This window comes from Actinomadura sp. NTSP31, assembly GCF_041951385.1.
GTDB lineage: Bacteria > Actinomycetota > Actinomycetes > Streptosporangiales > Streptosporangiaceae > Spirillospora > Spirillospora napierensis.
Genome location: NZ_JBGNUT010000013.1, coordinates 139043 through 195553 on the forward strand (window position 1 = coordinate 139043; position 56511 = coordinate 195553).

At 74.0% G+C, this 56511-nt stretch carries 52 protein-coding genes and 1 pseudogene (2 of these 53 only partly in view); 23 read left to right on the plus strand and 30 right to left on the minus strand.

Annotated features, from left to right (window positions below; genetic code table 11):
- The 3 genes in view from ACA514_RS22870 to ACA514_RS22880 are tightly spaced (each overlapping or abutting the next) and all read right to left on the minus strand, a layout consistent with a single transcriptional unit that may run on beyond the window.
- Positions 1 to 487: the 5' portion of an amino acid ABC transporter ATP-binding protein gene (locus ACA514_RS22870; protein ID WP_375043245.1), read on the minus strand. The gene continues 341 nt to the left of window position 1, outside the view; 487 of the gene's 828 nt are visible here — the first part of the coding sequence; the start codon lies at positions 485 to 487; the stop codon falls past the left edge of the window.
- Positions 484 to 1317, minus strand: a complete 834-nt coding sequence (locus tag ACA514_RS22875; protein ID WP_375043246.1) for an amino acid ABC transporter permease — start codon at positions 1315 to 1317, stop codon at positions 484 to 486. Before ACA514_RS22875 ends, ACA514_RS22870 begins: the two co-directional genes overlap by 4 nt.
- Complete coding sequence (locus ACA514_RS22880; RefSeq protein ID WP_375043247.1) at positions 1314 to 2132, minus strand: transporter substrate-binding domain-containing protein; 819 nt, start codon at positions 2130 to 2132, stop codon at positions 1314 to 1316. The genes ACA514_RS22875 and ACA514_RS22880 overlap by 4 nt, the downstream gene beginning before the upstream one ends.
- Positions 2133 to 2315: 183 nt before the next feature.
- Here ACA514_RS22880 and ACA514_RS22885 point away from each other — a divergent pair, with 183 nt between their 5' ends.
- Positions 2316 to 3326: a terpene synthase family protein gene (locus tag ACA514_RS22885; protein ID WP_375043248.1), complete on the plus strand. Its 1011-nt coding sequence runs from the start codon at positions 2316 to 2318 to the stop codon at positions 3324 to 3326.
- A gap of 187 nt (positions 3327 to 3513) precedes the next feature.
- On the opposite strand, the gene ACA514_RS22890 is transcribed toward ACA514_RS22885, so the two are convergent.
- Entirely contained in the window at positions 3514 to 4500 is a 987-nt protein-coding gene (locus ACA514_RS22890) for a DUF5937 family protein (RefSeq protein WP_375043249.1), read from the minus strand.
- 81 nt (positions 4501 to 4581) lie between these two features.
- Here ACA514_RS22890 and ACA514_RS22895 point away from each other — a divergent pair, with 81 nt between their 5' ends.
- Entirely contained in the window at positions 4582 to 5832 is a 1251-nt protein-coding gene (locus tag ACA514_RS22895) for an MDR family MFS transporter (protein WP_375043351.1), read from the plus strand.
- Between the two features lie 35 nt (positions 5833 to 5867).
- Positions 5868 to 7652, plus strand: coding sequence for an NAD+ synthase (locus ACA514_RS22900; protein WP_375043250.1), 1785 nt, complete (start codon positions 5868 to 5870; stop codon positions 7650 to 7652).
- A gap of 158 nt (positions 7653 to 7810) precedes the next feature.
- Here ACA514_RS22900 and ACA514_RS22905 read toward each other — a convergent pair whose 3' ends face one another.
- From ACA514_RS22905 to ACA514_RS22915, 3 genes are all read right to left on the minus strand, one after another.
- On the minus strand, positions 7811 to 9916 hold the full coding sequence (locus ACA514_RS22905) for a SpoIIE family protein phosphatase (protein ID WP_375043251.1): 2106 nt from the start codon (positions 9914 to 9916) through the stop codon (positions 7811 to 7813).
- Positions 9917 to 10111: 195 nt separating this feature from the next.
- The gene (locus ACA514_RS22910) at positions 10112 to 10702 is read right to left on the minus strand and encodes a TetR/AcrR family transcriptional regulator (protein WP_375043252.1); all 591 of its coding nucleotides are present in this window, start codon (positions 10700 to 10702) and stop codon (positions 10112 to 10114) included.
- 15 nt (positions 10703 to 10717) lie between these two features.
- Complete coding sequence (locus tag ACA514_RS22915; protein ID WP_375043253.1) at positions 10718 to 12286, minus strand: MFS transporter; 1569 nt, start codon at positions 12284 to 12286, stop codon at positions 10718 to 10720.
- A gap of 226 nt (positions 12287 to 12512) precedes the next feature.
- On the opposite strand from ACA514_RS22915, the gene panB reads away from it, so the two are divergent.
- Entirely contained in the window at positions 12513 to 13364 is an 852-nt protein-coding gene (gene panB / locus ACA514_RS22920) for a 3-methyl-2-oxobutanoate hydroxymethyltransferase (protein WP_375043254.1), read from the plus strand.
- Positions 13365 to 13522: 158 nt separating this feature from the next.
- On the opposite strand, the gene ACA514_RS22925 is transcribed toward panB, so the two are convergent.
- The 3 genes from ACA514_RS22925 to npdG all read right to left on the minus strand — a co-directional run bounded on the left by ACA514_RS22925 (position 13523) and on the right by npdG (position 15559).
- Positions 13523 to 14260, minus strand: coding sequence for a hypothetical protein (locus ACA514_RS22925; protein WP_375043255.1), 738 nt, complete (start codon positions 14258 to 14260; stop codon positions 13523 to 13525).
- Between the two features lie 10 nt (positions 14261 to 14270).
- Positions 14271 to 14630 (minus strand): hypothetical protein, encoded by a 360-nt coding sequence (locus ACA514_RS22930; protein WP_375043256.1) that lies wholly within the window; start codon positions 14628 to 14630, stop codon positions 14271 to 14273.
- A gap of 233 nt (positions 14631 to 14863) precedes the next feature.
- On the minus strand, positions 14864 to 15559 hold the full coding sequence (npdG, locus tag ACA514_RS22935) for an NADPH-dependent F420 reductase (protein ID WP_375043257.1): 696 nt from the start codon (positions 15557 to 15559) through the stop codon (positions 14864 to 14866).
- A 122-nt stretch (positions 15560 to 15681) separates the two neighbouring features.
- Here npdG and ACA514_RS22940 point away from each other — a divergent pair, with 122 nt between their 5' ends.
- Complete coding sequence (locus ACA514_RS22940) at positions 15682 to 16248, plus strand: hypothetical protein (RefSeq protein WP_375043352.1); 567 nt, start codon at positions 15682 to 15684, stop codon at positions 16246 to 16248.
- A 29-nt stretch (positions 16249 to 16277) separates the two neighbouring features.
- On the opposite strand, the gene ACA514_RS22945 is transcribed toward ACA514_RS22940, so the two are convergent.
- Entirely contained in the window at positions 16278 to 16454 is a 177-nt protein-coding gene (locus ACA514_RS22945) for a hypothetical protein (protein ID WP_375043258.1), read from the minus strand.
- Positions 16455 to 16523: 69 nt separating this feature from the next.
- Between ACA514_RS22945 and map the strand changes: the two genes are divergently transcribed.
- The 3 genes from map to ACA514_RS22960 all read left to right on the plus strand — a co-directional run bounded on the left by map (position 16524) and on the right by ACA514_RS22960 (position 19226).
- A complete protein-coding gene (gene map, locus ACA514_RS22950) occupies positions 16524 to 17375 on the plus strand; it encodes a type I methionyl aminopeptidase (RefSeq protein WP_375043259.1) in 852 nt (283 codons plus the stop codon).
- A 58-nt stretch (positions 17376 to 17433) separates the two neighbouring features.
- Positions 17434 to 18123 carry a ComEA family DNA-binding protein gene (locus tag ACA514_RS22955; RefSeq protein WP_375043260.1) on the plus strand — a complete coding sequence of 230 codons (690 nt, stop codon included), beginning with the start codon at positions 17434 to 17436 and terminating at the stop codon, positions 18121 to 18123.
- Positions 18124 to 18185: 62 nt separating this feature from the next.
- Complete coding sequence (locus tag ACA514_RS22960) at positions 18186 to 19226, plus strand: DNA polymerase ligase N-terminal domain-containing protein (protein ID WP_375043261.1); 1041 nt, start codon at positions 18186 to 18188, stop codon at positions 19224 to 19226.
- Positions 19227 to 19272: 46 nt separating this feature from the next.
- Here ACA514_RS22960 and ACA514_RS22965 read toward each other — a convergent pair whose 3' ends face one another.
- Positions 19273 to 19896, minus strand: coding sequence for an NAD(P)-dependent oxidoreductase (locus tag ACA514_RS22965; protein WP_375043262.1), 624 nt, complete (start codon positions 19894 to 19896; stop codon positions 19273 to 19275).
- A 106-nt stretch (positions 19897 to 20002) separates the two neighbouring features.
- On the opposite strand from ACA514_RS22965, the gene ACA514_RS22970 reads away from it, so the two are divergent.
- Together ACA514_RS22970 and ACA514_RS22975 are read left to right on the plus strand one after the other, a co-directional pair.
- The gene (locus ACA514_RS22970; protein ID WP_375043263.1) at positions 20003 to 20362 is read left to right on the plus strand and encodes a winged helix-turn-helix transcriptional regulator; all 360 of its coding nucleotides are present in this window, start codon (positions 20003 to 20005) and stop codon (positions 20360 to 20362) included.
- Positions 20363 to 20502: 140 nt separating this feature from the next.
- A complete protein-coding gene (locus tag ACA514_RS22975) occupies positions 20503 to 21219 on the plus strand; it encodes a metal-dependent hydrolase (protein WP_375043264.1) in 717 nt (238 codons plus the stop codon).
- A 33-nt stretch (positions 21220 to 21252) separates the two neighbouring features.
- On the opposite strand, the gene ACA514_RS22980 is transcribed toward ACA514_RS22975, so the two are convergent.
- The 3 genes from ACA514_RS22980 to ACA514_RS22990 are packed head-to-tail and all read right to left on the minus strand — an operon-like array spanning position 21253 to position 23919.
- Positions 21253 to 21774: a hypothetical protein gene (locus ACA514_RS22980; RefSeq protein WP_375043265.1), complete on the minus strand. Its 522-nt coding sequence runs from the start codon at positions 21772 to 21774 to the stop codon at positions 21253 to 21255.
- Positions 21767 to 23251 carry a sensor histidine kinase gene (locus tag ACA514_RS22985; RefSeq protein WP_375043266.1) on the minus strand — a complete coding sequence of 495 codons (1485 nt, stop codon included), beginning with the start codon at positions 23249 to 23251 and terminating at the stop codon, positions 21767 to 21769. The genes ACA514_RS22980 and ACA514_RS22985 overlap by 8 nt, the downstream gene beginning before the upstream one ends.
- On the minus strand, positions 23248 to 23919 hold the full coding sequence (locus ACA514_RS22990) for a response regulator (RefSeq protein WP_375043267.1): 672 nt from the start codon (positions 23917 to 23919) through the stop codon (positions 23248 to 23250). Before ACA514_RS22990 ends, ACA514_RS22985 begins: the two co-directional genes overlap by 4 nt.
- Positions 23920 to 24021: 102 nt before the next feature.
- On the opposite strand from ACA514_RS22990, the gene ACA514_RS22995 reads away from it, so the two are divergent.
- A complete protein-coding gene (locus tag ACA514_RS22995; RefSeq protein ID WP_375043268.1) occupies positions 24022 to 25803 on the plus strand; it encodes a hypothetical protein in 1782 nt (593 codons plus the stop codon).
- Here ACA514_RS22995 and ACA514_RS23000 read toward each other — a convergent pair.
- Together ACA514_RS23000 and ACA514_RS23005 are read right to left on the minus strand one after the other, a co-directional pair.
- Complete coding sequence (locus tag ACA514_RS23000) at positions 25797 to 26894, minus strand: hypothetical protein (protein ID WP_375043269.1); 1098 nt, start codon at positions 26892 to 26894, stop codon at positions 25797 to 25799. The two genes, ACA514_RS22995 and ACA514_RS23000, sit on opposite strands and share 7 nt — an antisense overlap.
- 133 nt (positions 26895 to 27027) lie before the next feature.
- Complete coding sequence (locus ACA514_RS23005; RefSeq protein ID WP_375043270.1) at positions 27028 to 27555, minus strand: TetR/AcrR family transcriptional regulator; 528 nt, start codon at positions 27553 to 27555, stop codon at positions 27028 to 27030.
- 93 nt (positions 27556 to 27648) lie between these two features.
- On the opposite strand from ACA514_RS23005, the gene ACA514_RS23010 reads away from it, so the two are divergent.
- Positions 27649 to 28575 (plus strand): LLM class F420-dependent oxidoreductase, encoded by a 927-nt coding sequence (locus ACA514_RS23010; protein ID WP_375043271.1) that lies wholly within the window; start codon positions 27649 to 27651, stop codon positions 28573 to 28575.
- On the opposite strand, the gene ACA514_RS23015 is transcribed toward ACA514_RS23010, so the two are convergent.
- The 9 genes and pseudogenes from ACA514_RS23015 to ACA514_RS23055 form a co-directional block, all read right to left on the minus strand.
- Positions 28547 to 30268, minus strand: coding sequence for a class I adenylate-forming enzyme family protein (locus ACA514_RS23015; RefSeq protein ID WP_375043272.1), 1722 nt, complete (start codon positions 30266 to 30268; stop codon positions 28547 to 28549). The two genes, ACA514_RS23010 and ACA514_RS23015, sit on opposite strands and share 29 nt — an antisense overlap.
- A 79-nt stretch (positions 30269 to 30347) precedes the next feature.
- Positions 30348 to 31004: a response regulator gene (locus ACA514_RS23020; protein WP_375043273.1), complete on the minus strand. Its 657-nt coding sequence runs from the start codon at positions 31002 to 31004 to the stop codon at positions 30348 to 30350.
- 58 nt (positions 31005 to 31062) lie between these two features.
- On the minus strand, positions 31063 to 32289 hold the full coding sequence (locus ACA514_RS23025) for a sensor histidine kinase (protein WP_375043274.1): 1227 nt from the start codon (positions 32287 to 32289) through the stop codon (positions 31063 to 31065).
- A gap of 86 nt (positions 32290 to 32375) precedes the next feature.
- The gene (locus tag ACA514_RS23030) at positions 32376 to 34493 is read right to left on the minus strand and encodes a cytochrome c oxidase assembly protein (RefSeq protein WP_375043275.1); all 2118 of its coding nucleotides are present in this window, start codon (positions 34491 to 34493) and stop codon (positions 32376 to 32378) included.
- Between the two features lie 29 nt (positions 34494 to 34522).
- Positions 34523 to 34900, minus strand: a complete 378-nt coding sequence (locus ACA514_RS23035; RefSeq protein ID WP_375043276.1) for a hypothetical protein — start codon at positions 34898 to 34900, stop codon at positions 34523 to 34525.
- A gap of 121 nt (positions 34901 to 35021) precedes the next feature.
- On the minus strand, positions 35022 to 36701 hold the full coding sequence (locus ACA514_RS23040) for an AMP-binding protein (protein ID WP_375043277.1): 1680 nt from the start codon (positions 36699 to 36701) through the stop codon (positions 35022 to 35024).
- A gap of 46 nt (positions 36702 to 36747) precedes the next feature.
- Complete coding sequence (locus ACA514_RS23045; protein WP_375043278.1) at positions 36748 to 38001, minus strand: DUF5685 family protein; 1254 nt, start codon at positions 37999 to 38001, stop codon at positions 36748 to 36750.
- Between the two features lie 93 nt (positions 38002 to 38094).
- Positions 38095 to 39390: a helix-turn-helix domain-containing protein gene (locus ACA514_RS23050; protein ID WP_375043279.1), complete on the minus strand. Its 1296-nt coding sequence runs from the start codon at positions 39388 to 39390 to the stop codon at positions 38095 to 38097.
- Between the two features lie 24 nt (positions 39391 to 39414).
- Positions 39415 to 39723: pseudogene (locus tag ACA514_RS23055) on the minus strand (PucR family transcriptional regulator); the annotation flags it as partial.
- 266 nt (positions 39724 to 39989) lie between these two features.
- Here ACA514_RS23055 and ACA514_RS23060 point away from each other — a divergent pair.
- The 6 genes from ACA514_RS23060 (at position 39990) to ACA514_RS23085 (ending at position 45956) form a co-directional block, all read left to right on the plus strand.
- Positions 39990 to 41435 carry an NCS2 family permease gene (locus ACA514_RS23060; protein ID WP_375043280.1) on the plus strand — a complete coding sequence of 482 codons (1446 nt, stop codon included), beginning with the start codon at positions 39990 to 39992 and terminating at the stop codon, positions 41433 to 41435.
- Positions 41436 to 41569: 134 nt separating this feature from the next.
- Positions 41570 to 42736 carry a glycerate kinase gene (locus tag ACA514_RS23065; RefSeq protein WP_375043281.1) on the plus strand — a complete coding sequence of 389 codons (1167 nt, stop codon included), beginning with the start codon at positions 41570 to 41572 and terminating at the stop codon, positions 42734 to 42736.
- A 127-nt stretch (positions 42737 to 42863) separates the two neighbouring features.
- Positions 42864 to 43673 carry an SAM-dependent methyltransferase gene (locus ACA514_RS23070; RefSeq protein ID WP_375043282.1) on the plus strand — a complete coding sequence of 270 codons (810 nt, stop codon included), beginning with the start codon at positions 42864 to 42866 and terminating at the stop codon, positions 43671 to 43673.
- Between the two features lie 156 nt (positions 43674 to 43829).
- Positions 43830 to 44945, plus strand: coding sequence for an alanine dehydrogenase (gene ald, locus ACA514_RS23075; protein ID WP_375043283.1), 1116 nt, complete (start codon positions 43830 to 43832; stop codon positions 44943 to 44945).
- Between the two features lie 35 nt (positions 44946 to 44980).
- On the plus strand, positions 44981 to 45580 hold the full coding sequence (locus tag ACA514_RS23080; protein WP_375043284.1) for a histidine phosphatase family protein: 600 nt from the start codon (positions 44981 to 44983) through the stop codon (positions 45578 to 45580).
- A gap of 76 nt (positions 45581 to 45656) precedes the next feature.
- Positions 45657 to 45956 (plus strand): metal-sensitive transcriptional regulator, encoded by a 300-nt coding sequence (locus tag ACA514_RS23085; protein ID WP_344276278.1) that lies wholly within the window; start codon positions 45657 to 45659, stop codon positions 45954 to 45956.
- Here ACA514_RS23085 and ACA514_RS23090 read toward each other — a convergent pair.
- Complete coding sequence (locus tag ACA514_RS23090) at positions 45940 to 46533, minus strand: MarR family winged helix-turn-helix transcriptional regulator (protein ID WP_375043285.1); 594 nt, start codon at positions 46531 to 46533, stop codon at positions 45940 to 45942. The two genes, ACA514_RS23085 and ACA514_RS23090, sit on opposite strands and share 17 nt — an antisense overlap.
- 115 nt (positions 46534 to 46648) lie before the next feature.
- On the opposite strand from ACA514_RS23090, the gene ACA514_RS23095 reads away from it, so the two are divergent.
- Positions 46649 to 48214: a DHA2 family efflux MFS transporter permease subunit gene (locus ACA514_RS23095; RefSeq protein ID WP_375043286.1), complete on the plus strand. Its 1566-nt coding sequence runs from the start codon at positions 46649 to 46651 to the stop codon at positions 48212 to 48214.
- Positions 48215 to 48229: 15 nt separating this feature from the next.
- Here the strand turns inward: ACA514_RS23095 and ACA514_RS23100 are convergent, their stop codons facing one another.
- From ACA514_RS23100 to ggt, 3 genes are read right to left on the minus strand one after another with little or no spacing between them, the layout of a single operon-like run.
- Complete coding sequence (locus ACA514_RS23100; RefSeq protein WP_375043287.1) at positions 48230 to 49147, minus strand: oxygenase MpaB family protein; 918 nt, start codon at positions 49145 to 49147, stop codon at positions 48230 to 48232.
- A 56-nt stretch (positions 49148 to 49203) separates the two neighbouring features.
- Positions 49204 to 49563 carry a divalent-cation tolerance protein CutA gene (cutA, locus tag ACA514_RS23105; RefSeq protein ID WP_344276266.1) on the minus strand — a complete coding sequence of 120 codons (360 nt, stop codon included), beginning with the start codon at positions 49561 to 49563 and terminating at the stop codon, positions 49204 to 49206.
- Positions 49564 to 49615: 52 nt separating this feature from the next.
- On the minus strand, positions 49616 to 51478 hold the full coding sequence (ggt, locus tag ACA514_RS23110; RefSeq protein WP_375043288.1) for a gamma-glutamyltransferase: 1863 nt from the start codon (positions 51476 to 51478) through the stop codon (positions 49616 to 49618).
- A gap of 361 nt (positions 51479 to 51839) precedes the next feature.
- Here ggt and ACA514_RS23115 point away from each other — a divergent pair, with 361 nt between their 5' ends.
- The 4 genes from ACA514_RS23115 to ACA514_RS23130 form a co-directional block, all read left to right on the plus strand.
- Positions 51840 to 53870 carry an amino acid permease gene (locus ACA514_RS23115; RefSeq protein ID WP_375043289.1) on the plus strand — a complete coding sequence of 677 codons (2031 nt, stop codon included), beginning with the start codon at positions 51840 to 51842 and terminating at the stop codon, positions 53868 to 53870.
- A 158-nt stretch (positions 53871 to 54028) separates the two neighbouring features.
- Complete coding sequence (locus tag ACA514_RS23120) at positions 54029 to 54853, plus strand: NUDIX domain-containing protein (protein WP_375043290.1); 825 nt, start codon at positions 54029 to 54031, stop codon at positions 54851 to 54853.
- Positions 54854 to 54860: 7 nt separating this feature from the next.
- Entirely contained in the window at positions 54861 to 55901 is a 1041-nt protein-coding gene (locus ACA514_RS23125; RefSeq protein WP_375043291.1) for a molecular chaperone DnaJ, read from the plus strand.
- Between the two features lie 12 nt (positions 55902 to 55913).
- A protein-coding gene (locus ACA514_RS23130; protein ID WP_375043292.1) for a hypothetical protein crosses the window boundary here: on the plus strand, positions 55914 to 56511 show its 5' portion. It continues 374 nt past the right edge of the window; 598 of the gene's 972 nt are visible here — the first part of the coding sequence; it begins with the start codon at positions 55914 to 55916; its stop codon lies beyond the right edge, outside the window.

Below are 56511 nucleotides of genomic sequence, written 5' to 3' on the forward strand. Positions count from 1 at the left end.
GCGCGCGGGCGATCGCCACGCGCTGCTGCTGGCCGCCGGAGAGCTTGCCCGGGTAGGCGTCCACCTTGTCTGCGAGCCCCACCCGCTCCAGGTTCTCGCGGGCGATCCGCTCGGCCTCCGCCCTGTCGCGCTTCAGCACCTTGCGCTGCGCGATCGTCACGTTGCCGAGCGCCGTCAGGTGCGGGAACAGGTTGAAGGACTGGAACACCATGCCGATCCGGCGGCGCACCGCGTCGATGTCGACGTCGGGGTCGGTGACCTCCACGCCGCCGACCCGGACCGTCCCCGCGGTCGGCTCCTCCAGCAGGTTCACGCAGCGCAGCAGCGTCGACTTGCCCGACCCGGACGGGCCGATGACGCACACCACCTCGCCGCGCTCGACGTGGAAGTCGATGCCGCGCAGCACCTCGTTCGCGCCGAACGACTTGCGCAGCCCGCTGATCTCGACGGCCCGGCCCGTGCCGGTCCTGTCGTCCGGGGTCGTCATCGCTGCTCCCTGCGCTGCCGCGCCTCCAGCCGCCTGGCCAGCAGGCTCAGCGGGATCGTGATGATCAGATAGCAGATGCCCGCCACGATGATCGGGGTGGTGTTGCCCTGCTGGCCGGCGAGGTCCCGGCCGAACTTGGTGAGCTCGCGCTGCTCCAGCGTGATGCCGAGGAACAGCACCAGCGAGGAGTCCTTGCACAGCAGGACCAGCTCGTTGGTGAGCGGCGGGATGATGATCCGGAACGCCTGCGGCAGGATGATCGACCGCATCGCCCGGCCCTGCGACATGCCGAGCGAGCGCGCCGCCTCCAGCTGCCCCCTCGGCACGGCCTCGATGCCGGCCCGGATCGTCTCGGCCATGTACGCGGCGGCGGCCAGCCCGAGGGCGAGGCCCGCCTGCCCGACCGCGCCGCCCGGGATGTTCGTGCCGGGGAACGCCAGCGGCACGCCGACGCCGACGAAGATGAAGATCAGCAGCAGCGGCAGGCCGCGGAACATCTCGATGTAGGCGGTCGCGAACCACCGGTACGGCAGCACCGGCGACAGCCGCATGAGCGCGATGACCAGGCCCAGCACGAGCCCGATGCCGAACCCGACGGCCGTGTAGACGGCGGTGTTGCGCAGCCCGACGGTGATGATGTCGGGGAACAGGCCCTTGGCGACGGACCAGTTGGCGAAGTTCCACCGGAGCTTGTGCCAGTCGGCGAGCGCGGCGACCAGCACCACGACGACGATGAACAGCCCGTACTGGCTCCCGAGCGTCACCCGCCGGCGGGTCCGGCGGGACGGCCCGCCGGACACCGCCGCGGCGGCCGCCTGGTCCGCGGTCACGAGGGCTTACCGGCGGCGGCCGGCATTGGACCGATCCACTTCTCGTAGATCTTCTTGTAGGTCTGGTCCTGCTTCGCCTGCTCGATCGCCTGGTTCGTCAGCTCGACCAGCTTCTTGTTGTAGTCCTTGCGGATCCAGAAGCCGTACTGCTCGCCGGTGTTCAGGTTGGCGACGATCTCGTACTTGCTGTTCGCCGGGTCCTTCAGCCAGCCCTTGACGACCGGGTCGTCCTGCACGATCACGTCCACCTGCCCGGTGCGCAGGCCGTCCAGCTCGGCGTTGGAGTTGTCGAACGACGACGGGTCGAAGCCCTTGCCCTTGACGTAGTCCTCGCCGGTGGTGCTCGCCTGCGAGCCCAGCTTCAGCTTCCTGGACTTGACGTCGTCCAGGCTCGTGATCCCGCTGCCCTTCTTGGCCATCAGCGACTGCGTGGCGTCGAAGTAGGGCTCGCTGACGTCCATGAACTTCACCCGGTCCGGCTTGATCGTCATGCCGCCCATGACGATGTCGCACTTGCCGGCGTTCAGCGCCGCGCCCGTCTTCATCGTCTCGAACGGGGTGTCGACGACCTTCTGGGTCACGCCCAGCTTCTTGGCGACGAGGTCGATCATGTCGACGTCGAAGCCCACCACCTTGCCGCCCTTCTCCACCTGGAACGGCGGATACGGCAGGTGGGTGCACGACGTCAGCACACCCTTCTTAATCAGCTTGACGCCCTGCACGGTCGCGCCGTCGCCGCCGCCGCACGCCGAAGCGGTCAGCGCCAGCGCGGCGACGCCCGCGCCCAGTGCCCAACGCCTGGTCCGTCTGGACACGATTCCTCCTGAGTCGAGCTCTTCGCGATCACCGAACTATGCCATGCCGACCTGGGCGCCCGGCATACCCCACGCTGACCCTGCGCGCCCGGCGTTTCCCGAGAATTGACGTTGCGATCATGGTCCGCCCGGACGTTGATCATTAGCGTGGACCGTGCCGTGGACATCTCTCTTCTTCTCTCGATGACCGACCGGGCGGCCCCGCTGGCCGCCCCGTCGGCCATGCACCCGGAGTCCTGGCAGCTGGGCGCGCAGGTGGAGGCCTGGGCCCGCGGCCGCGGCCTGGTGCTCGGAGACCCGGACACCTCGCCGCTCGGCCGCGCCCGCTGCGAGCGGCTGGCCGCCCGCGTCTTCCCCGACGCCGACCTGGCCGCCGTCGACCTGTTCGCCCGCTGGCTCACCTGGACGCTCGCGCTGGACGACACCCTCGACCATCCGCCGCTCGCCGACAGCGGCAGCGCCGTGCACGCCCTGTACGACGACCTGCTGCGCGCGATGCGCCGCGGCCACGCCCGCCCCGGCGCCCGCCCGCTGGAGTCGGCCCTGGTCGAGCTGTGGCAGGCCACGTCCAAGGGGATGAGCCGGGACTGGCGCCGCCGGTTCATGCTGCAACTGGAGGCGCACCGCGACGGCTGCGCCGAGGAGGCCGTCAACCGGCGCATCCGGCACGTCCCGACGCCGGCGGAGTACCTGCCGCTGCGCCGCCGCGCGTGCGGGCCGTTCCTGTACGACCTGGTCGAGCCGGTGCTCGGCGTCGAACTGCCCGCGCGGCTGCTGCGCACGCCGTGCTGGCTGACCCTCGCCGAGAGCGTCGCCGACGTCGTCGCCTGGTCCAACGACCTCGCCTCGCACGAGATGGAGAGCGCGCGCGGCGACGTGCACGGCCTGCCCGCCGTCCTGGCCGCCGCGCACGGCCTGCCGCCGGAACGGGCCGCCGCCGCGGTGGCCGACCGCGTCGCCGACCGCCTGGAGCAGGCCTGGAAGGCAGCCCGCCGGCTGCCCGAGATGCTCGACCGCCTGCAGCTCACGGTCGCGCAGCGCGCCGCCGCCGCGCAGGTCGTCAAGATCCTCCTGGACACCCCCCGCGCGCACCTGGACTGGCTCGCCGAGTCCGGCCGCTACGAATCCGCCGCCCCCGCCCAACTCCGCCTCGACGCGTTGTCTGATTGCAGGGTCCTTGGCGTCGGGCGATAGAACGCCCTCCTTCGGCGGACCCTGCGGGCGATCGCTGCATCGCTCCGACTCGCCCTGGGGGCTCGCTGCGCGATCGGATTCTCGCTTCGCTTGAATCCGGCTTCGCTCGCGATCGCAACGCTCGGGTCACCGAACGGCCGGGTCAAAGACGATCGTCTGATCGTCGGCGGTCCGCGTTCTCCACAGGTCAGTGGGTGGATGTCTGTGCGGAGGCGGTTAGGGCGTCGCCGCTCGGGGTGCGGGTGTAGAGGACCCGGCGGCCCAGGCGGTGGCCGGTGACCAGGCCGCAGGCGCGCAGGACGCCGAGGTGCTGGCTGACCGCGCCGGCGGTCACGCCCATCCGTCCGGCCAGCTCCGTCGTGGACGCGGGCGTGGCAAGCGCGGTGAGCAGCTCGGCGCGGCGGCGGCCGATCAGCGCGGCGAGGGCGTGCGGGGCCGCACCGCGGTCGCGGCCGGTCTCCCACAGCGTCGCCACGCCGTTCGGCGGGTAGCTGAGCATGGGCTGGTAGGGCGGCATCATCACCGACACGTTCGGCCACACGAACGCGCTCGGGACCAGCAGCAGCCCGCGGCCCAGGAGTTCGCCGCGGAAGTCCCAGCGCCGGTCGACCGTGAGGGTGCCGGCGTTCCACGAGACGTCCTCGTGCAGGTCGCCGAAGACGCCGGCGGCGCCCTGCGCGGCGAGCGCGCGGGTGCGGCGCAGGACGTCCCCTTCGAGGAGGTCGCGCAGCCGCGGCCAGTACGGTTCGACGGCCGCGGACCAGTACCGCTCCAGCAGGCCGGCGAGCGTCTCCAGGGTGCGTTCGGGGGCGGCGGCCATCGCCAGGCGCGCCGGGTCCGCGCGGCGCCCCGGCTCGGTCCAGCGCAGCTCGTCCGCGACGACCTCGGGCGGCGTGTTGCGGACGGTCTCCAGTTCGGCGGCCAGGTCGGGCAGCGGCGTGTCCGGCGGCGGGGTGAGGAAGTCCGGGATGTACCCCCAGGGCGGGACGGCCGCCATCAGCGGCTCCATGTCGAGGCCGCGCAGCCGGGGCCGGACGCCGTGCACCCACGGCAGGTGCAGCGCGTGGCCCGACGGGTCGGTGAGCACCCGCAGGCTGCGGACCAGCTCCCACAGTGGTGAGAACGCGAACCGGACGCGCGCGGCGTCGTCCGGCGCGAACACGAACTCGATCACGGCGCGACCCCGGTCATTTAGCCCACACTAAATCAATGCCGTCGTCCGCCGCGTTCCCGGACCATCGTGCAAGTGACCACCATGGACGACACTCCTGTCGGTCCCCCGCCGGGCCGGATCGCGGCGTTCCTGCGGCCGCGGGTCGGCGGCCTGCCGCGGACGTTCTGGGTGCTGTGGGCGGGCTCGCTGCTCAACCGGCTCGGCACGATGGTCGAGCCGTTCCTCGGCCTGTACCTGACCACGGCGCGGGGCCTGTCGCTCGGGCAGGCGGGCGCGGTGATGGCCGTGCTCGGCGCCGGCTCGTTCGGCGGGCAGCTCGCGGGCGGCGCGCTCGCCGACCGGCTCGGCCGGCGCGTGACCCTGACCGGCGCGACCGTCGGCACGGGCGCGGCGATGCTGGCGCTCGGCCACGCGCACGGGATCGCGATGATCACGGTGTCGGCGCTCGCCCTCGGCCTGCTGCTCGACATGTACCGCCCCGCGGCCCAGGCGATGGTCGCCGACATCATCTCCCCGGCGGAGCGGCCGCGCGCGTTCGGGCTGCTGTTCTGGGCCGTCAACCTCGGCTGGGCGTTCTCGATGGTGCTCGGCGGCACCCTCGCCCGCGAGGGCTTCCAGCTGCTGTTCTGGATCGACGCGCTCACCTGCGCGGCGTTCGGGCTGCTGGTGTGGCGCGCCGTCCCGGAGACCCGGACGCGCGGCGCCGGTGAGGACGCCGGGACGGGCGGGTTCGGCCGGGTGCTGCGCGACCGGGTCATGGTCGGCTACGCGGCCGTCATGCTGTGCTACACGTTCGTGCTGATGCAGTGCATGACGACGATGCCGCTGGCGATGCGGGAGGTCGGGCTGGGGCCGCAGGACTACGGCATCGCCATCGCCGCCAACGGCGTGCTGATCATCATCGTGCAGCCGCTCGTCGGCGCGTGGCTGAGCCGGCGCGACCACAGCCTGGTCATGGTCGCCGGGTTCGTGCTCGTCGGCACCGGTTACGGACTGACCGCGCTGATGTCCTCGCTGCCCGGCTACGCCGCGGCGATCCTGGTGTGGACGCTCGGCGAGATCACCGCCGCGTCCGTGCTGCAGGCCGTCGTCGCCGACCTCGCGCCGCCGCACCTGCGCGGCCGCTACAGCGGCCTGTACGGGATGGCGTGGTCGGGCGGGTTCCTGCTGGCGCCGCTCGGCGGCACCCAGCTGCTCGGCGCCGGCGGGCCGGCGCTGCTCTGGCCCAGCTGCGCCGCCCTGGCCCTCACCGCCGCCGCCGGGCAGCTCGCGCTCGCCCCGGCGATCCGGCGGCGCCGCGCCGCGGTGATCGACACCACCTTTTCGTCATAGTGACGACACCACCGCGGCCGAACTAGGCTGGAGCCGTGGCACAGCTCAGGATCGCGCTCGCGCAGGTGAACCCGACCGTCGGCGACCTCGGCGGCAACGCCGACCTGATCGTGGAATGGGCCCGCCGCGCCGCCGGCGCGGGCGCGCACCTGGTCGCCTTCCCCGAGATGATGCTGACCGGATACCCGGTCGAGGACCTCGCGCTGCGCGCGTCCTTCGTCGAGGCGTCCCGGCGCGCCCTGGAACACCTCGCCGCGCGCCTCGCCGGCGAGGGCCTCGGCGACCTGCCCGTCGTCACCGGCCACCTCGACCGCCCGCCGGTCGGCCTCGTCCGCGCCGGGCAGCCGTCCGGCCTGCCGCTGAACGCCGCCGCGTGGCTGCACGGCGGCGAGGTGCTCGTCCGGTCGGCCAAGCACCACCTGCCCAACTACGGCGTGTTCGACGAGTACCGCATCTTCGTGCGCGGCGACCGGCTGCCCGTGGTCCGCGTCCACGGCGTCGACGTCGCCACCGCCATCTGCGAGGACCTCTGGCAGGACGGCGGCCCGGTCAGCGTCGCCGGCGAGGCCGGCGCCGGACTGCTGCTCGTCCTCAACGCCTCCCCCTACGAGCGCAACAAGGACGACGTCCGCCTCGGCCTGTGCGCCGGGCGCGCCCGCGAGGCCGGCTGCGCGCTCGCCTACGTCAACATGGTCGGCGGCCAGGACGAGCTGGTCTTCGACGGCGACTCCGTCATCGTCGGCCCGGACGGCTCGCTGCTCGCCCGCGCCCCCCAGTTCACCGACCACCTCCTCGTCGCCGACCTAGCGCTGCCCGCCGCCGACCCCGCCGCCGCACCGGGCCGCACCCCGGTCGACGCCCACGACGGCACCGCCATCACCATCGACCGGCTCGAACTGTCCGCCGACCCGCTGCCCGCCTACCCGGTCGCGCCGCAGACCGTCGCCGAACCCCTCGACGACATGGCCGAGGTGTACGGGGCGCTCGTCCTCGGCACCCGCGACTACATCCGCAAGAACGGCTTCCGCTCCGTCATCCTCGGCCTGTCCGGCGGCATCGACTCCGCCCTCGTCGCCACCATCGCCTCCGACGCCATCGGCCCGGAGAACGTGCACGCCGTCCTGCTGCCGAGCCGCTACTCCTCCGAGGGCTCCGTCACCGACGCCGAGGACCTCGTCAAACGCCAGGGGATCAACGCCCGGACCGTCCCGATCGCCGCGATGGTCGAAGCGTTCGAGGCCGAACTGGACCTGCACGGCCTCGCCGCCGAGAACCTCCAGGCCCGCATCCGCGCCAACGTCTGGATGGGCCTGTCCAACGAGCACGGGCACCTCGTGCTCACCGGCGGCAACAAGAGCGAGCTCGCCACCGGCTACTCCACCCTCTACGGCGACTCCGCGGGCGGCTTCGGGCCCATCAAGGACGTCTTCAAGACCACCGTCTGGGACCTCGCCCGCTGGCGCAACGCCCGGGCGGGCGCGGACCTGCCGTTCCTGCACCCGTTCGCGCAGGAGCCCATCCCGCAGGTGATCATCGACAAGGAGCCGTCCGCCGAGCTGCGCCCCGGCCAGCGCGACATCGACAGCCTGCCCGACTACTCCGTCCTCGACCCGCTCCTCGCCGACTACGTCGAACGCGACCTCGGCCGCGACGCCCTCGTCGCCGCCGGCCACGACCCTGACCTCGCCGACCGGGTCATCCGCCTGGTCGACCTCGCCGAGTACAAGCGCCGCCAGTACCCGCCCGGCCCCAAGATCACCCCGAAGAACTTCGGCCGCGACCGCCGCCTCCCCATCACCACCCGCTGGCGCGAGCGTTGAGCCCTGCCGGCCCAGGGGGGCGACCCCCTGGAACCCCCGTCACGACCGACGGGCCGTTTCCCGCTCCGCTCGCTGCACTCGCTCCGCGTGCCCGCACGTGACCCGTGGCCGAGGTTCGAACGAACCGGGCCGCGGCCCCCTCATCGCAGGGGTGCGATTCACTCCCTGTGATGGCTTTCGCCGGGCCAGGCGGAGTCGAGGTCGACCGGGTCGGGGTCGATGCCGGGGACGATCTGCTCGCACCAGACGACCTTGCCCGCGGCGGTGCGGCGGGTGCCCCAGCGGTGCGCGAGCTGGCTGACGACGAGGAGGCCGCGGCCGTTCTCGTCGTCGTCCTCGGCGCGGCGCAGCCGGGGCAGCGCGGCGGAGCGGTCCAGAACCTCGCAAACGAGGGTGCGCTCGAAGAGCAGGCGCAGCTCGATCGGGCCGGGGGCGTAGCGCAGGGCGTTGGTGATGAGCTCGGACGCGAGGAGTTCGGTGGTGTAGTCCAGCTCCTCCAGGCCCCACACCGCCAGCTGGGTGCGGACGAGGCCGCGGGCGCGGCGGACGGCGGCGGGGTCGGCGGGCAGCGTCCAGGAGACGAACTTGTCCTCGGGGATGCGGCGCAGCCGGGCGATGAGCACGGCGATGTCGTCGCGGTGCTGGTCGGCGTAGACGCCGGCGAGGGTGGCCTTGGCGAGGTCCTCCATCGGGCGGTCGACGGCGCCGGGGCCGAAGATGCCCTTGAGGCGGGCGAGGCCGTCGTCGATGTCGCGGCCGCGGTTCTCGACGAGGCCGTCGGTGTAGATGACGAACAGGCTGCCGTCCTCGACGGTGAACTCGCGGCTCTCGATGGCGGCGCCGCCGGCGACGCCGAGCGGCGGGGCGGGCGGGACGGTGAGGTACTCGGTGTCGCCGGACGGGCCCGCCAGCAGCGGCGGCAGGTGCCCGGCGGAGGCGATCTCGATGGTGCCGGTGGTGGCGTCGTAGACCGCGTACACGCAGGTGGCGAAGTGCGGCTCCTGCTCGCCGAGCTCGATCATCAGCTCGTGCATGACGTGCAGGGCGTCGGCGGGCGGCAGTTCGAGGTTGGCGAGGGTGTGCAGGGCGGTGCGCAGCCGGCCCATGGTGACGGCGGCGCGCACGCCGTGCCCGGCGACGTCGCCGACGATCAGCGCGACGCGGGCGCCGGGCAGCGCGATCGACTCGTACCAGTCGCCGCCGACCTCGACGAGCTTGCTGCCGGGCAGGTAGCGGTGCCGGACCTCGACCGAGGACGGCGCGGACAGCCGCAATGGCAGCAGGCTGCGCTGCAGCGCGAGCGCGGTGGAGCGCTCGCGGCTGAACTGCCGGGCGTTGTCGATGACGATCGCGGCGCGGGCGGCGAACTCCATGCCGATCTCGACGTCGTAGGCGTCGAACTTGCGGAAGCCGGGGATGCGGGTGCAGGCGATGAAGCCGAGCAGGGTGTCGCTGGCGATCATCGGCAGCAGCACCATGGAGACGCCGGCGAGCAGGTCGCCGGCGGGGCGGCGGCGCCACTTGTCGCCGATGTCGCCGGCCGCCTCGGCGTCGACGTGCGGCAGGTGGACGGGCTGGGCGGTCTCCATCACCTGCCGGTAGGGGGTGCCCTCGGGGAACACCAGCACCTCGCCGACGGGGAAGGTGGCGCCCCACCCGGGGTTGCCGTCGTCGGAGGTGACGGCGATGCGGCGCAGGACCGCGGCGCCGGACTCGCTGTGCACCTCGTCGGCGGCGACGAGGCTCTCCAGCACGAGCACGGAGGCGGCGTTGCAGTAGTGCGGGACGACGACGTCGACGAGGCCGCGGGCGGACTGGTCGAGGTCGAGGGACGCGCCGAACCGGGTGAGCTGGTCGTCCATCAGGGCGCGCCGCATCAGGGCCGGGTCCTGGTAGCGCTCGCTGGGCGGCAGCGGCACCCGGACGTACAGCAGGCCGGCGGGGCCGGTGCCGTTCTCGCCGCCGAGCATCGGCTGGGCGGTGACGACCGCGTCCGGGGAGGGGCCGCCGTCGCCGCGCGGGACGGCCAGCACGGCGGTGCGCTCCTGGCCGGCGGCCAGCGCCTCCAGCAGCGTCTCGAGCTCGGCCTTGGCCTCGTCGGCGACGAGGTCGGCGGCCGGGCGGCCGATCAGCTCCTGCGGGGCGCGGCCGACGACGGCCGCGGCGTTCGGGCCGCACTGGACGATCCGCCGGGCCCCGTCCACGCCCAGGACCAGGGTCCGGGACGCCGAATCGGTGGCGGGCGCATCGCCTCGCGGCGCCATGACGGATCTCACCTGACGCGCTCCAGACAGCCGGTCGTCTCAGCACTACCCAGCGACAGTATGGGGCATGACACGTGATCGGCGGGAGAAGATCACGGTTACCGCACCGAAAACCGTGCGGTAGGCGGGTTCCCGGGCGCCGTCTCCCGTGGGGAGCGGACCCCGGCGCCCCTCGGGAAGAGGCGCCGGCTCCGGTCAGGACGGCGCGCCGATCCCCCTCAGCAGGGAGTCGACGACCGCCTCCGCGTATCCCTCGGGGAGGGTCTCCTGCGGGGTCTTCGTGGACAGCGACCCGACCAGCATCGAGATGGCGACCTCGAGGTCGACGTCCGCCCGCAGCTCCCCGGTCTCGATGCCGCGCCGCAGCACCCCGCGGATGACGGCGCGGCGCGGCTCGATGACGTCCTGCTTGTAGCGGGCGAACAGCTCGGGGTACTTCTCCGCGCCGCCGACCACGTTCCAGAAGCAGCGCGAGTAGCGCTTCTTGCGCTCGGCGGCGAGGGTCCGCGCGATCTCCAGGAGGTCCTCGCGGGCGGACACCCCGGACGGCGCGGGCAGCTCGCCCTTCGCCGCGCCGAGGGCGCCCACGATCAGCGTCTCCTTGCTGGGCCAGCGCCGGTAGATCGTCGTCTTGCCGACGCCGGCCCGGGCGGCCACCGCCTCGATGGAGACGCCGGCCACCCCGGACTCCGCGGCGAGCAGGTCGAGGGTGGCCTCGATGATGGCCTTCTCGGCCCGCTCGCTGCGCGGACGTCCCGGCGCGCGGTTGGTCGTCGTGTCGCTCATGTCAGGCTCACGTTCTCACACGCGCGCCTTCTCCGGCTCGGAGGCCGCCTGCTCCTCCTCCGCCGCGGGGGCGGCGGCGCCGCGTCCGGGCATCCACTTCAGGACGACCAGGGCGCCGAGGAACGACACGACGGCGGCGGCGATCGACGCGGTGTGCATGGCGTGCACGAACGCGGTGTCGGCGGGGCCGACCAGGCCCTGGCCCGCGGTGCCCATCCGGGCGGCGACGGCGTGCGCGCCCTCGATGGACTCGCCGGCGGCCTCGCGGGCGCCGGCGGGCAGCGCGGCGAGCCGGTCGTGCAGGTCGCCGCGGTACACCGACGCGACGACGGAGCCGAGGACGGCGACGCCCATCGCGACCGCGACCTGCCGGGCGACGTTGTTGACGGCCGATCCGGCGCCGGCCTTCTCGCGCGGCAGCGCGGACATGACCGACTCGGTCGCGGGCGGCATCACGTTGGCCATCCCGGCGCCCTGCACGAAGAACACCACGCCGAGGATCCACATGGGGGTGTCCGTGCCGACGAACTGGTAGCTCGCCAGCGCGACGGTGACCAGCAGCAGCCCGGACGTGCAGACGGCCTTGGCGCCGAAGCGGCGGACCATGCCCGCGCTGCGCGGGGAGAAGATCAGCTGGGCGGCGGCGAAGGGCAGCACCATCGCGCCGGACTCCAGCGCGCTGAGCCCCCGCACGGACTGCATGTAGAAGCTGGTGAAGAAGAACACGCCGGTCGCCGCGAAGAAGCACAGCGCGATGGACGCGACGGCGGACGACATGCGGGGGTCCTTGAAGAGCCGGACGTCGAAGGCCGGCGAGGCCGTGCGGGCCTCGTGCCAGACGAACAGGGCGAGGACGGCGAGGCCGGCGAGGATCGGGCCGAGGGTGCTCAGGGCGAGCCATTCGCCCTTGTCGCCGCCCTGGATGATGCCGTACGACACCACGACCAGGCCGACGACCGACAGCACGACGCCGATCGGGTCGAGCCGTCCGGGGCTGGGGTTGCGCGACTCGGGCACCAGGAACGCGATCAGCGTGACGCCGGCGACGATGACCGGCACGTTGATGAGGAAGACCGAGCCCCACCAGAAGTGGGCGAGCAGCAGGCCGCCGGTGAGCGGGCCGATGGCGACGCCGAGGCCGACGGCGCCGGCCCAGATGCCGATGGCGCGGGCGCGCTCGTGCGGCTCGAACACGTTGGAGATGATCGACAGCGTCTGCGGCATGATCGCGGCGCCGCCGAGGCCCATCAGGGCGCGGGCGTAGATGAGCTGGTCGGGCGACTGGGCGTACGCCGACGCCAGCGAGGCGAGGGCGAACACGGCCATGCCGCCCATGAGCACGCGCTTGCGGCCGATCCGGTCGCCGATGACGCCGAAGGTGAACAGCAGGCCGGCGAAGACCAGCGTGTAGGAGTTGATCGACCACTCGAGCTGGCTCTGGGTGGCGCCGAGGCCCTTCGCGGGGTCGGCGATGGTCTTGAGCGCGACGTTGAGGATGGTGTTGTCGAGCACCACCACCAGCAGGCTCACGGTCAGGACGCCGAGGATGTACCACCGGCGCCGCTGGACGGTCTGGGAGTCCACAGTGCTCCTTGGATCGTGGACGGGGGAATGCGATACGGCTACGTCTCGTTTCGTCAGGAGCGTACGCCGCAATGCATCGATACGCAACCGTAGCGTTTCGTATTTTGTTCCGGCCGGGCGCCGGAAAGATCCGGGAATCTCGGGGGCTACCCGAATCGTTTTCGAAGTGGCACCATCGGATCCGTCTGGGTACGCCACCGTGGCGCCTCAAGACCGGAGGTTCTGCATGTCTTCTTCTGTAGCGCCGCCCGCACAGCCGACCGCACTGTACGGCGGTACCGGCGGGCGACGGGTCACCGTACGCGACATCGCGGCCGCCAAGGAGCGGCACGAGAAGTGGCCGATGCTCACCGCCTACGACGCCCTCACCGCGCGGATCTTCGACGAGGCCGGCATCCCCGTGCTGCTCGTCGGCGACTCCGCCGCCATGGTCGTCTACGGCTACGACTCGACCATCCCGGTCACCGTCGACGACCTGATCCCCCTCGCCGCGGCCGTCGTCCGCGGCTCCAAGCGCGCGATGGTCGTCGCCGACCTGCCGTTCGGCTCGTACCAGACCGGCATCCCCGAGGCGCTCGCCGCCGCCACCCGCTTCCTCAAGGAGACCGGCGCGCACGCCGTCAAGGTGGAGGGCGGCCGCCGGATCCTCCCGCAGGTCGAGGCGATGGTCGCGGCGGGCATCCCGGTGATGGGCCACCTCGGCCTCACCCCGCAGTCGGTGAACGTCTTCGGCGGCTACCGGGTGCAGGGCCGCGGCCAGGCGGGCGAGGAGCTGATGTCCGACGCCAAGGCCCTGGAGGCCGCCGGCGCGTTCTCCGTCGTGCTCGAATGCGTCCCCGAGGACCTCGCCGGCCGCGTCACCTCGTCGCTGTCCATCCCGACGATCGGCATCGGCGGCGGCAACCAGACCGACGCGCAGGTGCTGGTCTGGCAGGACATGGCCGGGCTCACCCCGCACACCGCCAAGTTCGTCAAGAAGTTCGCCGACATCGGCGGCGTGCTCGGCGACGCCGCCCGCACCTACGCCGAAGAGGTCGTCAGCGGCGTCTACCCCGCCGCCGAGCACACCTACCACTGAGTCCGCGCCCCGGAGGGCGGGCCGTCCCGCCCCCGGCAACGAAGGCCAGCACCGGTCCCGTCACCGACCCACCCCGGTGACGGGACGACCGCCCGCGCGGTCGCGTCTCGCCCGACGCGACCGTGCGGGCGTTCCCATCGCGCCGCCCGGGCTCCGGGTCACTGGTCGGGGTTCGAGCGGACCATCTCGGCGCGCTGGTCGCCGTCGCCCCCCGCGCGGGCCTGCCCGTTGCGCGGCGGCGGGACGCGGGACGGGGCGTCCGCCACGATCTCGTCCCGCAGCGTGTCGACGGCGGAGCGCAGCACGTCCGGGCCCGCCACGTTCATCAGCAGCAGCCCCAGGTTGAGGGCCATCTGCCCGTCGGTCATCTCGCTGCCGGCGAGGGCGTCCACCGCGGTGCGCAGGTCCGCCTGGTCCTCGGCGGAGACGTTCTGCAGCAGGCCGAGGCAGTACGTCGGCAGCGCCAGCCGCGACTTGGCGAACGAGACCCCGCGCATGATCTCCCCCGCCTCCTGCGCGCGGGTCTTGGCCTGCATCCGGTCGACGCCGCGGTCCGCGGCGGCCAGCAGCGAGGTCAGCAGCGTGCTCGGCCCGACCGCGACGTCCTCGTCGCCGACGCGGACGGTGAACACCGCGCTGCGGAACACCATCATCGAGCCGAGGCTGGCGACCAGCACCTGCGTCGCCGCCGCCACGTGCGGCGACGCCACCCCGAAGCGCCAGCCGAAGGTGTGCAGGAGCAGCAGCGACCCGGCGCCCGCTCCCCCGTTGATCAGCACGTACGCCCAGGTGCTCGGCACCCGGACCAGCGTGGTGGGGCGGTCCCGGTACCGGCTGACCAGCTCGGCGACGCCGACCAGGCAGCTCAGCGAGACCGCGACCAGGTATCCGGCCATCCGGCTCCGATCAGCGCCCGGTCAGCCGGACGACCTCGTCGATCTCCCGCTCGATCGCGACCAGCCCCCGGTCGTGCAGCCGCTCGACCGCGTCGGCCACCTCCAGCAGCCCGAGCCCGGTCGCGTGCCGGATCTCCGCCAGCGACAGCGGCCCGCTCGCACACCGCAACTGGTCGAGCACCCGGACATGGGCGTCGTCGTCGCCGCTGCCGCCCGCGCCCGCCTCACCGAAGTCGCCCCGCGCGCGCGGGGCCTCGGGGGCGCCCGGCGCGGCCGGCCCCCCGGTGCTCCCGGTGCCGGCGGTGCCGGCGGTGCGGCCCGGAGGGGCCAGGAACGTGCTCCACGGGTCCGCGGACCGGATCTGCCTCATCTTCACCTGCCCTGTCGCAAGCCGATCATAGGCGGCGCCGGAGCCGGTGCGGCGGAACCGCCGCAACATCTCCCACGGCGGGCGACGGCGTCCCGCGCCGCGCCCGCCCGTCTCGTCCATGCCCCAACGTCAGCACTTGGACGCGCCGCCGTCGGCTACCGCTCCCGCCATTGTCGCCTTTCCTGGCCGGAACGCGCCACGCCCGCCCGCCAACGCGCCCCGGAAGGCGCCGGTCAGACGTCGGTGATGCGCAGGCCCGCGTGGGCCTTGTAGCGGCGGTTCATCGAGATGAGGTTGGCGGTGAACGCCTCGACCTGGCCGGCGTTGTGCAGCCGGCCGCCGTAGACGCCGCGCATGCCGGGGATGCGCCCGGCGAGCGCCTGCACCAGGTCGGTCGCCTCCCGGTCGTTGCCGAGGACGAGGACGTCCAGCTCCATCTCCTCCACCTCGGGGTCGAGCAGCAGCTTGGCGGACACGTGGTGGAACGCGGCCACGACCCGGCTCTCCGTCAGGACGGCGGCGGCCTGCTCGGCGGCGCTGCCCTCCTCGACCGGCAGCGCGAACGCGCCCTTGCCCTTCTCGAAGCCGAGCGGGTTCACGCAGTCCACGACGATCTTGCCGGCGAGGGCCTCGCGCAGCGACTCCAGCAGCGCCTTGTGCCCGTCCCACGGCACCGCGACGACCACCACGTCGGCGCCGCTCGCGGCGGCCGCGTTCTCGGCGCCCGAGACGGGCAGGTCCGCGCCCAGGTCGTCGGCGGCCTGCTGCGCTCGCTCCGCCTTCCGCGACCCGATGACCACCCGGTGGCCGGCCAGCGCGAACCGGCGCGCCAGGCCCTTGCCCTGGTCCCCGGTGCCGCCGAGGATCCCGATGGTCAGGCCGCTCACGTCGGGGAGGTCGTAGGGCGTCTTCTGCTGCTGCTCAGTCATGCCGCCGAGTCTGCCAGGCGGCCTCCGCGCGGCTTCGCGGCGCCCTCCCGGGTCGCGCGAAACCGGCGTGGCGCCCGCGTCCCGTGCGGCACCATGGTGCGGTGGACGCCGAGCAGATCGTGATGTTGCGCGAGGTGCTGTCCGCCACCGGCTGGCTGGAGCGCACGCAGCACTTCGGGCGCGCCCTGCGGGTCACCTCCCGCACCCCCGGCGGGCTGCTGCTCGTCGGCACGCCCGCGGGCGACCCCTGGCACCTGGCCGCGCACCTGGACGACGAGGCCCGGCTCGGCGACGCCCCGGGCCTGGCGCCCACGCTGGTGCGCTGGTCGCCGCCGCGGGACGCGCCGCCCCACCTGAGCATCGGGCTGTCCCGGCTGGAGGAGGCGCGGCGCGGCGAGACGCTGTTCGTGGTCGCCGAGGACGAGGCGCCCGCGCCGCTGCTCGAACGCGTCGACGACGCCCGCCGCGTCGGCGCGACGATCCTCGCGCTGGACGGCGGCGACCGCGACCTGGAGGACCTGGCGCACGAGGCGCTGACCGTCCCGCCCGGCGAGGCGCTGCTGTCGTTCGACGGCGCGCAGCACCTGGTGAGCGCCGCGGCGGGCGAGGAGCCCGCGCGCGGCGCCCGCGGCCTGCGGCACCGCCTCGCCCGGCTGCTCGAGGCGGTGACCGGCCCGACCGTCGACTAGCCCGCCGGTCCTCTGGTCCTCGCCGTCGGCTAGTCCTCGTTGTCCTTGCGCCACGCCTCGTTGCGCTCGCGCGCCAGCGCCAGCGCGCCGGCCGCGGCGCTCTCGGTCGGGTACGGGCCCATCCGGTCCTTGTCCGGGCAGCCGGCCCCGTGCTCGACCTTCATGTGCTTCAGGCAGAACCACCAGTCACCGTCGTCACCGGCCATCGGCGCTCCTTCCGATCATGGCTCGCGCGGGATTCGTTGCCGCGATCCCGCTGACTACACTCCATCACTATGACGACCCAGCTTCTCCGTCCCGGCAACGTCTCGCCCATGCGCAAGGTCCCGGCGCAGATTCCGCGCCCGGAGTACGTGGGGAAGAAGCGGCCGAAGACCGGCGAGCCGGACGTCAAGACACCTGAGATCATCGAGCGGATGCGGGTCGCCGGCAAGATCGCCGCGCAGGCGCTGGAGGAGGTCGGCAAGCACGTCCGGCCCGGCGTCACCACCGACGAGCTCGACCGCATCGGGCACGAGTACATGCTCGACCACGGCGCCTACCCCTCCACCCTCGGCTACCGGGGCTTCCCGAAGTCGCTTTGCACCTCGATCAACGAGGTGATCTGCCACGGCATCCCCGACGACACGGTGCTGCGCGACGGCGACATCATCAACGTCGACATCACCGCGTTCATCGACGGCGTGCACGGCGACACCGACGCGACGTTCCTGTGCGGCGACGTGGACGAGGAGTCGCGGCTGCTGGTGGAGCGCACCCGCGAGGCGACGATGCGGGGCATCAGGGCGGTCAAGCCGGGGCGCGCGCTGAACGTGATCGGGCGGGTCATCGAGTCCTACGCCAAGCGGTTCGGGTACGGGGTGGTCCGCGACTTCACCGGGCACGGCATCGGCACCACGTTCCACTCGGGCCTGGTCGTCCCGCACTACGACGACCCGAATGCCACGACGATCATCGAGCCGGGCATGACGTTCACCGTCGAGCCGATGCTGACGCTCGGCAGCCACGACTACGACATCTGGGACGACGGCTGGACCGTGGTCACCAAGGACCGCAGGCGCACCGCGCAGTTCGAGCACACGCTGCTGGTGACCGAGGACGGCCACGAAATCCTCACCCTCCCGTGACCCCACCGTCGACCTAGAGTCCCGTTCAGCCCGCGATCCGGCCGGGAGAATCCGCCAGATGAACGCGCCAGCGCCGTACGAGCCGAGGGTTCCGTCCGACAGCATGCCTCCCGGGCGGGCCGCGCTGAGCGTGACGTGGGCGGCACTGCCGTTCCTGACGCTGGGGTACGCGACGCCGTTCACGTTCGCGGCGGCGGCGCTGTGGCGGCGCAGCGCGCATCTGCTGGTGTCGTCGGTGGTCTACATCGGCGTGTTCGCGCTGATGCTGTACCTGCTGCCCGACATCGGCAAGGAGGACGGCACGCAGCAGGCGGTGGGGGTGCTGCTGTTCTTCCTGGCCGTGGTGGGCTGCGGGCACGCGTTCCTGATCCGGCGCCGGGTGTTCGACCCGCACGGGCTGGCGGGCATCGACAACGAGGCCGTCGTGGAGCGGGTGCGGCGGCAGCGGCTGCTGCGCGAGAAGGCGCGTGAGCTGGCGGCGGGCGACCCGGGCCTGGCCAAGGAGCTGCGGATCGGCCGCCCCGACCTGCCGCGCCAGTTCAAGGACGGCGGCCTGGTCGACGTCAACCACGCGCCGGCGGAGGCGCTGACGCTGCTGCCCGGCATCACCCCGGAGCTGGCGGAGAAGATCGAGCGGGTGCGGGCGGAGGCCGGCGGGTTCATGTCCGTCGAGGAGATGTCCGTGGTGGCGGGCCTGCCGCCGCAGCTGACCGGCGACCTCGCCGACTACGCCGTCTTCATCCGCTAGCGGGGCGGCTTCATTCGCCGGCGGGGCCGTCTTCATCGGGCGATCGCGGGTATGTGGCGGGCGTGACGGAGAAGAAGGGCAAGAAGGACACGCGGAAGGGCGGGGACCGGCTCGCCGAGTACCGCGGCAAGCGCGACCCCCACCGGACGCCCGAGCCCGTCCCCGCGGAGAGGGCGCTCCCGCACGGCGACGACGACACGTTCGTCGTCCAGGAGCACCACGCGTCCAGCCTGCACTGGGACCTGCGCTTCGAGCGGGACGGCGTGCTGGTCTCCTGGGCGGTGCCGAAGGGCCTGCCGTGGAGCCCGGAGACGAACCATCTGGCCGTCCACACCGAGGACCATCCGCTCGAGTACGCCACGTTCGAGGGCGACATCCCGCAGGACGAGTACGGCAGCGGCAAGGTGCTGATCTGGGACCGCGGGACGTACGAGACGGAGAAGTGGTCCGAGCGCGAGGTGAAGGTCGTCGTGCACGGCTCGCGGGTGTCGGGCCGGTACGTACTGTTCCGGACGCGCGGCAAGAACTGGATGATCCACCGGATGGACCCGCCGGCGGACCCGGACGCCGAGCCGCTGCCGGAGTCGCTGCGCCCGATGCGCCCCGCGCGCAGGGCCCGGCTGCCGCGCGACCAGGACGCCTGGGGCTTCGAGTTCGCGTGGGGCGGCCGGCGGCTGCTGGCCTACGTGGAGGGCGGCCGGACGCGGTTCACCGACGGCCGGGGCCGCGCGGTGGACGGCCCCGGCGGGCTCGGCTCGCGGCTCGGCGGGCAGCTCGGCGCCCGCCCGGCGGTGCTGGACGGCGAGCTGGCCGTGCTGGACGGCCGCGAGACCTACATGATCTTCGATGTGCCGCACCTGGACGGGCGGCCGCTGCTCGGCGTCCCCTACCGCGAGCGCCGGGACCGGCTGGACGGGCTGGACCTGTCGGGCCCGCGCTGGCAGACGGCGCCGTGGTATCCGGGCGACGGCGACGCGGTGCGGGAGACCGCCGCCGCGCAGGGCCTGCCCGGCGTGGTCGCCAAGCGCCTGGACTCCCCGTACGAGCCGGGCGAGGAGTCCGGCGCCTGGCGGCTGATCGAGTCGCCCGCGCGCAAGCGCTGAGACTCCGCGCGCGAGCGCCTGAGACCCTTCGCGCGAGCGCCGGGTATCAGTACGCGACCGTGATGCGGCGGCCGATCGCCTCGTTCTTCTCCAGCTCGTCGACCAGCGCGACGGCGTAGTCCTCGGCGCTGATGCGGCTGTCGCCCTCGGCGTCGCGCAGCAGCCGGTCGCCGCCGAGGCGGAAGGTCCCGGTGCGCTCGCCCGGCTCGATCACCGCCGCGGGTGAGACGTAGGTCCAGTCCAGGTCGCCCGCCTCGGCGCGGATGACGTCGAGCAGCGCGGCGTGGGCCAGCGCCTCGGGCTTGTACGCCTCGACGAAGCCCGGTTCGTCCACGTGCCGGACGCCCGGCGCGACCTCCAGGCTGCCCGCGCCGCCGACCACGACCAGCCGCCGGACCCCCGCCCGGCGCACCGCGTCCAGCACGGCGCGGCCCGCCTCCAGCACCGGCCCCTCGGGGTCGGACCCGTCGCGGGGCGGGGAGATCGCCACCACCACCGCGTCGTGGCCCTCCGCCAGCGCGGCCACGGCGGCGGCGTCGGCCGCGTCCGCCTTCCGGGTGCCCTCGGCGCCGCTGCGGGTCACGCCGGTCACCTCGTGGCCGCGGCGGCGCGCCTCGTCCGCGACGCGCCGGCCGATCATCCCGGTCGCGCCGATCAGCAGGATCCTCATGTCGTCCTCCTCGCATGTCCGTGCCGGACCCGGTGTCCGTACCGGGCCTGAAGGTATCCATCGGATACTGGTTACTGCAACGTGCCCTTGGTACCCTCTGGAAACCATGAGAGGCGACGCGTTCGATCCCGGCTGCCCGACCCGGCTCCTCCTCGACCGGATCGGCGACAAGTGGTCGGTGCTGGTCGTGCTCGCCCTCACCGGCGGGCCGCGCCGCTTCACCGAGCTCCGCAGCCTGATCGGCGGCGTCACCCCCAAGGTCCTTACCCAGACGCTGCGGACGATGGAACGCGACGGCCTGCTCACCCGGGAGGTCTTCGCCGAGGTCCCGCCGCGCGTCGAGTACGCGCTGACGCCCATGGGGCTGTCCCTGCACGGGCCGATCCAGGCGATCACCGACTGGGCGGAGGAGAACGTCGAGGCCGTGCTGTCCGCCCGCGGCCGGCACGACGGGCTCCCCGCCTGAGCGGAACCGCCGCGCCGCATTCCGCATCAAAGGGACGTGGCACCCGCTTCGGCGCGCCGTCGCTGAAAACGATCAGTAGCGGGCTAGAGTCCCGCCCTGAACCGGGCGGCGGACGGTGTGCGGAGAGCGGGGGAACGGCCATGATGGGGAAGACGCATGCGCTGAGCGGCGCGCTGGCGTGGCTGGCCGCGGTGCCGGTGCTCGGCCAGGAGCGGCTGCTCGGCGACTTCGCGGTGTCGCTGTCGCCCGAGCAGATCGCGGCGGGCGCGGTGGTGTGCGCGGGCGCGGCGATCCTGCCCGACATCGACCACCACAACGGGCGCATCGCCAACACCTACGGGCCGATCACCCACCACATGTGCAAGTGGATCGGGAAGGTGTCGGGCGGGCACCGGCACGCCACCCACTCGATCCTGTTCGCGGTCGGCATCGGCTGGGCGATGGACACGCTCGCCACCCACTACGTGTACGCGTGGTGGGCCTGCCTGTTCATGATCGTCGGGCTGGGGCTGCGCGGCGTCGGGCTCGACTTCGAGGGCCGCGAACCGCAGTCCGCGCTGGCCGACTGCGCGCTCGCGCTGATCGCCGTCTGGCTGATGCACAACATCGACATGAGCTTCGTCGGGTTCGCGGTCACCCTCGGCTGCCTGGCGCACGTCGCCGGCGACTGCCTGACACCGCGCGGCTGCCCGGTCTTCTGGCCGCTGCCGTGGCGGATCGAGGTACCGCTGGTCCCGCGCACCAACGGCAAGGTCGAGCACTGGGTGGTCGGCCCCCTGCTGATCTTCGGCATCGCGGTCCTGGCGATCCGCTCGGTGCTCGGCGACGTCGCCGCGCACTGGCTCACCAGGGGCTGAGCCGGGCCGGGCCCGGGCCCGGCCCGGGCCCGGTCAGCGCATGAGGTCGCGGTACTCCGCGCACTGCGTGTTCCCCCAACCGTCATCGCTCAGGCTCGGGGCGCTCCACAGCTGGACGTCGTTGACGCCGGGCATGGCCTGCGCGGTGCAGGCGATCTGCGCCAGCGCCATCCGCGACCAGCGGACCGGCCGGCGCGGGACCGCGCTCGACAGGTCGACGACCAGCACCCCCATCCCCCGCGGCTCGGACGAGTCCTGCGGCATCCGGGCCACCAGGGGTTGGTCGACCTCGGTGTACAGCCCCCGGCGCCTCTCGTCGGAGGTGACGGGGATGCTGAGCTGGCTCACGCTCAGATAGGGATGCCCCGGAAGCCCGGGACGCACGGCCGGCACCACGTGGCCCTGCCACGCGAGGTACACCGTGATCGTGCCGGGACTGCCGTTCGCCTGCACCGGGCGGCCCGCGCCGATGATCCCGGTGGGCCGCACGCCGCAGCCCGCCGCCGCGACGGCCAGTACCGCCACCGCGGCCAGGCGAGCGAGCCGGTCACCCATCGCATTCCTCCTCTGTGTCGCGCCGGGAGGGCAGCCATAGCGTGAACACCGCTCCCCCGTCCGGCCCGTTGGCCGCCTCCAGCGTGCCGTCGTGCAGGACGGCGTTCTCCATCGCGATCGACAGCCCGAGCCCGCTGCCCTCGCTGCGGGAGCGGGCCGCCTCCGCCTTGACGAACCGGTCGAACACCGCGGGCAGCAGATCGTCCGGTATGCCCGGGCCGCGGTCGGCGACGACGATCCGCACGCCCGGCTCGCCGCCCGGGCCCGCGTCCGCCGGGCCGAAGCGCACCGACACCGGCGGGGCGCCGTGCTTGAGCGCGTTGCCGGCCAGGTTCGCCACGATGACGTCGAGCCGGCGCGGGTCCGCCCGGACGAACAGGTCCGCCGGCCCCTCGACCGCCACCCGGTCCGCCCAGCCGCGCGCCGCCAGCGTGCCGGCGACGGCGTCCGCCAGGTTCACGTCGTCCGGGACGAGCGCGGCGGCGCCCGCGTCGAACCGGCTGATCTCGATCAGGTGCTCGACCAGCGCGCCGAGCCGGCGCGTCTCCTCGGCCACCAGCCGCGCCGCGCCGCCGTCGTCGGCGGCGGCGGCCTCCTCCGCCAGCACGTCGGTCATCGCGATCATCGACGTCAGCGGTGTCCGCAGCTCGTGCGAGACGTCCGCGACGAACCGGCGGGACGCCGCCTCCATCGCGCGCAGTTCCGCGACCGTCCGCTCCAGCGCGGCGGCGGAGTGGTTGTAGGTGCGCGCCAGGTCGGCGAGCTCGTCGTGGCCCCGCACCCGGACCCGGGTCGCCAGCTCGCCGGCACCGAGCGCGCGGGCGGCCGCGCCCAGCCGCCGCACCGGCCGCAGCACCCCGCGCGTGGCCAGCAGGGCGAGCAGCAGCGCCGCCACCAGCGCGGCCGCGTCGGCGACCACCAGCACACGCGCGAACGAACGCAGATCCGCGGCCTCGCCGCTCAGCCTCACCGAGACGAACACCATCGGCGGCGTCGTGCGCTCCGGCTCGTCCGCCGTCGTCGTGTAGCCGCTGGCCCGTGCGCCGACCAGCAGATAGGGGACGCCCTCCAGGCTGGGCCGGTTCTTGACCACCAGGCGCTCGAAGACGATCCCGCGCGTCGCGCGCCGCGCGAACTCCTCGCTGACCGGCACGTCCAGCCGGCCCGGCGGCACCGCGGGCACGCCGCCGCGGAGCGGGACCGGCACGGCCGCCACCTTGCGGCCCGGCGCGGCGAGCGCGTCCTCCAGCCGCGCGGCGAGGACGGGCTCGGTGTCGGGCGGGATCTGCTGCGGAATCTGCTGGCGGAGGGCACCGCGGACCTCGGTCAGCACCGCGCTCTGCGCGCGTTGCAGGACCACCCGCCGCAGCAGCACATAGGAGATGCCGGACGCCAGCACCGACGACAGGAGCGCCACCGCGGTGAACGCCGCGGCGAGCCGGACCCGCAGCCCGGTGAACCGGCGCAGCCAGGTCACGGCGCGGCGAACCGGTAGCCGAAGCCCCGGACGGTCTCGATCAGCCGCGGCTCGGCCGGCTCGTCCTCGATCTTGGCGCGGACCCGCTGCACGCACGCGTCCACCAGCCGCGAGTCGCCCGGATAGGTGTGCTCCCACACCTCGGCCAGCAGATGCTGGCGGGTCAGCGCCTGCCCGGGCCGGCGGGCCAGCTCCAGCAGCAGCCGCAGCTCGGTCGGGGTGAGCCGGACGTCGGTCCCCCCCTTGGTGACCTTCAGCGACGCGCGGTCGACGACCAGGTCGCCGTAGGCGGCGATGTCGGCGCGGACCTCGGCGCGGCGCAGCACCGCGCGGATCCGGGCGTCCAGCACCCGCGGCTCGACCGGCTTCACCACGTAGTCGTCGGCGCCCGCCTCCAGGCCGAGGACGACGTCGAGGTCGTCGCCGCGCGCGGTCAGCAGGATCACCGGCAGCGGGTCGCCGCGGCGGATCCGGCGGCACACCTCGATCCCGTCGATGCCGGGCAGCATCACGTCCAGGATCGCGATCTCCGGGCGGCGGGCGCGCAGCGCCTCCAGCCCGTCCTCGCCGGTCGCGCGGGAGGTCACGCGGTGCCCCTGGCGGGTCAGCGCCAGCTCCAGCGCGGTCCGCGCCGACGGATCGTCCTCCACGAAGAGAATGCTCGCCACCCGGACATTATTGGGCTCTTCGGGCATCCATCCCCAGCCGTGTCACAGGATCCGGACATTTCACAGACGAGATCATGAAGTCCGGTGCGGAGCGTGGGACGCATGACGCTCGAGATCGTTCCGGTCCGCCCGCCCGCCCGGTCCGGGCCCGCACCGGCCGCTCCCCCGCCCGTCCGGCGCGACCGGGCGCTGCCGTGGCTGATGGCCGCCGGGTTCGCGGCGCAGGTGTGCGTGCGGCTGTGGTCGGCCCGCGCGCGGACGGGGCCCGTCGCCAATCCCGACGAGACGGGCTACCTGCTGGCCGCCCGCGCGTTGGCCGGAGGGCACGGCGGCGACCTGTCCGGGAGCACCTTCTACCAGGGCGGATACCCGCTGCTGCTCACCCCGGCGTACTGGTTCTCGCATGACCCGATGACCGTCTACACGATCGTGCTGGCGATCAACGCGGTGATCGGCGCGGCGCTGTTCCCGCTCGGCTACGCGGCCGTCCGGCGTTTCCGGCTGTCCCGGCGCGCCGCGCTCCCCCTCGCCTGGGGCGCCGCGCTGCTGCCCGCCACGACGTTCTTCGGCGCGTTCGCGCTCGCCGACGCCGTCCTCCCGACCATCGTCCTGGCATGGCTGTGCTCACTGCATCGCCCCTGGCGTCAGGTACTGGATCCCGTCCCCATGGCGGGCAAGGCCGCGTCGCTCTGGCTCGCCTTGGCCAGTGGGATCGCGGTCTTCGCGGCGGCCGTGCACAGTCGCGGTGACGTCGTGCTGCTGGTCCATGTGGTCGCGCTCGTGGGGTTCACCGTGGCCGGTGCCGTCCGGCGAAGGCGGGCCATCGTCGCCGCGGGGGCCGTGGGGCTGGCGGTGGTCGCGGGCGGTTACGCGGTGGCGGCGGCCGTCAACGGGCACGTCCGCGCCGAGCTGTACCCGTCGGGGAACCTGGATCTCGGCGCGCTCCTCAAGGAGCGGCTCACCACGGGCGACGGGCAGGCGTGGGCGCTGTCGGGGGCGGCCGGGCAGATCTGGTACCTGACTATCTCGACGTGGGGGCTCGGCGCGGTCGGGCTCGCCGCCGTCGCCGCCGTGCTCGTGCGGCGGCGGGCGCCCGCGGCCGACCGCGCGATGGCGGCGGTGCTGCTCGCCGTGACGTTCGGGATCGCGTACGCCTCGTCCGCCGCGCTCCCGGACGAGCACCGCGTCGGCAATTACGCGTACGGGCGGTACCTGTCGTGCGTGGCGCTGGTCTACGCGCTGGCCGGCGGAGTGGCCTTGATGCGGACGGGCCTGCGCAGGGCGGCGGCGCTGGTCGCGGCCGCCGCAGTGATCACCGCCGCGACGGGTCTGTGGGTGGACCGCTACGCGGGCGAGCGGCTGCGCACCTACAAGTTCATCGGGTTCGACTTCCCCGAGACGTCGTTCCTGACGGGTGACCGCGGCGCGCTGCACCTGGCGGCGGCTTCGCTCGCCGCGCTGGGGCTGCTCTGCGGGTTCCTCGTGCTGTCGCGGCTGCCCAAGGCCGGGACGGTCGCGGCGGCCGGCGCGCTCGCGGCGACGAACCTGGCGGCGCTGGTCTTCCTGTTCGGGATCGCGCCGGACCGGGTCCGGCCGGCGTCGCCGCTGCCGGGCGCGCCGGCCGGCGGTGTCGTCGCGGACGCCTCGCTGCACTGGGCCGTCCGGACGATGCTCGTCTACCCGGCGTGGTGGACGCGCGTCGACCGCGTCGACCTCCGCCGCGAACGGCCCGCGCCCGGTGTCTGCACCGTCGTCGTGGGGCGGCCGGACGGGACGACCCCGGACGCGACCTGGCCCGCGCACCCGGCGGGCTGGCGCCCGCACGCGAACCGGTCGTGGTCGGTCGGCTGGGTCGCCTGGCACGACCCGTCCTGCGATCAGTAGCGGGTGACCAGCGCGATGCGGTCGTGGTCGACGAGGAAGCCGTCGGAGACGAACGTCACCTCGCCGCCGTACTCCAGGGCGGTCTCGATGACGTCGTCCACGACGTCGTCGACGACGTCCGCGCCCTTGAGGACGCCCGGCATGCCCTCGACCGGGACGAGCTCGCCGTCGGTCCGCACGGCGGGCGCGTAGTAGCCGCGCTCGACCACCAGGTGCTCGCCGCGGCCCTCCTCGACCAGCCGCGCGACCTCCGGCAGCCCGCCGGCGTAGCGCTGGATGCTGCGCGCCGCCTCCAGCTCGGACAGCACCCCGACCTCGCGGAGGTCCTCGTAGGCGTGCAGGGCGGGCCGGGCCGCCTCGATGAGGGTGCTCGGCGCGGCGCCCTCGTAGCTGCCGTCGACCCGCCCGGCGGCGTGCAGGTGCGGCCCGGCGGCCTCGTCGAAGAACGCCTGGTGGCGGGTGACGCCGGCGACGATGACGGGGCGGCGGTCGCGGACCAGGACGCGGCCGAGGGCGGTCGCGGCGTCGCGCGCGGCGCGCCGGTGCGGTTCGTCCTCGCTGTCGCGGGCGCTGCGCCGGTCCATCCGGCCCGCGCCGGCCTCGTCGACCGGCTCGGGCGCGATGGGGAAGCCGTCGCCGACGTGCTCGGTGAGGTCCTCTTGCCGCCCGTCCCACAGCCGGGTGCACTGGTCCGACAGCGACAGCAGCCAGTAGCGGGGCGCGCGGGTGTAGGCGGCGACGAGGTCGCGGGTGGCGAACCCGGTGTCGACGACGACGCGCTCGTCGACGGGCTGGCTGATGGTGAACGCGTGGTGCTCGCCGTCCGGCGCGGCGAACAGGACCAGCCCGTCCGCGGCGTGCCGCAGGTCGATCTCGCCGGCGGCCTGCTCCAGCGCGTGCACCACGTGGTCGGCGGTGCCGCCGGTGACCCGGACGTCCTCGTGCAGCCGGCGGCGCGCCTCGGCGAGCAGGTTGCGGAGCCGGATCGGGTCCTGGCGGTTGCCGGGCGCGGCCCGGTGCGTCGGCATCAGCACCGAGACGGCCGGATAGCTGCGGGGCTTGCGCAGTTCGGACAGGGTCGAGGCGTCCATGATCCCCCGATCGTCGCCTTTTGTATCTCTTGCCTCTTTTGTAGCTACTCGCAGGTAAACCAGATGTAAGCGGCGATTGAGGATCCGGCGGCACTTTTGAGCACGGTCGCGCCATCCGGGCTTCCGGCTCCGGTCACGGCCGGGCGCGCAGGCCGTCCATCACCACCCGCGTCACGGGGTCGCCCGCACGGGCGCCGGGCCGGCAGACGGCCATGCTGATGATCTCGACCACCTCCGCCGGGCCGATGTCGCGCCGGACCGCGCCCTCGTCCTGCGCCTCCGCGGCGAGCTTCTCCAGCAGGGCGTCGACCTCGGCCTGGAGTTCCAGCCGCTCCGGCGGCGCGGGCCCGTCCCCGGCGAGGGACTTGATCAGCGCGAACGGCTCGCCCGCGCAGTGCTCCACGGCCAGCGCCAGGACGTCCCAGCGCGGCACGTCGCGCTCCCGGACCTCGGCGATCCGGTCGCGGAACCGGGCCAGCGCGGACACCGCGATCTCCTCGACGAGGGCCCGCCGGTCCGGGAAGTGCCGGTACAGCGTGCCCACGCCGAGGCCGGCCTCGCGGGCGATGTCCTCCATGCTCACCGCGCATCCCCGCGCGGCGAACAGGTCCAGCGCGGACGCGACGATGCGCTCGCGGTTGCGCCGGGCGTCGGCTCGCACGGTCCCCTCCTCGGGTCAAGCGGAACTTCGGGTTCAGGTTACTCTGTCCCCGTAAGCAGAAGCGGAACATCAGGTTCATGTTAGGAGCGGTCCATGCGCATTGGAATGTTCGCCCTCGCCGCGGGGGCCCCGCTGGACGACGTCGTCGCCCAGGCCCGGCTGGCGCGCGACGCCGGCCTCGACAGCGTCTTCTTCGGCCACGTCCCGTCCTGGGACGCCCTCATGGTCGCCGCGCTCGCCGGCCGGGAGGCGCCCGGCCTGGAGGTCGGCACCGCGGTCCTCCCGACCTGGCCCCGGCACCCCCTCGCCCTGGCGAGCCAGGCGCTCACCGCCCAGGCCACGACCGGCGGGCGCTTCACGCTCGGGATCGGCCCGAGCCACCCGCCGGTCATCGAGGGCGCGCACGGCATCCCCTACGAGCGGCCCGCGCGGCACGTCCGCGAGTACCTGTCGGCACTGCGCCCGCTGCTGCGCGGCGAGGACGTCGAGTACCGCGGGGAGACGCTGACCGCGGTGGGGACGGTGGACGCGCCCGGCGCCACCCCGCCACCGGTGATCATCTCGGCGCTCGGCCCGGCGATGCTCCGGGTCGCCGGCGAGCTCGCCGACGGGACCGTGACGACCTGGACCGGCGCCGGCGCGATCGGCGACCACATCGTGCCCTCGATCACCCGGGCCGCCGAGGCCGCCGGACGCCCCGCGCCGCGCGTGCTGGCCGGCGTCGTCGTCGCGCTCACCACCGACCCCGACGGCGTCCGCCGGGAGCTGGCCGAGCAGTTCGCCGCCGCGTCGGACTTCCCCGGCTACCGGGCGATCCTCGACCGGCAGGGCCTGTCCGGCGTGCACGAGACGGTCGTCGCGGGCGACGAGGCGGCGGTGGAGCGGGAGCTGCGCCGCTTCGCCGACGCCGGCGCGACCGACCTGCTGATCAGCCCGCGCGGCGACGTGCCGCGGGTCCTGGAGGTCGCCGCGTCGCTGCGCTCGGCGCCCGTCACAGCGACGCGCGGAGCTCCCGCTTGAGGATCTTGCCGGCCGCGGAGACGGGGATCTCGTCCACGAAGCGGACCTCGCGCAGCCTCTTGTAGTGCACGACGGCCGCGTTGACGTGCTCCATCAGCTCGTCCGCGCCGACCTCGCCGGAGCGGACGACGAACGCGGTGGGCAGCTCGCCCGCCGTCGGGTCGGGACGGCCGACCACGGCGGCGCCCGCGACGGCGGGGTGGGCGAGCAGCTTCTCCTCCAGCTCGCGCGGGTACACGTTGTAGCCGTTGTAGAGGAGCATGTCCTTCTTGCGGTCGACGATGGTCAGGTAGCCGTCCTCGTCGAGCACGCCGACGTCGCCGGTGCGCAGCCAGCCGTCCGGGCTCAGCACCGCCGCGGTCTCCTCGGGACGGTTCAGGTAGCCGGTCATGACCTGCGGACCGTGCACGCAGACCTCGCCCTCGGCGCCGGGCGGCAGGGCGGGGGTCGACTCGTCCGCGGCCGGGGCGTCCGCCGCGACGATCTTCAGCCGGACGTCCGGGACCGCGACCCCGACCGTGCCGGTCCGGCGCACGCCGGACCGGTGCGCCGGGTTCGCGGTCGCGCCCATCGTCACCTCGCTCAGCCCGTACGCCTCGACGATCACCGCGTCGGGGAAGGCGTCGTGCAGCCGGGCGAGCATCTCGTGCGACAGCGGCGCGGCGCCCGACCGGATGCCGCGCACCGACGACAGGTCGCGGCCGGCGAACGACGGGTGGGCCAGCAGCGCGGAGAACATGGCGGGCGCGCCGCCGAGCGCGGTGGCGCGGAACCTCTCCATGTCGGACAGGAACGCCGGGACGTCCAGCCGCGGATGGCTGACGATCGTGGTGCCGCCCATGAGCTGGGAGTTGAGGTAGCCGACGGTGCCCATCGCGTGGAACCAGGGCGCGACGCTGACGATGACGCCCTCGCCGAGCGGCGTCGGGTACTCGCCCTCCGGGCCGGCCGATCGCAGGGTCAGGCCGCCGTGGCCGTCGAGCTCCGGCACCGATCCCGTGCCGGAGCACGCGAACTGGAGGGTGTTCACCACAACGTTGCGGTGCGGGAGCATGACGCCCTTCGACCGGCCGGTGGTCCCGCCGGTGTAGGCGATGTGCGCCAGGTCGCGGCGGACGTCGATCTCGACCTCGGGGAACTCCTCCGGCCGCCCCGCGCCGACCTCCTCGAACCCGATCCCGCATCCGGCGAACGCGCCGCCGCACAGCTCCGCCACGTCCGCCGGGCCGCCTCCGGAGCCCGCGACCACCACCGTGCGGACCTTCGTGCGGTCGAGAGCCTCCGCGACCGATCCGGCGAGCAGGTCGAGCGTGACGATGGCGACCGCGCCGCAATCGCCGAGCTGGAAGGCCAGGTCGTCGGGCGGCAGCAGCGGGTTGCACGGGGAGAACGTCGCGCCCGCCAGCAGCGTCCCGTAGTAGGCGACCGCGAACTGCGGGACGTTCGGCAGGTGCAGCGCCACGACGTCGCCGCGGCCGACGCCGCGCGCGATCAGGCCGTGCGCGAACCGGGCCGACGCGCGCGCCAGCCCGGTGAACGACAGGTCGCGTCCGGCGTGGTGCAGGGCCGTCCGGTCGCCCCAGCGCCGCGCGGCGCCCGCCAGGATCGCGCCGACCGGGACGTCCGGGTAGTCGAGCGAGTGCGGCACACCGGCGAACCAGTGCGGGGTGGTCCCGGAAGACGTCGCGCCCATCGTCGTCCCTTCTTGGAGGCTCGTTCTAGAATTTCGTTCGTCCACTCTAGGAGAGCCGGCCGCCGGAAGGGACGGCAGGTCAGCCGGGGGTGATGAAGCCGGTCTCGTAGGCGAAGATGACCGCCTGCGTGCGGTCCCGCGCCTGCAGCTTCGCCAGGATGTTCCCGACGTGCGTCTTCACCGTCTGCGGGCTCACGAACAGCTCCGCCGCGATCTCGGCGTTGGAGCGCCCCTTGGCCACCAGCCGCAGCACGTCCGCCTCCCGCTCGGTGAGCCGCTCGTGCCAGCGCGCCGCCCGCCCGCCGCCGGACGGCCCCGCGTGCGCGGCGGCCAGCTCCCGGATCGCGGCGGGGAACAGCAGGCTGTCGCCGCCCGCGACCATCCGGATCGCCTGCAGGATCTCCTCGGGGCGCGTCCGTTTCAGCAGGAACCCGTTCGCGCCCGCCTTCAGCGCGTCGTAGACGTACTCGTCGTTCTCGAACGTCGTCACCACGATGATCTTCGGGGGCTCGCGGACCGTGTCCAGGATGCGGCGGGTCGCCTGGATCCCGTCCAGCCGCGGCATCCGCACGTCCATCAGGATCACGTCGGGCCGCAGCCGCGCCACCGCGTCCGGCACCTCCGCGCCGTCGGCCGCCTCGCCGGCCACGGCCAGGTCGTCCTCGGCGCCGATGATCGCCGCCAGCCCCGCCCGGATCAGCCGCTCGTCGTCGACCAGCAGCACCTTGATCGTCATGTCCCGGACCCTCTCACGAATACCCGCCCGCGCCCGGCCCCTGCCCGGCACCGGCCGCTCACTGGACGGTGGTCAGCGGCAGCGACACGCGCACCCGCCAGCGGTCGCCGTCCGGCCCGGCGGTCATCTCGCCGCGCAGCACGGTGACGCGCTCGCGGATGCCGCCGAGCCCGCGGCCGCCGCCGTGGCCCGCCCCCGCGCCGCCCGCCCCCAGCGGGTTGCTCATCTCCATCTCCAGCCGGTCCCCGTCGACGCCGAGGCGCAGCCGCACCGGCACCTTGCCCGCGTGCCGCAGCGCGTTCGTCAGCCCCTCCTGGACGATCCGGTACGCCTCCCGGGAGACCGCCGCGGGCACCTGCTCGACCTGCGGGTCCACCCGCGCGTCGAGGCTGACCCCGGCGAGCCGCGTCTGCTCCAGCACCCGGCCGAGATCCTTCAGCGTCGGCTGCGGCGCCGGACGGGACCGGTCCTCGCGCAGCAGCCCGAGCACGTGGTCGAGGTCCTCCAGCGCCGCGCGCGCCGACTCCTCGATCGCGCCCAGCGCCTCGCGGGCGAACGCGGGGTCGGTGTCGAGGACGCGCCCGGCCGCGCCCGCCTGCAGCGTCACCACGCTGAGCGCGTGCCCGACCGAGTCGTGCAGCTCGCGCGCCAGCCGGTTGCGCTCGGCGAGCCGGACCGCCCGCGCCTCCATCTCGGCGAGCCGCTCCGCGGCGGTGGGGCCGAGGAACCGCGGCGCCAGCCGCGCCAGCAGCGCGCCCGACGCGACGGTCAGGGCCAGCAGCACCGCGACCGCGGCGATCCCGGCCGGCGGCGCCGCCCACTCCCCCCACGCCCCGGACCGGTCCCACGCGCCGAGGAACCGCTCGTCCCAGTCCACCAGCGGCGCCATGACCAGCACGAACGCGACCGGCGGCACGGCCAGGCTGAGCCCGCTGACGACCACGCCGGCGAACAGGTGCAGGGTGAACCAGGCGCCCGCCCGCATCCGGCTCTCCCGGTTGCCCGCCGACCCGGGCACCAGCTCCGCCGCCGGCCCCCTCAGCAGCTCCTTGGCCAGCGAGCTCTCCAGCAGCCGCACCGTCGGGACGAGCCCGGTCACGAACGTGGCGGCGGCCGGGAACACCAGCAGCACCAGCACGCCGGCGACGGCGCCGTCGCCGGGGACGAACGGGGCGAGGCCCATCCCGAGGAACCAGTACGGCATGAGCAGCGCGCCGCCCACCACCAGGTGGGACCAGCGCCGCCATGTCGTCCGCTCGATCAGCGGGCGCAGTACACCGGACACGCCTCAGATCCTGGCAGAACGCCGCCTCCGGTCACTCCCCCGCGCGACCGGCCCGGCTCCCCCGCGCGGGGGAACCGGCGGCCGGGTCACGACTCGGGCTGGTCCGCAGCAGGTCCGGCGGCGGGTTCGGCGGCGGGTTCGACGGCGGCGGGCCCGGCGGGCCGTCCCGCGCGCTCGCCGGCGAGCCGGTCGCGTTCGGCGAGCTTGGCCAGCCGCGCGTTGTAGGCGGCCAGCTCGTCCTCCTCGCCGCCGGCCTCGCCGCGCGCGGTGCGCTCGGCGGCCCGGTCGGCCTTGCGGTCCATCCGGCGGGCCTGCCGCTGGTCGTCGGCGTACCACTGGAACGCCATCACCAGCAGGACGACGAAGGTCGGCACCTCGCCGAACGCCCACGCGATCGACCCGCCGGTGTGCTGGTCGTGCAGGACCGTGGTGCCCCACGGCGGGTTGACGGCGTTGTACCAGCCGGGCGCGAGCGCCTGGTTGATGTTCATCAGCGCGATGCCGAAGAACGCGTGGAACGGCATGGTGACGAACAGCAGCAGCAGCCGCATCGGGTGCGGCAGCTGCCGGGGCGCCGGGTCCACGCCGAGCAGCACCCAGAAGAACAGGCACCCGGACGCCAGGAAGTGCACCATCATCGCGATGTGCCCGAGGTGGTCCCGCATGAGGTCCTCGAACAGCGGCGTGAAGTACAGCGCGAACGTGCTGCCCATGAACAGGATCGTGGCGAACGCCGGATGCGCGACGAACCGGACGAACCGGCTGTGCAGCATCACGGTCAGCCATTCGCGCGGGCCGCGGTCGCCGCGGACCTTGGCGGGCTTCAGCGCGCGCAGCGCCAGCGTGGTCGGGGCGCCGACGACCAGGAAGATCGGCGTCAGCATGTTCAGCACCATGTGCTGCGCCATGTGCACGCTGAACAGGAGCTGCGCGTACCGGGCGACGCCCGTCTGGGTCACGGCGACGATCGTCAGCAGCCCGAAGAACCAGGAGACGGTGCGGCCGACCGGCCAGCCGTCGCCGCGCCGCCGCAGCCGCAGCACGCCGGCCAGGTACAGCCCGCCGAGCACGACGACCAGGGCGCCGAAGAACAGGTCGAAGTGCCATAGGGTCGCCAGCCGCGCCGGGTTGATGTGCGGCGGCATGTCGAAGCCGAGCTGCGTCTTGATCGCCGACTCGGTGCCGGTCACCGGCGGCGGCGCGGTGCGGGCCAGCGCGACGGCCAGGCCCATGGTGGCGGCCATGACGGCGGCCTCGACGGTGGCGAAGCGGGCGAACGCGCGGGGCCGGCGGTCGCGCAGCGCCGGCAGCGTCCGCTCGCGGTGCCACCAGCCGAACCAGCCGAGCACCGCCCACGCGACGATCTTGCCGAGCGCGAGCCGGCCGTAGTCGGTGGTGAGCAGCTCGGACGGGTCCGGCAGCCGGGAGATCACGTTGACCAGGCCGCTGGCGCCGACGGTGATGTAGCACCACAGCGCCATCCGGCTGTACCGCTCGGCCATGACCGGCAGCTTGCCGCGGCCGAGCAGCGCGTGGGCGCCGACGATCGCCAGGCCGCCGACCCACGGCGCGACCGCGGCCACGTGCAGCGCCACGCCGGTGACGGCGACCTCGTGGTTGGCCGACGACGCCGAGTGGCCGGTCAGCGGGGGCGGCAGCAGCGCGGCCCCGGCCATCGCCAGCAGCGCGAACGCGGCGGCGGGCGTGGTCGTGGTGCGCGCCAGCAGCGCCACCACCACGGCCAGCAGCACCACGATCATCAGCGCGGTGCCCTGCTCCAGCGAGCCGACGTAGCTGCTCAGCTCGTTGCCGCCGACGACGTCGGTGACCGGCTGGCCGAGCACGTCGGCGACGGTGAACACCAGCGTGGCCGCCGCGGCGGCGGCCCACCCGGTCGCCAGCCAGGACGCCGCGCGCAGGTAGCCGACCGAGTCCCGGGACAGCCGCGCGGCGTCCCGCGCGCCCTCGATGGGCAGCAGCGCGGAGCCGGCCAGCAGCGCGCCGACGGTGAGCGCGGACAGCAGGTCCATCACCGTCCGCGACACCGGCAGCCCCCACCGGGTGGCCGCGCCGGCGTCCCCGATGCCGGGGATGACCTGCTCGGTGACCGCCCCGCCGAGGACGAGGGCCGCCACCAGGACGGCGGCCGCGGCGGCGACCGCCCCCGCGGCGGCGCGCAGCACCCGCAGGCCGCCGTCACTCATTGCCGACCTCACTCACTGGCGTTCCTCACTCACTTGAGACGGTCGCCCGGTGTGCGCGCCGGAGGGTACTTGCGCTGGGCCCGCCGGACGATCAAGAAGCCGATCCCGATCCCGACCAGCGCGCCGACGCCGATCAGCGCCCACGTGACCGCGCCGGAGCCGCCGTCCTTCTTGCCGTGCCGCTCGTCGGCGGCGTCGGCGGCGGCAACGGCGGTTGCGGCGGCCGGGTCGGCCGTGCCGGACGGGGACGCGCCGCCGCGGGCGTCCGCGAGGACCGTGCCCGCGGCGCCGCTCGCCTGCCCCGCTTCGGCCGGGGCCGGGAGGGCGGTCAGGCCGCCGAGGGCGGCGGCCAGGACGGCGACGAGACCGAGGCGGCGCAGGGACCTGCGGAACGTGCGGGTGCTCATGGGGCGGCCGGGTCCTCTACGTGGGATTCAGGGCCCTTCTAGCGTACTGACGCGGCGCCGATGGCCCGTCCGGGGTCGCCCGAGCCCGCCGCGGCGCCCGAACGGTGCGGCCGGGAACCGGTCAGAGGGCCGTCAGCGCGTGGGCGCGGCCGTGCGCCGCGAACTGCGCCCGCAGCTCCTCGGCGTGCGCGGCGGTCATCGGCTCGTAGGCGAGGCGGCGGCCGGGACGCACCCAGACCTGCTGCCCGTCCACCGGGTCCCACAGGAGGCGGCGCAGGGGCCGCTTGTGCACCTTGCCCGTCGCGGTCAGCGGCATGGGCCGGACGACCCGGACGAACCGCGGCGCCCACTTCGTCCCGAGATCGGGCTGCGCGGCGAGGAAGTCCGCGAACTCCTCCGGGTCGAAGGAGGCGCCGTCGTGCGGTTCCAGGGCCGCCATCACCTGGTCGCCGGTGCGCGGGTCCGGGACGGGGTAGACCGCGCACATCACCACGGCGGGCCAGCGTGCCAGGATCCGCTCGACCGGCGCGGCGGCGAAGTTCTCGCTGTCGACGCGGAGCCGGTCGGCGCCGCGCCCGGCGAAGTAGAAGTAGCCGGCCTCGTCGCGGTAGCCGAGGTCGCCGCTCCAGTACACGCCGTCGCGGACCCGTTCCGCGTCGGCCTCCGGGTCGTTGTAGTAGCCCTCGAAGGCGCCGCCGGCCCCCGGACCGGCGAGTTCCCCGATGGCCTCGCCGGGGTTGAGCAGGCGGCCCGCGGCGTCGAAGCGGGCGCGGGGGCACTCGGCGCCGGTGCCGGGGTCGAGGACGGCGACCTCGACGTCCGGCGGCGCGACGCCGAGCGCGTCGGGCGGCGAGTCCGGGGTCATGCGCAGCGAGATCGCGCCCTCGCTGGAGCCGTAGCCCTCGATGACGCGGCACCCGAACCGCCGCGCGAACCCGGCCATGTCCTGCGCGGACGCCTCGGTGCCGAACACGCTCCGAAGCGTGTTGCGCGCGTCGTCCGGCCGCTCCGGGGTGGCGAGGACGTAGGCGAGGGCGCGCCCGACGTAGTTGAAGTAGGTCACCCCGAACCGGCGCACGTCGGGCAGGAACCCGGACGCGGAGAAGCGGCGCCGCAGCGCGACGGTGGCGCCCGCGTGCACGGCCATCGCCAGGTTGGCCATGACGGCGTTGCCGTGGAACAGCGGCATCGCGACGTAGGTGACCGAGTCCCGCTCGATCCCCATCATGGCGGACCGTTCCGCGATCGAGGCGAGCCGTCCCTGCCCGCACGCCACGGCCTTCGGCGCCCCGGTCGAGCCGGAGGTGAACAGCAGCAGCAGCCGGTCGCCGGGCCGCGCGTCCGGCTCGCCGAAGCCGTCGCCGTCGCCGCCGGCCGAGTCGAGGCGGGCGCGGTAGGCCGCGGTGTCGACGGCGAGGATCCGCTCCGGCGGGACCGTGTCGCCGAGCGCGTCCAGGAGCGGCAGGTGGGCGGTGTCGGTGACGATCAGGTCGCAGTCGGTGTGCCGGACGTCGGAGGCCAGTTCGGCGCCGCGCCGGGTCGGGTTGATCCCGACGGCGGTGGCCCGGCCGAGCGCGGCCGCGAAGATCCAGAAGACGTGCTCCGGGATGTTCTCCAGCAGCACGCCGACGTGCCGCGGGCGGCCCCGCGGTTCCGGGCACGCGGCCGGCAGCAGCGCGGCGCGCGCCCGCGCGGCGGCCACCACGTCCGCCCAGCTGTAGGTCTCGTCCTCGAACCGGAGACCGGGGTGCCCGTCGCCGGCCCGTTCCAGCAGCAGTTCCGCGAAGGTCGAGCTCGCCACGTCCGCGAATCTGCCACCAAGCATCCGCTTGGGTCAATGGGGTGGATCAATTGCACCCGCAGTCGCAGCCGCAGCAGTCACAGTCACAGTCACAGCAGTCGCCATCGCAACAGTCGCACCCGCTGCAGCAGTCGTCGCAGTGCCGGGTGCACCAGCAGCGGTCGCCGCAGGCCTTGCCGTGGTGCTCGCTCCACTCGGGCTGGAAGACCCCGCAAGTGACGCAGACCACCGTGCCGGTGAAGCACGGGATCGGGAACCCCGGACGCCGGCCCCGCGGGCGGTGCCCGAAATCGGCGCCGCCTCCCCCGCCGCCGTGCGGCGGGAGCCAGCCGCCCCCGTCGCCGTATCCGCCGCCCTGCTGAGGCGGGTAGCCCTGCTGCGGCGGGTAACCCGGCGGCGGGTATGGAGCGTTCCCGTAGGGCGGCTGCGGCCCGGGGCCCGGCGGCGGGTAGGCGGCGAAGACCCGGTCGACCGAGCGCCGGACCTCCCGGTCCAGCAGCGCCCGGACCAGCCGCGGCCTCTCCAGCTCCACATCGGCCAACGCCAGCCGCAGCCCGTGCAGGGCGTCGTCGGCGTACCGGCGGGCCTGCGCCGGGGTGGTGCCGGTGGCGACGAGCGGGTTGAACGCGCCGCCGGCCAGGTCGTCCGCGACGTCCTCGACCGCGTCGATCAGGTGCGCGAGGCGGCCGAAGTAGCGGCCCGCCTCGGCGAGCGACTCGGCATTGCCCTCCTTGCCGGCGAGGACGGCGGTGTGCGCGAAGACGGCCGCGACGGCGGTCTCCGTGGGTTCGGTCAGGTCGAGCAGCCCGAGTCCCGGCTCGGCCTCCAGGACGGCCTGGCGGGCGACGGCCGCGCGCAGCACCGACGGATCGAACCCGACGGCGGCGCCCGTCCGCGCGCCCGCCGCGTCCCAGCGGGCGGCGGCCCGGCCCGCGGCGGCGGCCACCAGCGAGCGCCCGTACGCGCCGTCGCCGTCCGCGACGTGGTCGCGGGCCTTGCCGGCGGCCAGCAGCAGCGACGCGGCCGCCGCCAGCCGCGCGCCCTCCGCCCGCGCGGCCACGACCTCGGCGGTCCTCATCCCGCGCAGCGCGCACGGTCCGGCCTTGCGGCGCGGCGACAGCTCCGGCGCCTGCGCCTCCACGAGCACCGAGACCAGCAGCCCGTCGTAGTTGGTGACGAGCCGCGCCGCCTGGCCGTGCTCGGCGCGCAGCGTCAGGCACAGTCCGCACAGGTGCGCCGTCCAGTCCTTGAACAGCGACCCGCAGAGCACGTGCTTGCAGGGACGGACCACCCCGAACACCGGCATCTCCCCATCTCAGGCGACTCGCAGCATTATTCACGGACGCGGCGGCACCCGAGATGGTTCGTCCCGGAAGATCAAAAATCGGCCGGATCAGACGCCCACGCAGGTCAGCGCGCGGCGGTAGGCGGCCATCCGCGGCTCCCGCGTGCCGGTCTCGGCGAGCACCTCGGCGAGGTCGAACCAGGCCTGCGCCGCCTCCCGCGAGGACTCCATGTCCTCCAGGCAGGTCGCGGCCCTGGTGAGCACCTCGACGGCGCGTTCGCGGTCGCCGAGCCGGACGCAGGCCTCGCCGAGCACGGTCAGCGCGCCGGCCCGGACGCGGCGCGGGGCGTCCCCGAGCAGTTCCAGCGCCTCCTCGGCCAGCCGCACCGCCTCCGCCGGGCGGCCCAGCGCGGTCTCCGCGCGGGCCAGCTCGGTCCGGCACCGGGCGACGTCGATCTCCCCGGCGGAACCGGCGTTGATCTCGCCGCTCACCCGGGCCAGCAGCTCCCGGGCCTGCATCGCCTGGTCGGGCCGGGCGCGCAGCAGCAGCCCCGCGTAGACCACGCGGAGCCGGTCGAGCTCGCGCGGGTCCCCGCCGTCGCCGGCCAGCATGAGCGCCCGCTCGGCGAGCGCGACGCCCTCCTCGTACTCGCCGCGGATCTGGGCGACGTTGGCGGCCTCGGAGTAGGCGACCGTGCGGGCCCGCGCGCCGCCGATCCGCTCGGCCCGCTCCACCAGCTGGCCCGCCAGCTGCCGGGCCCGCACCAGGTCGCCGCGCTCGATGAAGGCGGCCAGCAGCGCCGCGCCGAGGTGCACGGCGGCGTCGGTGGAGTCGGCGCCGGACGCGATGAGGTGCCGCAGCGCCTCCTCGGCGGCCTGCACGCCCGCGCTGATGTCGCCGCGCTCGCGCAGGCAGCGGCTCAGCGCGACGTGCACCCGGGCCCAGTGGTCGAGGTCGGCCTCCGCGGAGGCCTCCTCGGTCAGCGCGCGCAGCCCGGCGATCGCCTGCTCCAGCTCGCCCGCGGCCTCCAGCGCGAGGGCGTGCCCCCACCGGGCCTGGTGCAGCATCTCGGGCAGCGCCACGGCGTCGGCGTTGGCGAGCACCTCGGCGAACCGCGCCCGGGCCTCGGCGGCGGCGCCGTTGCGCAGCGCGATCTCGGCGTAGTCGAGGGTGACGCGCAGCTCGTCCACCACGTCCTCGCTGACGCCGCTGACGAGGTAGGTCGCCGAGCAGTTCAGCTTCACCGCGAGCAGGTCCACCACGCTCGGCGCGGGCACCCGCTTGTCGCTCTCGATGAGCGAGATGTAGCTGTCGGACAGCTCGGGGAAGGCCAGCTGCGCCTGGCTCACGCCCTGCCGGATCCGCAGGGCGCGGATGCGCTGCCCCAGTGTCTCCCGGTCCATGTGACCCGCTCTTTCTCGTGGCGCCTACAGGGTTCTCGCCGGACGCGTCGCGCGCAGGGCGAGGAAGAAGTCGACTCGGTCCTCAAGTGTGCCGAGATCCCGGCCGGTGAGGTCCTCGATTCGCCGGATTCGGTACCGAAGCGTGTTCACATGGACGTGCAGCCGGGTCGCGCTCCGGCTCCACGACCCCGAGCAGGACAGGAACACCTCCAGGGTGTGCACGAGCTCGGCCTGCCTGCTGCTGTCGTACTCCTCCAGGGGGCCGAGCATCCGTTCCCGGAACGACCAGCGGGTCCGCTCCGGGACGGCGGCCAGCAGCAGCGCGTAGGAGTCCGCGCAGGCGGCCCCGTAGGGGTCGGGCGCCGGCGCGTCCACCGAGTCTCGCATTCGCACCATGGCAGGCTATAGCGGACCGTTCCCGTCACGCAGCGCCGACCGTGAATCACCTCGCGGCACCGCCCCCCGGACCGGCCGCGCCGGCGGGCCGCCTCGGTGGCCCGCCCCGGTGGGCCGTGCCGGTGACCGCGCCCGGGCCGCCAGGCGGCTAACCTGTGCTCGCACTTTCCGGGAACGACGCTGGTGAAGGCGGAGCACGCGCGATGTCCAAGATCAAGATGGCGGAGGCCGACGCATCACCGCCGGCCGGCGGGGGCGGGCCGCTGGAGCGGCTGTTCGACCTGTCCGCGCGGCGCACCAGCGTGGCCCGCGAGCTGCGCGGCGGCGTCACCACGTTCTTCGCGATGGCCTACATCATCCTGCTGAACCCGATCATCCTCGGCGGGGCGAAGGACGTCACCGGCGCGACGCTGTCGATCCCGCAGCTGACCACGATGACCGCGCTGTCCGCCGCGGTCACCACGGTGATCATGGGGCTGGTCGGGAACGCGCCGCTGGCCCTCGCCGCCGGCCTCGGCATCAACGCGGTGGTCGCCTTCCAGGCCGCGCCGGTGATGACCTGGCCGCAGGCGATGGGCCTGGTGGTGATCGAGGGCGTGGTCATCGTGCTGCTGGCGCTCACCGGCGTCCGCGAGCGGATCATGAACTCGATCCCGCTGGCGCTCAAGCACGCCATCGCGGTCGGCATCGGCGCGTTCATCGCGCTGGTCGGGCTGTACGACTCCGGTTTCGTCACCTCCAGCAAGACCAGCCCGCCGCTGTCGCTCGGCACCGGCGGCCGGCTGGAGACCTGGCCGACGCTGGTGTTCGGCCTGACCCTGCTGCTGATGATCGTGCTGTACGTGCGGAGGGTGCCCGGCGCGATCCTGATCAGCATCGTCGCCGGCACCGTTCTCGCGGTGATCATCCAGTCCTACGCCTCGGTGCCGGACGGCGGCTGGGGCGTGGTCACCCCGGACCTGCCCGACAAGGTGTTCGCCGCGCCCGACTTCGGGCTGCTCGGCGAGGTCGACCTGTTCGGCGGGTTCGGCCGGGCGGGCGTGATCACCGCGCTGGTGGTGCTGTTCACCCTGGTGCTGTCGGGGTTCTTCGACGCGATGGGCACCATCCTCGGCATCAGCGACGAGGCCGGCCTGACCAACGAGCGCGGCGAGGTGCCGCGGCTCGGCCGGATCCTGTCGGTGGACGGCCTGTCCGCCGCGCTCGGCGGCGTGACCAGCTCGTCGGCCAACACCGTGTTCGTGGAGTCGGCGGCGGGCGTCGGCGAGGGCGCCCGGACCGGCCTGGCCAACATGGCGACCGGGGTGCTGTTCGCGCTCACCCTGTTCCTCACCCCGCTCGCCGCGGTCGTGCCCGCGCAGGCCGCCGCGCCCGCGCTGGTGGTGGTCGGCGCGCTGATGATGACGCAGGTCGCCAAGGTGACCTGGGACGACCTGGAGATCGCGATCCCGGCGTTCCTCACCATCGTGCTGATGCCGTTCACCTACTCCATCACCATCGGCATCGGCGGCGGCCTGGTCAGCTACGCGGTCATCAAGCTGGCCCGGGGCGGGGTCCGCGAGGTGTCGGTGTGGCTGTGGCCGGTGGTGGTGCTGTTCCTGCTGTTCTTCGCGATTCACCCGGTCGAGACGTGGCTCGGGGTGAAGTAGGGGCGGGGGCCGCGAGATTCTCACGGGAATGTCGGCCCATTTGAAAGTCTCGGACGCTCCGGCGGGTGTCAAATAGTGCCGTCATGGCGTAAGCAGAAGGTAGGGCCTTACCCCCCGGCGTGAAAGGCGTGGCTGTGGTGTCCGCGGACCGTCCCCCCGAGCCTCCCGCGCAGGGCCACGTCGTGCTGGCGCCGGGCCGGTTCCCGGGCACCCTGACCGCCGCGCAGGTCGCCCGTCACCTCGCCGCCGGGCTGCGCCGTTCCCGGCCGGACGTCCCGCTGGTGGAGCTGCCCGTCGCGGACGGCGGGGACGGCACCGTCGAGGCGGCCGTGGCGGCGGGCTGGCGGCGGGTCGAGGTCGAGGTGTGCGGGCCGACCGGCCGGCCGGTGACCGCGCGGCTGGCCGTCAGCGGCCGCACCGCGGTCGTGGAGCTGGCCGAGGCGTCGGGGCTGCGCCGGCTGCCGGGCGGCAAGCCGCGCCCGCTGACCGCCTCCAGCCTCGGCACCGGGCAGCTGGTCGCGCACGCGCTGCGGCTCGGCGCCCGCCGGATCGTGCTGGGGCTCGGCGGCGGCGCGTGCACCGACGGCGGCGCCGGGCTCGTCCAGGGGCTCGGCGGCCGGCTGCTGGACGCGCTCGGCAAGGACCTGCCGCCCGGCGGGGCGGCGCTGCGCTCGCTGCACGCCCTGGACCTGCGCGCCCTGCCCGACCTGTCGGGCGTCGAGGTGGTCATCGCGGGCGACTCCGCTGGCCCGCTGCTCGGCCGCGGCGGCGCCGCGGCGGTGGACGGCCCGCCGCGCGGCGCGAGCCGCGACGAGGTCCGGGTGCTGGACGCGGGCCTGCGCCGCTGGGCGGACCTCGCCGAGGCGGCGTCCCGCCGGGCCGCCCGGGACCTGCCGGGCGCCGGCGCGGCGGGCGGCGTCGGGTTCGCCGCGCTGGCCTTCCTCGGCGCGACCATCGAGCCGGGCGCCGCGCTGATGCTGGACCTGCTGGGCTTCGCCGGCCGGGCACGCGGCGCGCACCTGGTCGTCACGGGCGAGGGCACCCTCGACACCCGGTCCCTGCGCGGCACCGCGCCGATCGGCGTCGCGCGCGCCGCCGCCCGCGCCGGCGCGCCGGTGATCGCGGTCGCCGGGCGGCGCGGGCTGACCGGCGAGCGGCTGCGCAAGGCCCGGATCCAGGCGGTGTACGCGCTGGACGACATCGAGCCGGACGCCGAGCGCCGCGTGCGCCGGGCCGGGCCCCTGCTGGAGCAGCTGACGGTCGCGATCGCCGACGAGTGGCTGCCCGCCCCCCGCCGCTGATTCCCGCGGGCGGCCGCGGAACGCTCCAGCGCACATTCCACAGCTTCCGGACGCCGGGCGGAGCCGACGTCTAGGATCATGGGCGGCGGCATCCGGAGAACTCAAGAGCGGGACGAGGCGGACGCACATGGCGGACGAGCAGTACGACTGGGCATCCCTCGGGATCGACGTGACCAAGCCGAGCATCGCGCGCACCTACGACGTCGTCCTGCGCGGCAAGGACAACTTCGAGGTCGACCGCGCCTTCGTGGACGAGATCGTCAAGATCGTCCCGGAGATCTACGACGTGGCCGCCTACAACCGGGAGATCCTCGGCCGCGGCGTGCGGTACCTGGCGGGCGAGGCCGGGCTGCGCCAGTTCCTCGACCTCGGCTCCGGGCTGCCGACCGTGCAGAACACCCACCAGGTCGCGCAGTCCGTCGCGCCGGAGTCCCGCGTGGTCTACGTCGACAACGACCCGATCGTGCTGGCGCACGGGCGGGCGCTGCTGGCCGAGAACGAGCGGACGACGGTCGTCACGGCGGACGTCCGCAAGCCGGCGGAGATCCTCGCGAACGACGACGTCCGCCGGCTCATCGACTTCGGGCGGCCGGTCGGGGTGATGCTCGTCGGCATCCTGCACCACCTGCACGACGACGAGAACCCGCAGCGGGTCGTCGAAACGCTGATGGACGCGGTGCCGTCCGGCAGCTACCTGTTCGTCACCAGCTTCTGCGCCTCCAGCCAGGAGGCGGTCGACGCCGAGGTGCAGTACCAGGGGCTGCTCGGCACCGGGCGGTTCCGCACCCCCGAGGAGATCGAGGGCTGGTTCGGCGGCATGGAGCTGTTGGAGCCGGGTCTGGTCCCGCTGCCGTTGTGGCGTCCGGACGGGCCCGTCCCGGACGAGCTGACCGTCGGGCACCGGCTCATGTACGGGGGCATGGCCCGCAAGCCCTGACCGGCGCCGGCACGGCGACCTGGGGCGCTTTACATCCTGTCATCGGAAAGAACGATGACTTTGCAGCCTGCACATGGCACGGAGGGGTCCGCGCAACGCACGCTGTAGGCGTGCGCACCGGCGTACGTCCTGGTCAGCGTTGACGGAGGGTCCCCCGTGAAGATCGGCGTCCCGCAAGAGATCAAGAATCACGAGTACCGGGTGGCCATCACCCCGGCGGGCGTGCACGAGCTCACCCGGCACGGCCACGAGGTGTTCGTCGAGAGCGGCGCCGGCCTGGGCTCGCACATCCCCGACGACGACTACACCGCCGCGGGCGCGAAGATCCTCGACGGCCCGGACGAGGTGTGGGCCGAGGGCGACCTGATCCTCAAGGTCAAGGAGCCGATCGCCGCCGAGTACCACCGGATGCGCGCCGGGCAGACCCTGTTCACCTACCTGCACCTCGCCGCGTCCCGCGAGTGCACCGACGCGCTGCTGTCGGCCGGCGTGACCGCGATCGCCTACGAGACCGTCCAGCTGCCGGACCGCTCGCTGCCGCTGCTGGCCCCGATGTCGGAGGTCGCCGGACGGCTCGCCCCGCAGGTCGGCGCGTACAACCTGATGGCGTCCAACGGCGGCCGCGGGGTGCTGCCGGGCGGCGTGCCCGGCGTCGCGCCCGCGAAGGTCGTGGTGATCGGCGGCGGCGTCTCCGGGCTGAACGCCGCGCAGATCGCCGTCGGGATGGGCGCCGACGTCACCGTGCTGGACCTGAACGTCGACCGGCTCCGCCACATCGACGCGATCTACCAGGGCCGGATGCGGACGCTGGTGTCCAACGCCTACCTGGTCGAGCAGGAGGCCCGCGCCGCCGACCTGGTGATCGGCGCGGTGCTGATCCCGGGCGCCAAGGCGCCCAAGCTGATCTCCAACGAGCTGGTCGCCGGCATGAAGACGGGCTCGGTCCTGGTGGACATCGCCATCGACCAGGGCGGCTGCTTCGAGGACTCCCGTCCCACCACGCACGACGCCCCCACCTACAAGGTGCACGGCTCCACGTTCTACTGCGTCGCCAACATGCCGGGCTCGGTGCCCAACACCTCGACGTACGCGCTGACCGGCGTCACGCTCCCCTATGCCGTCCAGATCGCCGACAAGGGCTGGCACCGCGCCCTGCACGAGAATGCGGCCCTGGCCAAGGGCCTCAACACCCACGCCGGCGAGCTCGTCTACGACCACGTCGCCGAGGCCCACGGCCTCCCCTACACCCCGCTCGCCTCCATCCTCGACTGAGCCGGCCGCCCCCGCGGGCCGTTAGGGTGGTGCTCGTGGGGGAGCTGATCATTCTGAGGCACGGCGAGACCGAGTGGAGCCGGGACCGGCGGCACACGGGGCGCACCGACCTGCCGCTGACCGCGCGCGGCGAGGAGCAGGCCCGGGCGCTCCCCCCGCTGCTGGCGAAGCGGACCATCGTCCGCGTGCTGGCCAGCCCGGCGGAGCGGGCCCGGCGCACCGCCGAGCTCGCCGGCCTGAAGGTCGACGAGCACGACCCCGACCTGTGGGAATGGGACTACGGCGGCTACGAGGGCATCACGACGGCCGAGATCCGGCGGGACCGGCCGGGCTGGTACCTCTGGAAGGACGGCGTCGTCCCCGGCGACGCCGAGCACCCCGGCGAGACCGTCGAGCAGGTCGGCGCCCGGACCGACGCGGTCCTGGCGCGGGTGCGGCCGCTGCTGGCCGACGGCGACGTGGCGCTGGTCGCGCACGGGCACGTGCTGCGGGTGCTGACCGCCCGCTGGCTCGGGCTGGAGCCGGCACTCGGGCGGGCCTTCGCGCTCGCCACCGGGACGCTGTCGGTGCTCGGCACCGAGCACGGCCACCCGGTGATCGCCTCATGGAACGTCCCGGCCGATCCGACCGCATAAAATACCCCTCGGGGGATCTCCCCCGGCGGGGCGTCCCAGGGACCCGCGCGGCCCCGGAGTGATTGCGAGGACGGAGATGGCGACCGGCGAGACCCCCACCCGCGGGTACACCGCCACCAAGGACCAGCTGCAGACCCGGCTCGCCCGGATCGAGGGGCAGGTCCGCGGCATCGACCGGATGGTGGCCGACGACCGCTACTGCATCGACATCCTCACCCAGATCAGCGCCGTCCAGGCGGCCCTGGACAAGGTCGCGCTCGGGCTGCTGGACGGGCACGTCCGGCACTGCGTGGCGGAGGGGACGCAGGAGGGCAAGGGCGAGGAGATGTCCACCGAGCTGATGGCGGCGGTGGGACGGCTCATGCGCCGCGGCTGACCCGGCCGCCGAGCGGGTCCTCGTGCGCGGCGCGCTCCATCATCTCCACCAGGGTCCGCCAGCCGTGCAGGAAGTGCTCGCGCTCGACCGGGCCGAGCGCCTCCAGCGTCATCCGCAGGGGCCGCAGGCGGCGCAGGGCGAACCGCTCGACGAGCTCGCGGCGCCCCTCGTCCAGGCTGACGATCATGCGGCGGCGGTCCCGCTCGTCCGGGCGCCGGTCCACGAAGCCGCCGCGCTGCAGCTCGCCGACGAGCTGGCTGACGGTGGCGGGGCTGAGCCCCATGTGCCGGGCGAGCACCCCGACCGGGACGGGGCCGTTGAGCACCAGCCGGATCAGCACGGGGACGTGCCGGGGGCCGAGCCCGGCGTCCTTGACCAGGCCGATCAGCTCCTCGGCCTCCCCGTGCGCCGCCGAGCCCTTCATGCCGCGGAACATCCGGCCCATGATCTGGACCATCGTCTCCAGATCGGCGTCCACGCCGGCGTCCGGACCGGCGCCCACCCGGGCGTCCACGCGGGCGGGCGCGCGGTCCGGATCATCACCGGTCGCGGCGGCCGCGCCTGATTTCCCGGACATACCTTGAATTTCAACACATTCCGTGCTGCAGTGTAAATACGTTGAAGTTCAAGGCGTTTCAAGCTTTCCGCAACGGGGACACGGGGCAACCGGAGCACACACGAGGGGGCCGACCATGGCCGAGAGCCCGCCCACCGACCTCGCGCCGCCGGGCGCGTCCGCCGCCACCGAACGGCTGGACCGGCAGGTGATCCTGCTCGGCCTGGTCATCGTCTCCGGGACCGTCATGGCGATCCTGGACACCACCATCGTCAACGTGGCCCTGCAGACGCTCGGCAAGGACTTCCACGCGAGCCTGTCCACCATCCAGTGGACGATCACCGGGTACACGCTCGCGCTCGGCACGGTCATCCCGATCACCGGCTGGGCGGTCGACCGGTTCGGCGGCCGCCGGGTGTGGATGCTGTCGATCGTGCTGTTCGTCGCGGGGTCGGCGCTGTCCGGCGCGTCCTGGAACATCCAGTCGCTGATCGTCTTCCGCGTCCTGCAGGGGCTCGGCGGCGGCATGCTGATGCCGACCGGCATGGCCATCCTCACCATGGCCGCCGGGCCGCGGCGGATGGGCCGCATCATGAGCATCGTGGGCGTGCCCATGCTGCTCGGCCCCGTGCTCGGTCCCGTGATCGGCGGCTGGCTGGTCGAGGACGTCGACTGGCGCTGGATCTTCTTCGTGAACCTCCCGGTCGGCGCGCTCGCCTTCGCCCTCGCCTGGTGGAAGGTGCCGCACGAGCAGGAGGGGCAGGGCGGGGGCGGCTCCGCGGCGCTGGACCTGCGCGGCCTGGTCCTGCTGCCGCCCGGTTTCGCGCTCCTGATCTACGGGCTGTCCACCGCCAACAGCAACGGCGGGTTCGGGAACGCCTCCACGATCGCGTGGCTGGTCGGCGGCGCCGTCCTGGTGGCGCTGTTCGTGCTGCACAGCCTGCAGCGGCGCGAGCGCGCGCTGATCGACGTGCGGCTGTTCGCCGACCGGACCTTCGCGACCGCGTCCGTCGCGGTGTTCCTCGTCGGCATCGCGCTGATGGGCTCGATGCTGCTGATCCCGCTGTACTACCAGACCGCCCGCGGCGAGGGCGCCCTCGCGGCCGGGCTGCTGCTGGCCCCGCAGGGCCTCGGCGCCGCCACCGCGATGCCGTTCTCCGGCATCATCACCGACAAGCTCGGCGCCGGGCGCATCGTCCCGGTCGGCATCGTGCTGCTAGTCGTCGGGACCATCCCGTTCGCGCTGGTGGGCGCGGACACCTCCTACTGGTTCCTCGGCGCCGCCCTGTACGTCCGGGGCCTCGGCCTCGGCTGCACGATGATGCCGACGATGTCGGCCGCGCTGACCACGCTGGCCCGCTCCGCGGCGTCGCGGGCGAGCAGCACGCTGAACATCCTCGTCCAGCTCGGCGGCTCGGTCGGGGTGGCGCTGCTCGCCGTCATCCTGTCCCGGCAGATCAGCTCGCGGCTGCCGCAGGCGGGCGGCAACGGCGGCACCGCCGGGGTGGGCGAGATCCCCGACCGGATCCGCGAGCAGGTCGCGCCGAAGCTCGCGGACGCGTTCGGGACGACGTTCTGGGTCTCGCTGCTCCTCACCGCGGTGCTGATCGTCCCGGCGCTGCTGCTGCCCAAGCACGGTTCGCACGCCGGCGACGGACCGGACGCGGCGGCGAAGGGCGACGCTCCCCCGCCGATGGCCTGACCGGGCCCGGCACCCTCAGGACGCCATCGACCAGCCGGCCAGGTCCTCCTCGTGCGCGCGGGTGAGGCGCCTGGCCCGCTTGGCGTCCGGCGAGTACCGGAACCGCTCCGGGACGACGCGGGTCGTGCGGTACAGGCCCTTGAGCGCGAGCGTCGCGGCCAGGTCGGACGTCGGCAGCCCCGGCAGCCCGTACATCCGGCGGGCCCAGCGCGGCAGCGTCGACACCACCAGCATCGCGACGCCCGGCGCGGCCAGCTTCAGCGGCATCAGGTGCTGCGGGACGGCCGGGCTGAACATCCGCTTCAGCCCCTCGCGGGCCTCGCGGCACGCGAAGATCTGCCGCCGCATCCGCTCGTAGTACTCCTTCATCTCGGCGACCGAGCCCGGCACGTCCGCCGGGTCCAGGCCGACGACGGCGGCGGCGCGGCGCTGCTCGTCCACGAACGCGTCGGCGTCCGCGGCGGTCAGCGGCACCCCGGCGCGGCGCGCCACGTCGAGGTAGGAGTCGACCTCCCCCATGTGCACCCAGAGCAGGTTCTCGGGGTCGTCCACCGGGAACGCCTCGCCGGTGCGCAGGTCCAGGCCGGTGAGCTTGGAGTGCAGCTTGCGGACGCGGCGCCCCACCCGCTCGACCTCACCGTGCGTCCCGTAGGTGCGCACCCGGACGAACTCGACCGTCCGGCCGAGCCGCGCCCAGGCCGCGTCGGGGTTCATCAGCTCGGAGTTCTGCGCGGTGCCCCACATCGTGCGGGGATGCAGCGCCTGCAGCAGCAGCGCCCGGATCCCGCCGACGATCAGCACCGGCTCGCCCATCACCTGCCAGGTCACCGAGCCCGGACCGAACAGGCCGTGATCCTCGCCGTCCCGGCCCTCGCGGGCCTCGAACTCCTCGCGCACGTCGACCGCCTTCCTCTCCGCGGCCGAGGTAACCACGCCGGCCCCGGTAAATGAAGACTTACCCGGCTATGGCGTCCGTCACACGCCGGGCGCTAGTCGGCGGGCTCGTCCACCGCGTCGTCGCGCTCGGCGGGCTCGGTCTGCTCGGCGACCCAGGCGAGGTAGTCCAGGCTGCCCGCCACCACCGGCGTCGCGATGATCTCCGGGGAGTCGTAGGAGTGCATCTCGGTGATCATGCTGGCCAGCTCGTCGAAGCGGTCGGCGGTGGTCTTGAACACCACCATCCACTCCTCGGCCGACTCGATCTCGCCCTCCCACCAGTAGGTGCTCGCGATGGGGCCGACGAGCTGGGCGCACGCGGCGAGCCGTTCGGCGACCGCCGACCGGGCCAGCCCGGCCGCTTCGGACCGGGCGTCGGTCGTGGTCGTCACCTGCACGTAAGACTGCGCCATGAGACCACTACTTCCCTCTCCCCGCGCCGTGCACGCGTGCCCGGGGAGATCATCACGGGCGGGCCGGGCGGACGACCATCGCGCTGCCGCCGCCGCGCCGGACCGGCTCGGCGACCGCCTGGACGAGGCCGGGCCGCAGGAACTCCAGGCCGGCGGCCGCGCCGATCACGCCCGCCGGCGGGCCGGGGAACACCTCCAGCCGGTGGCCGCGCGCCGCGAGGCCCGTGCCGTACCGGTCGATGAACGCCTGCTCGGCGAAGTCCTGCGGGGTGTTGCGCTGGGTGGCGCGCGGCGCCGCCAGCGCGGTGGGCAGGTCCATGCCGAGGTCGATCCGGTTCACCAGGATCTGCAGCACGGTCGTGATGATCGTGGATCCGCCGGGGGTGCCGAGCGCCAGCCGCGGCCGGCCGTCCTGGAGCACGATCGTCGGCGAGATGCTGCTGCGCGGCCGCTTGTGCGGGCCGGGCAGGTTCGGGTCGGGGAGGCCGCCGGGCGCGGACGGCGCGAAGGAGAAGTCGGTCAGCTCGTTGTTGAGCAGGAAGCCGCGCCCGGGGACGGTGAGGGCGCTGCCGCCGAACTGCTCGATCGTCACGGTGTAGGAGGCGACGTTCCCCCACTTGTCGGCGACGACGAGGTGGGTGGTCTGCGGTCCCTCGGCCGCCAGCACGCGGGTCTGCGTGCCGGGCGGGACGCACGGCTGGTACGCCCCGTCGGGGCTGCCGGGCCCGACGGGGGCGGTGGCGGCCTGGTCCGGCTTGATGAGGCAGGCGCGCTCGCGGGCGAACCCCTGCGACAGCAGCTCGTCCAGCGGCACCTTCACCTGGCCGGGGTCGCCGACGTAGGCGCCCCGGTCGGCGTAGGCGAGCTTCGACGCCTCCAGGTAGTAGTGCAGCGCGGTGACGGGGTCGCGCGGGTCGAGGCGGAAGTTGCCCAGGATGTTCAGCGCCTCGCCGACCGTGGAGCCGCCGGACGACGACGGCGGCTCCCCGTACACGTCGTAGCCGCGGTAGGCGACGTGCGTGGGCTGCTTGGACAGCGCCTTGTAGGCGGCCAGGTCGCCGGTCGTGAGGACTCCGGGCCGCACCTTCCGCGCCGCCTTGGGGTCGACGGGCGGATCGGTGACCGTCCGCACGATCTCCTTGCCCAGCTGGCCCTGGTAGAGCCAGCCGATGCCGTGCTTCGCGATCTGCCGGTAGGTGTTCGCCAGGTCGGGGTTCCTGAAGACCGAGCCGACGGCCGGGAGCTCGCCGCCCGGCAGGAACAGCTTCCGGGTCGGGACGATGTCGCGGAAGCGGTCCGCGTTCACGGCGGTCTGGTCGCGGAACTCCTGGTCCACGACGAACCCGTGCTCGGCGACGCCGATCGCGGGCTGCAGCAGCGTGCTCAGCTTCCGGGTGCCGAACCGGCGCAGCGCGAGGTCCCACTGGGCGAGCGTGCCCGGCACGCCGACGCTGAGCCCGCTGGTGACCGCGTCGGCGAAGGCGAGCGGCCGGCCCGTCGCCGGGTCGATGAAGTAGTCCTCCTTCATCGACGCCGGGCCGAACTCGCGGCCGTCGAGCGCGGACACCTTGCGCGTCCTCGCGTCGTAGTAGGTCATGTAGCCGCCGCCGCCGATGGCCGAGACGTACGGTTCGGTGACGCCGAGGGCGGCGCCCGCGGCCACGGCGGCGTCCATCGCGTTGCCGCCCCGCTCGAGGATCTCCAGCGCCGCGCGGCTGGCGTCCGGGTCGACCGTGGACACCGCGCCGCCGTAGCCGGTCGCGACGGGCTGCCGGGGCGGCGGGCGGTGCCCCGGCGGGGCCGCCGCGGCGGCCGGGACGGCGGTCGGGACGGCCAGCGCCGCCGTGACGGCGGCGGCGAGCGCGGTGCGGCGGAGGGCTCTGGAGGGCGAGGGGCGCTGTGCTGGGCGGGACACCGAACCTCCTGTGGGACGCGGCGTCCCTACGGTGCCACCGATCTTCGCCGATGGCCACCGTCCGCACCGGCCGACCCCGGCCGTTCCGGCGGCCGCCGGGCCGCGGCCCGAAGGCGCTTTCCTGCGGAATGGCGCTATTGGCGGGAACGGTCCACTAGAAACGGACTCGGTATCCGCCCCTCACCTGCGGCTCCTTCCGCCATACTGGCGGACCGTGGTTTGGCAGGATCCGACAACAGACACCCGACAGCAATCCGCCGTAAAACGTTGCGATTATGGTCATACCTGGTGAATTCTTAGGGACTTCGACCAACCGTCTCTCGCGAACAGCGGCGCGGGTTCGGGCCAGGGGGGAACACCTATGACCTGGGACGTCCGCACGCGCAACACCATGTTCCGCCGGCTGCCGGTGGAGCAGGCGACCGGCCGGCTGTACGGCGGCCGGCACCGGCTCCGCGTCGTGTACCGGACCCGGGACCTCGTCGTGCTCGGCCTCGGCGTGATGATCGGCTCCGGCATTTTCAAGATCTCCGGAGAGCAGGCCGCGACCACCGCCGGCCCGGCCGTGATCATTTCCTTCCTGATCGCCGGCGGCGTCTGCTTCCTGGCCGCGCTGTCCTACGCGGAGCTGTCGTCCATCGTCCCGGTGGCGGGCAGCGCCTACTCCTTCAGCTACGTCGCGTTCGGCGAGATCTGGGCCTGGGTCGTCGGCTGGGCGCTGGTGCTGGAACTGCTGCTCGCCGCGTCGGTCGTCGCGCGGGCCTGGTCGCTGTACGCCGCGCAGGCGCTGGCCGACTTCGCCGTGCCCGTGCCGTCCTGGCTCGCCGGGGTCATCGGGCAGGAGAAGGGCTTCGACCTGTTCGCGTTCGGCATCCTGGTGCTGCTGATCGCCATGCTGGCCACCGGCAGCCGGATGAGCCTGCGCAGCCTGTGGTTCATGGTGATGGCCAAGCTGATCGTGATCGGGCTGGTCGTGGCGACCGGCCTGAAGTTCTTCCACCCCGGCAACCTCACCCCCTTCGTGCCGCCCGAGCGGCCCGCCCCGCACGGCGCCACGACCGTGCTGGACGCCGCGCTCGGCGCGGTCACCGGCAGCCATCCGGGGGTGTTCGGCATCTGGGGGATCTTCGCCGCCGCGCCCGCGATCGCGTTCGCCTACATCGGCTTCGACCTGATCGCCACCGCGTCCGAGGAGACCGACGACGCGCCCCGCAAGGTGCCGCGCGGGATGCTGACCAGCCTGGCGATCGCCGTCGTGCTGTACGTCGCGGTCGCGGTCGCGATGGTCGGCATGGTCTCCCCCGACCGGCTCGACCCGGCCAAGCCGCTGCTGGCGACCGCGTTCGGCCTGGCCGGGGCCCGGTCCATGGGCAAGGTCATCGACATCGGCGCGGTGCTCGCGCTGACCACCGTGATCCTGGTGGTGCTGATCAGCCTCACCCGGGTGGTGTTCTCGATGGCGCGGGACGGGCTGCTGCCCCGCCCGATCGCCGGGATGAGCCGCTACCGGGTGCCGTCGCGGGCCACGCTGGTCGCGGGCGGCGCGGCGGTCGTGATGTCGCAGAGCGTCAACGTGCTCACGCTGGAGCAGATGGTGGTGATCGGGACGCTGTTCGCGTTCCTGTTCGTCTCGGCGGGCGTGCTCGCGCTGCGCCGCGCGCGTCCCGACCTGCACCGCCCGTTCCGCGTCCCGGCCGCGCCGGTCACCGCCGTCGCGACGATCCTGGCCACCGCCTGGCTGATGCTGAACCTGAAGGTCCAGACGTGGGGGTACTTCATCGTCTGGATGACCGCGGGCGTGCTGATCTACCTGGTGTACGGCCGGCGCAAGAGCCAGATGAAGCTGCTGCTGGACGCCGCTCCATCCGGGCGTCCGGTGGCCGCCCGGATGGACGCGCCGCCGCCCGGCGTGGCGCCGCTGGACGGTGCGTTCGGCGGCCCGACGCCGGGGGGCGGGTTCCCGGTCCCGCCGCAGGGGCGGTACGGGCGGCCGAACGGCCCCGTGCCGGAGAGCCCGTACCCGACGGGGCGGTACTCGGCGGGACGGCGGCCAAGCGGCCCGTACGCCGGCGAGCAACACGGGGGCGAGCCGCCCCGGCGGGAGCCTCATGCGCGCGGACCCGCGCCGTACGGGCGCGAGGACGTCGCGGAACCGCCGGCCGATCCGTACGCGCTCGATCCGGACGTGCCGAACCCGTTCGCGTCCGGTCCGCATCCGGCGGCCGGGCAGTACGCGCCCGAGCAGCTCGGCTCCAACCCGTACGAGGGCGGGCGGTACGGGGCCGGGCCCTACACCCGTGACCCGTACGCGCAGGAGCCGTACGTGCCCGAGCCGTACGAGGACGGTGAGCGCGAGGAGCCGCCCTCCCCAGGGGGCCGCCACCGCCGCTGACGATCCTCGCAGAGCGCCGTTTCCCCAGCTGGGGAGGCGGCGCTCTGCGCGTGCGCGAAAACCGGCTGGACATACCGCCCGCCCCGGGTTATGTTCTTCTCATATCGAGATGAACTCATACTGAGATTTACTCAGAGCGAGACCATGGAGCGGCACGGATGACCCCGGACCCGACGCGCGACGAGAGCGCGTTCCTCGCGAACTACGACCCGCGCGCCTACGACCCCGTCGCGGTGACCGTCGACGTCGTCGCCCTCACCATCCGGGACGGGTCGCTGCACGTCCTGCTCGTCCGCCGCGGCGGCGCGCCGTTCGAGGGAATGTGGGCGCTGCCCGGCGGTTTCGTCCACGCGGGCGGCCGGCGCGAGGCCGAGGACCTGCCGGACGCCGCCGTCCGCGAGCTGGCCGAGGAGACCGGGCTCAGCGCCAAGGGCGGCGTGCTCGGGCGCGTGCACCTGGAGCAGCTCGGCACCTACGGCTCCCCCGGCCGCGACCCGCGCATGCGGATCATCTCCGTCGCCTACCTCGCGTTCGCCCCCGAGCTCCCCGACCCCGAGGCGGGCGGCGACGCCGCCGACGCGGCCTGGGCACCGGTGGACGCGCTCGGCCTGACCGACTCCGGCGACCAGCGCCCCGGCACCACGCGGCGGCTCGCGTTCGACCACGCGCGGATCCTCGCCGACGGCCTGGAGCGGGCCCGCGGCAAGCTGGAGTACACCCCGCTCGCCACGGCGTTCTGCGGCGGCGAGTTCACCATCCCCGAGCTGCGCGCCGTCTACGAGGCGGTGTGGGGCGAGGAACTGCACGCCGGCAACTTCCACCGCAAGGTGCTCTCGGTCCCCGGCTTCGTGGAGAGCACCGGCGCCACGTCCGACAAGGGCGGCCGGCGCGGCGGCCCCCGGCCCCGGCTCTACCGCGCGGGCGACGCCCGCCTCCTGCACCCCGCCCTGCTGCGGCCCAGCCGCGAGGAAGAGATCAGGTGATCCCCCGATGAACGACGTGAACGCCCGCGGGCTCGACGACGCACTGGCCCGCCTCGACCGCGCCCGCGTCCCGGCCGACCTGTTCGGCGAGGACGCCGCCGAGGCCGCGCGGCGCTACCGGCGGCTCGTCCGGCTCGTCCACCCGGACGCGACCGGCGGCCGGACGCGCGACGCGTTCGTCCGGCTGAACGCGCTGTGGCGCACCTACAACGGGTCCGACCCGGCCGTCGTCACCACCCGCCGGCACTCCTACCGCATCGCGGGCGACCCGGTCTCCGGCGACCTCGCCCGGCTGTACCGGGCCCGGACGGACGCCGCGGCGGGCGAGGTGCTGCTGAAGATGCCGTGCGACCCCCGCGACGGCGACCTGCTCGAACGCGAGGCCGTCGCGCTGCGCCAGCTCCCCAAGGACGGGGACGGGCGGTTCCTGCCGTACGTGCCGCGCCTGGTCGAGTCGTTCCAGCACCAGGACGCCGCGACGGGCGCGCGGCGGCGGTCGAACGCGATCGCCGCACTCGACGGCTTCCGCAGCCTCGCCGAGGTCGAGGCCGCCTTCCCCGGCGGCGTCGACCCGCGCGACGCGGCGTGGATGTGGCGGCGGCTGCTGGTCGCGCTCGGCTTCGCGCACCGCGCGGGCGTCCTGCACGGCGCGGTGCTCCCCGACCACGTCATGATCCACCCGGAGGAGCACGGGCTGGTGCTGGTCGACTGGTGCTACTCCGTCCCGGGGTGCTATGCGCACGCCGACCCGTCCGGGCGCGTTCCCGCGATGGTGGAGCGCTACCGCGACCGGTACCCGCCAGAGGTGCCGGCGCGGCGTCCCGCGAGCCAGGCCACCGACATCTTCATGGCCGCCCGGTGCATGACCGACCTGATGGGCGGCCAGGCGCCCAAGGCGCTGCGCATGTTCGCGCGCGGCTGCCTGCTCACCGCGCAGAACCGCCGCCCGTCCGACGCCTGGCGGCTGCTGGCCGAACTCGACGAGCTGCTCGAACGGCTCTACGGCCCGCGGCGCTTCCGCCCGTTCCACCTGCCCGTCACCCACTGAAGGAGAAGATCCATGGGAAGCGGAAACTGGTCCACCGACGTCTACGCGGCGCGGGCGGGCTACCGCGCGTCCACCGGCGCCAGCGCGTTCGCCTACAGCGACGGCGGCGCCACCACCGTCCACCCCGACCTCGACCCGAAGGGCGTCGGCGCCCGGGAGAGCCGGGACTCCGACGACCACCCCGAGTCGCTGGCGATCGGCGTGCTGTTCGACGTGACCGGCTCGATGGGCGGCGTGCCGCGCACCCTGCAGACCAAGCTGCCCGACCTGCTCGGCCTGCTGCTGCGCAAGGGGTACGCCGAGGACCCGCACATCCTGTTCGGCGCGGTCGGCGACGCGACCTGCGACCGGGCGCCGCTGCAGATCGGGCAGTTCGAGGCCGACAACCGGATGGACGACGACCTCGGCAAGATCCTGCTGGAGGGCGGGGGCGGCGGCCAGCTGCGCGAGTCCTACGAGCTGGCCATGTACTTCATGGCCCGGCACACCTCGATCGACTGCTTCGAGAAGCGCGGCAAGCGCGGCTACCTGTTCATGATCGGCGACGAGCTGGCGTACCCGAAGATCAAGCGGCGCGAGGTCGCCGAGGTCATCGGCGACGACCTGGAGC

Bases quoted from the DNA above. Each gene is read 5' to 3' on its own strand.
- ACA514_RS22885 (WP_375043248.1), top strand. From the start codon at position 2,316: ATGACCGACCGGGCGGCCCCGCTGGCCGCCCCGTCGGCCATGCACCCG.
- ACA514_RS22895 (WP_375043351.1), top strand. From the start codon at position 4,582: ATGGACGACACTCCTGTCGGTCCCCCGCCGGGCCGGATCGCGGCGTTC.
- ACA514_RS22905 (WP_375043251.1), bottom strand. From the start codon at position 9,916: ATGGCGCCGCGAGGCGATGCGCCCGCCACCGATTCGGCGTCCCGGACC.
- ACA514_RS22910 (WP_375043252.1), bottom strand. From the start codon at position 10,702: ATGAGCGACACGACGACCAACCGCGCGCCGGGACGTCCGCGCAGCGAG.
- panB (WP_375043254.1), top strand. From the start codon at position 12,513: ATGTCTTCTTCTGTAGCGCCGCCCGCACAGCCGACCGCACTGTACGGC.
- ACA514_RS22925 (WP_375043255.1), bottom strand. From the start codon at position 14,260: ATGGCCGGATACCTGGTCGCGGTCTCGCTGAGCTGCCTGGTCGGCGTC.
- ACA514_RS22930 (WP_375043256.1), bottom strand. From the start codon at position 14,630: ATGAGGCAGATCCGGTCCGCGGACCCGTGGAGCACGTTCCTGGCCCCT.
- npdG (WP_375043257.1), bottom strand. From the start codon at position 15,559: ATGACTGAGCAGCAGCAGAAGACGCCCTACGACCTCCCCGACGTGAGC.
- ACA514_RS22940 (WP_375043352.1), top strand. From the start codon at position 15,682: ATGTTGCGCGAGGTGCTGTCCGCCACCGGCTGGCTGGAGCGCACGCAG.
- ACA514_RS22945 (WP_375043258.1), bottom strand. From the start codon at position 16,454: ATGGCCGGTGACGACGGTGACTGGTGGTTCTGCCTGAAGCACATGAAG.
- map (WP_375043259.1), top strand. From the start codon at position 16,524: ATGACGACCCAGCTTCTCCGTCCCGGCAACGTCTCGCCCATGCGCAAG.
- ACA514_RS22955 (WP_375043260.1), top strand. From the start codon at position 17,434: ATGAACGCGCCAGCGCCGTACGAGCCGAGGGTTCCGTCCGACAGCATG.
- ACA514_RS22965 (WP_375043262.1), bottom strand. From the start codon at position 19,896: ATGAGGATCCTGCTGATCGGCGCGACCGGGATGATCGGCCGGCGCGTC.
- ACA514_RS22970 (WP_375043263.1), top strand. From the start codon at position 20,003: ATGAGAGGCGACGCGTTCGATCCCGGCTGCCCGACCCGGCTCCTCCTC.
- ACA514_RS22975 (WP_375043264.1), top strand. From the start codon at position 20,503: ATGATGGGGAAGACGCATGCGCTGAGCGGCGCGCTGGCGTGGCTGGCC.
- ACA514_RS22980 (WP_375043265.1), bottom strand. From the start codon at position 21,774: ATGGGTGACCGGCTCGCTCGCCTGGCCGCGGTGGCGGTACTGGCCGTC.
- ACA514_RS22995 (WP_375043268.1), top strand. From the start codon at position 24,022: ATGACGCTCGAGATCGTTCCGGTCCGCCCGCCCGCCCGGTCCGGGCCC.
- ACA514_RS23000 (WP_375043269.1), bottom strand. From the start codon at position 26,894: ATGGACGCCTCGACCCTGTCCGAACTGCGCAAGCCCCGCAGCTATCCG.
- ACA514_RS23010 (WP_375043271.1), top strand. From the start codon at position 27,649: ATGCGCATTGGAATGTTCGCCCTCGCCGCGGGGGCCCCGCTGGACGAC.
- ACA514_RS23015 (WP_375043272.1), bottom strand. From the start codon at position 30,268: ATGGGCGCGACGTCTTCCGGGACCACCCCGCACTGGTTCGCCGGTGTG.
- ACA514_RS23020 (WP_375043273.1), bottom strand. From the start codon at position 31,004: ATGACGATCAAGGTGCTGCTGGTCGACGACGAGCGGCTGATCCGGGCG.
- ACA514_RS23030 (WP_375043275.1), bottom strand. From the start codon at position 34,493: ATGAGTGACGGCGGCCTGCGGGTGCTGCGCGCCGCCGCGGGGGCGGTC.
- ACA514_RS23035 (WP_375043276.1), bottom strand. From the start codon at position 34,900: ATGAGCACCCGCACGTTCCGCAGGTCCCTGCGCCGCCTCGGTCTCGTC.
- ACA514_RS23050 (WP_375043279.1), bottom strand. From the start codon at position 39,390: ATGGACCGGGAGACACTGGGGCAGCGCATCCGCGCCCTGCGGATCCGG.
- ACA514_RS23060 (WP_375043280.1), top strand. From the start codon at position 39,990: ATGTCCAAGATCAAGATGGCGGAGGCCGACGCATCACCGCCGGCCGGC.
- ACA514_RS23070 (WP_375043282.1), top strand. From the start codon at position 42,864: ATGGCGGACGAGCAGTACGACTGGGCATCCCTCGGGATCGACGTGACC.
- ACA514_RS23085 (WP_344276278.1), top strand. From the start codon at position 45,657: ATGGCGACCGGCGAGACCCCCACCCGCGGGTACACCGCCACCAAGGAC.
- ACA514_RS23090 (WP_375043285.1), bottom strand. From the start codon at position 46,533: ATGTCCGGGAAATCAGGCGCGGCCGCCGCGACCGGTGATGATCCGGAC.
- ACA514_RS23095 (WP_375043286.1), top strand. From the start codon at position 46,649: ATGGCCGAGAGCCCGCCCACCGACCTCGCGCCGCCGGGCGCGTCCGCC.
- cutA (WP_344276266.1), bottom strand. From the start codon at position 49,563: ATGGCGCAGTCTTACGTGCAGGTGACGACCACGACCGACGCCCGGTCC.
- ACA514_RS23115 (WP_375043289.1), top strand. From the start codon at position 51,840: ATGACCTGGGACGTCCGCACGCGCAACACCATGTTCCGCCGGCTGCCG.
- ACA514_RS23120 (WP_375043290.1), top strand. From the start codon at position 54,029: ATGACCCCGGACCCGACGCGCGACGAGAGCGCGTTCCTCGCGAACTAC.
- ACA514_RS23125 (WP_375043291.1), top strand. From the start codon at position 54,861: ATGAACGACGTGAACGCCCGCGGGCTCGACGACGCACTGGCCCGCCTC.